General features: G+C 71.6%; 54 protein-coding genes (2 of these 54 running past the window's edge). 45 read left to right on the top strand and 9 right to left on the bottom strand.

All coding sequences use genetic code 11. From position 1 onward, the window contains the following. The 11 genes from EJF31_RS18340 to EJF31_RS18285 all read left to right on the top strand — a co-directional run. Window positions 1-562, top strand: partial view of a YggS family pyridoxal phosphate-dependent enzyme gene (locus tag EJF31_RS18340; RefSeq protein ID WP_125038618.1) — the 3' portion only. Its footprint begins 128 nt before the window's first position; the window shows 562 of its 690 coding nt (coding positions 129-690); its start codon lies beyond the left edge, outside the window; the stop codon is at window positions 560-562. 60 nt (window positions 563-622) lie between these two features. Continuing rightward, a complete protein-coding gene (locus tag EJF31_RS18335; protein WP_125038617.1) occupies window positions 623-1114 on the top strand; it encodes a cell division protein SepF in 492 nt (163 codons plus the stop codon). A 17-nt stretch (window positions 1115-1131) separates the two neighbouring features. Further along, on the top strand, window positions 1132-1416 hold the full coding sequence (locus EJF31_RS18330; RefSeq protein WP_260430982.1) for a YggT family protein: 285 nt from the start codon (window positions 1132-1134) through the stop codon (window positions 1414-1416). A gap of 109 nt (window positions 1417-1525) precedes the next feature. Then, window positions 1526-2275, top strand: coding sequence for a DivIVA domain-containing protein (locus EJF31_RS18325; protein WP_260430953.1), 750 nt, complete (start codon window positions 1526-1528; stop codon window positions 2273-2275). A 189-nt stretch (window positions 2276-2464) separates the two neighbouring features. Next, on the top strand, window positions 2465-3346 hold the full coding sequence (locus tag EJF31_RS22430; RefSeq protein ID WP_185736343.1) for a TraR/DksA C4-type zinc finger protein: 882 nt from the start codon (window positions 2465-2467) through the stop codon (window positions 3344-3346). Further along, a complete protein-coding gene (gene lspA, locus EJF31_RS18310; RefSeq protein ID WP_125038614.1) occupies window positions 3319-3894 on the top strand; it encodes a signal peptidase II in 576 nt (191 codons plus the stop codon). Before EJF31_RS22430 ends, lspA begins: the two co-directional genes overlap by 28 nt. Continuing rightward, complete coding sequence (locus EJF31_RS18305) at window positions 3891-4829, top strand: RluA family pseudouridine synthase (RefSeq protein ID WP_125038613.1); 939 nt, start codon at window positions 3891-3893, stop codon at window positions 4827-4829. The genes lspA and EJF31_RS18305 overlap by 4 nt, the downstream gene beginning before the upstream one ends. A 9-nt stretch (window positions 4830-4838) precedes the next feature. Then, a complete protein-coding gene (locus EJF31_RS18300; protein ID WP_125038612.1) occupies window positions 4839-5543 on the top strand; it encodes a GNAT family N-acetyltransferase in 705 nt (234 codons plus the stop codon). A 188-nt stretch (window positions 5544-5731) separates the two neighbouring features. Continuing rightward, window positions 5732-9283: a DNA polymerase III subunit alpha gene (gene dnaE, locus EJF31_RS18295; protein ID WP_125038902.1), complete on the top strand. Its 3552-nt coding sequence runs from the start codon at window positions 5732-5734 to the stop codon at window positions 9281-9283. Then, window positions 9268-9840 carry a hypothetical protein gene (locus EJF31_RS18290; RefSeq protein WP_125038611.1) on the top strand — a complete coding sequence of 191 codons (573 nt, stop codon included), beginning with the start codon at window positions 9268-9270 and terminating at the stop codon, window positions 9838-9840. Before dnaE ends, EJF31_RS18290 begins: the two co-directional genes overlap by 16 nt. 70 nt (window positions 9841-9910) lie before the next feature. After that, window positions 9911-11524 carry a DUF3352 domain-containing protein gene (locus tag EJF31_RS18285; RefSeq protein ID WP_125038610.1) on the top strand — a complete coding sequence of 538 codons (1614 nt, stop codon included), beginning with the start codon at window positions 9911-9913 and terminating at the stop codon, window positions 11522-11524. Here EJF31_RS18285 and ybaK read toward each other — a convergent pair. Beyond that, entirely contained in the window at window positions 11511-11999 is a 489-nt protein-coding gene (gene ybaK / locus EJF31_RS18280; RefSeq protein WP_125038609.1) for a Cys-tRNA(Pro) deacylase, read from the bottom strand. The two genes, EJF31_RS18285 and ybaK, sit on opposite strands and share 14 nt — an antisense overlap. 7 nt (window positions 12000-12006) lie before the next feature. Next, entirely contained in the window at window positions 12007-12675 is a 669-nt protein-coding gene (locus EJF31_RS18275) for an LON peptidase substrate-binding domain-containing protein (protein ID WP_125038608.1), read from the bottom strand. 734 nt (window positions 12676-13409) lie between these two features. On the opposite strand from EJF31_RS18275, the gene hisD reads away from it, so the two are divergent. The 11 genes from hisD to paaK all read left to right on the top strand — a co-directional run bounded on the left by hisD (window position 13410) and on the right by paaK (window position 22852). Beyond that, complete coding sequence (gene hisD, locus EJF31_RS18270; RefSeq protein WP_125038607.1) at window positions 13410-14741, top strand: histidinol dehydrogenase; 1332 nt, start codon at window positions 13410-13412, stop codon at window positions 14739-14741. Next, entirely contained in the window at window positions 14738-15838 is a 1101-nt protein-coding gene (locus tag EJF31_RS18265; protein ID WP_125038606.1) for a histidinol-phosphate transaminase, read from the top strand. Before hisD ends, EJF31_RS18265 begins: the two co-directional genes overlap by 4 nt. Next, window positions 15835-16443, top strand: a complete 609-nt coding sequence (hisB, locus tag EJF31_RS18260) for an imidazoleglycerol-phosphate dehydratase HisB (RefSeq protein WP_125038605.1) — start codon at window positions 15835-15837, stop codon at window positions 16441-16443. Before EJF31_RS18265 ends, hisB begins: the two co-directional genes overlap by 4 nt. Next, a complete protein-coding gene (gene hisH / locus EJF31_RS18255) occupies window positions 16440-17069 on the top strand; it encodes an imidazole glycerol phosphate synthase subunit HisH (protein WP_125038604.1) in 630 nt (209 codons plus the stop codon). Before hisB ends, hisH begins: the two co-directional genes overlap by 4 nt. Continuing rightward, complete coding sequence (locus EJF31_RS18250) at window positions 17066-17395, top strand: hypothetical protein (protein ID WP_125038603.1); 330 nt, start codon at window positions 17066-17068, stop codon at window positions 17393-17395. Before hisH ends, EJF31_RS18250 begins: the two co-directional genes overlap by 4 nt. 11 nt (window positions 17396-17406) lie before the next feature. Further along, the gene (priA, locus tag EJF31_RS18245; RefSeq protein WP_125038602.1) at window positions 17407-18138 is read left to right on the top strand and encodes a bifunctional 1-(5-phosphoribosyl)-5-((5-phosphoribosylamino)methylideneamino)imidazole-4-carboxamide isomerase/phosphoribosylanthranilate isomerase PriA; all 732 of its coding nucleotides are present in this window, start codon (window positions 17407-17409) and stop codon (window positions 18136-18138) included. Then, complete coding sequence (gene hisF / locus EJF31_RS18240) at window positions 18135-18914, top strand: imidazole glycerol phosphate synthase subunit HisF (protein ID WP_125038601.1); 780 nt, start codon at window positions 18135-18137, stop codon at window positions 18912-18914. The genes priA and hisF overlap by 4 nt, the downstream gene beginning before the upstream one ends. Before the next feature lie 623 nt (window positions 18915-19537). Beyond that, window positions 19538-20272, top strand: coding sequence for a dienelactone hydrolase family protein (locus EJF31_RS18235; RefSeq protein WP_125038600.1), 735 nt, complete (start codon window positions 19538-19540; stop codon window positions 20270-20272). A 61-nt stretch (window positions 20273-20333) separates the two neighbouring features. Continuing rightward, window positions 20334-21122: a sigma-70 family RNA polymerase sigma factor gene (locus EJF31_RS18230; protein WP_125038599.1), complete on the top strand. Its 789-nt coding sequence runs from the start codon at window positions 20334-20336 to the stop codon at window positions 21120-21122. Window positions 21123-21158: 36 nt separating this feature from the next. Continuing rightward, on the top strand, window positions 21159-21587 hold the full coding sequence (gene paaI, locus EJF31_RS18225) for a hydroxyphenylacetyl-CoA thioesterase PaaI (RefSeq protein WP_260430952.1): 429 nt from the start codon (window positions 21159-21161) through the stop codon (window positions 21585-21587). Further along, entirely contained in the window at window positions 21587-22852 is a 1266-nt protein-coding gene (gene paaK / locus EJF31_RS18220; protein WP_125038598.1) for a phenylacetate--CoA ligase PaaK, read from the top strand. The genes paaI and paaK overlap by 1 nt, the downstream gene beginning before the upstream one ends. On the opposite strand, the gene EJF31_RS18215 is transcribed toward paaK, so the two are convergent. Further along, the gene (locus EJF31_RS18215; protein WP_125038597.1) at window positions 22853-23731 is read right to left on the bottom strand and encodes a crotonase/enoyl-CoA hydratase family protein; all 879 of its coding nucleotides are present in this window, start codon (window positions 23729-23731) and stop codon (window positions 22853-22855) included. A gap of 49 nt (window positions 23732-23780) precedes the next feature. Further along, entirely contained in the window at window positions 23781-25061 is a 1281-nt protein-coding gene (locus EJF31_RS18210) for an LCP family protein (RefSeq protein WP_125038596.1), read from the bottom strand. Window positions 25062-25141: 80 nt separating this feature from the next. Between EJF31_RS18210 and EJF31_RS18205 the strand changes: the two genes are divergently transcribed. The 10 genes from EJF31_RS18205 (at window position 25142) to EJF31_RS18160 (ending at window position 37622) form a co-directional block, all read left to right on the top strand. Continuing rightward, entirely contained in the window at window positions 25142-25597 is a 456-nt protein-coding gene (locus EJF31_RS18205; protein ID WP_260430951.1) for an acyl-CoA thioesterase, read from the top strand. A 222-nt stretch (window positions 25598-25819) separates the two neighbouring features. Then, entirely contained in the window at window positions 25820-27172 is a 1353-nt protein-coding gene (locus EJF31_RS18200) for an LCP family protein (protein ID WP_260430950.1), read from the top strand. Window positions 27173-27306: 134 nt separating this feature from the next. Next, window positions 27307-27591 (top strand): GIY-YIG nuclease family protein, encoded by a 285-nt coding sequence (locus EJF31_RS18195; protein WP_125038593.1) that lies wholly within the window; start codon window positions 27307-27309, stop codon window positions 27589-27591. 126 nt (window positions 27592-27717) lie between these two features. Beyond that, window positions 27718-28674 (top strand): glycosyltransferase family 2 protein, encoded by a 957-nt coding sequence (locus tag EJF31_RS18190; protein WP_125038592.1) that lies wholly within the window; start codon window positions 27718-27720, stop codon window positions 28672-28674. Then, window positions 28671-29576, top strand: coding sequence for a glycosyltransferase family 2 protein (locus tag EJF31_RS18185; RefSeq protein WP_125038591.1), 906 nt, complete (start codon window positions 28671-28673; stop codon window positions 29574-29576). Before EJF31_RS18190 ends, EJF31_RS18185 begins: the two co-directional genes overlap by 4 nt. Before the next feature lie 55 nt (window positions 29577-29631). Further along, window positions 29632-30810, top strand: coding sequence for a UDP-galactopyranose mutase (glf, locus tag EJF31_RS18180; protein WP_185736342.1), 1179 nt, complete (start codon window positions 29632-29634; stop codon window positions 30808-30810). Then, on the top strand, window positions 30807-32807 hold the full coding sequence (locus EJF31_RS18175; RefSeq protein ID WP_125038589.1) for a glycosyltransferase: 2001 nt from the start codon (window positions 30807-30809) through the stop codon (window positions 32805-32807). The genes glf and EJF31_RS18175 overlap by 4 nt, the downstream gene beginning before the upstream one ends. Further along, window positions 32800-33711, top strand: a complete 912-nt coding sequence (locus EJF31_RS18170; RefSeq protein WP_125038588.1) for an ABC transporter permease — start codon at window positions 32800-32802, stop codon at window positions 33709-33711. Before EJF31_RS18175 ends, EJF31_RS18170 begins: the two co-directional genes overlap by 8 nt. After that, entirely contained in the window at window positions 33711-34514 is an 804-nt protein-coding gene (locus EJF31_RS18165) for an ABC transporter ATP-binding protein (protein WP_125038587.1), read from the top strand. The genes EJF31_RS18170 and EJF31_RS18165 overlap by 1 nt, the downstream gene beginning before the upstream one ends. A gap of 195 nt (window positions 34515-34709) precedes the next feature. Beyond that, entirely contained in the window at window positions 34710-37622 is a 2913-nt protein-coding gene (locus EJF31_RS18160) for an FG-GAP-like repeat-containing protein (protein ID WP_125038586.1), read from the top strand. Window positions 37623-37628: 6 nt separating this feature from the next. Here the strand turns inward: EJF31_RS18160 and EJF31_RS18155 are convergent, their stop codons facing one another. Then, window positions 37629-38363, bottom strand: coding sequence for a TIGR03089 family protein (locus tag EJF31_RS18155; protein WP_125038585.1), 735 nt, complete (start codon window positions 38361-38363; stop codon window positions 37629-37631). 38 nt (window positions 38364-38401) lie between these two features. On the opposite strand from EJF31_RS18155, the gene EJF31_RS18150 reads away from it, so the two are divergent. Continuing rightward, the gene (locus EJF31_RS18150) at window positions 38402-39481 is read left to right on the top strand and encodes a mannose-1-phosphate guanylyltransferase (protein WP_125038584.1); all 1080 of its coding nucleotides are present in this window, start codon (window positions 38402-38404) and stop codon (window positions 39479-39481) included. 45 nt (window positions 39482-39526) lie between these two features. On the opposite strand, the gene EJF31_RS18145 is transcribed toward EJF31_RS18150, so the two are convergent. Genes EJF31_RS18145 through cofD form a run of 3 tightly spaced genes read right to left on the bottom strand, consistent with a single transcriptional unit; the run spans window position 39527 to window position 42297 of the window. Further along, complete coding sequence (locus EJF31_RS18145; protein ID WP_260430949.1) at window positions 39527-40285, bottom strand: DUF3105 domain-containing protein; 759 nt, start codon at window positions 40283-40285, stop codon at window positions 39527-39529. A 45-nt stretch (window positions 40286-40330) separates the two neighbouring features. Then, complete coding sequence (cofE, locus tag EJF31_RS18140; RefSeq protein ID WP_125038583.1) at window positions 40331-41296, bottom strand: coenzyme F420-0:L-glutamate ligase; 966 nt, start codon at window positions 41294-41296, stop codon at window positions 40331-40333. Then, window positions 41293-42297, bottom strand: coding sequence for a 2-phospho-L-lactate transferase (gene cofD, locus EJF31_RS18135; protein ID WP_125038582.1), 1005 nt, complete (start codon window positions 42295-42297; stop codon window positions 41293-41295). The genes cofE and cofD overlap by 4 nt, the downstream gene beginning before the upstream one ends. 210 nt (window positions 42298-42507) lie before the next feature. Between cofD and EJF31_RS18130 the strand changes: the two genes are divergently transcribed. The 3 genes from EJF31_RS18130 to EJF31_RS18120 all read left to right on the top strand — a co-directional run bounded on the left by EJF31_RS18130 (window position 42508) and on the right by EJF31_RS18120 (window position 47118). Further along, window positions 42508-42762, top strand: a complete 255-nt coding sequence (locus EJF31_RS18130) for a WhiB family transcriptional regulator (protein WP_125038899.1) — start codon at window positions 42508-42510, stop codon at window positions 42760-42762. Between the two features lie 94 nt (window positions 42763-42856). Further along, window positions 42857-45730, top strand: a complete 2874-nt coding sequence (locus tag EJF31_RS18125) for a glycosyltransferase family 2 protein (protein ID WP_125038581.1) — start codon at window positions 42857-42859, stop codon at window positions 45728-45730. After that, window positions 45727-47118 (top strand): DUF5719 family protein, encoded by a 1392-nt coding sequence (locus tag EJF31_RS18120; protein ID WP_125038580.1) that lies wholly within the window; start codon window positions 45727-45729, stop codon window positions 47116-47118. Before EJF31_RS18125 ends, EJF31_RS18120 begins: the two co-directional genes overlap by 4 nt. Before the next feature lie 593 nt (window positions 47119-47711). On the opposite strand, the gene EJF31_RS18115 is transcribed toward EJF31_RS18120, so the two are convergent. Continuing rightward, window positions 47712-48176 carry a metallopeptidase family protein gene (locus EJF31_RS18115; RefSeq protein WP_260430948.1) on the bottom strand — a complete coding sequence of 155 codons (465 nt, stop codon included), beginning with the start codon at window positions 48174-48176 and terminating at the stop codon, window positions 47712-47714. Window positions 48177-48225: 49 nt separating this feature from the next. Between EJF31_RS18115 and EJF31_RS18110 the strand changes: the two genes are divergently transcribed. The 9 genes from EJF31_RS18110 to mtrB all read left to right on the top strand — a co-directional run. Continuing rightward, on the top strand, window positions 48226-48588 hold the full coding sequence (locus EJF31_RS18110) for a DUF3499 domain-containing protein (RefSeq protein ID WP_125038579.1): 363 nt from the start codon (window positions 48226-48228) through the stop codon (window positions 48586-48588). A gap of 46 nt (window positions 48589-48634) precedes the next feature. Further along, window positions 48635-50011: a phosphomannomutase/phosphoglucomutase gene (locus EJF31_RS18105; protein WP_125038578.1), complete on the top strand. Its 1377-nt coding sequence runs from the start codon at window positions 48635-48637 to the stop codon at window positions 50009-50011. After that, window positions 50008-50184 carry a Trm112 family protein gene (locus tag EJF31_RS18100; RefSeq protein WP_260430947.1) on the top strand — a complete coding sequence of 59 codons (177 nt, stop codon included), beginning with the start codon at window positions 50008-50010 and terminating at the stop codon, window positions 50182-50184. Before EJF31_RS18105 ends, EJF31_RS18100 begins: the two co-directional genes overlap by 4 nt. 12 nt (window positions 50185-50196) lie before the next feature. After that, entirely contained in the window at window positions 50197-51228 is a 1032-nt protein-coding gene (locus tag EJF31_RS18095; protein WP_125038577.1) for an SIS domain-containing protein, read from the top strand. Between the two features lie 85 nt (window positions 51229-51313). Further along, window positions 51314-52423 (top strand): acyltransferase family protein, encoded by a 1110-nt coding sequence (locus EJF31_RS18090; RefSeq protein WP_125038576.1) that lies wholly within the window; start codon window positions 51314-51316, stop codon window positions 52421-52423. Beyond that, complete coding sequence (locus tag EJF31_RS18085; protein ID WP_125038575.1) at window positions 52413-53393, top strand: cation diffusion facilitator family transporter; 981 nt, start codon at window positions 52413-52415, stop codon at window positions 53391-53393. The genes EJF31_RS18090 and EJF31_RS18085 overlap by 11 nt, the downstream gene beginning before the upstream one ends. Window positions 53394-53540: 147 nt before the next feature. Next, a complete protein-coding gene (ahcY, locus tag EJF31_RS18080; RefSeq protein ID WP_125038574.1) occupies window positions 53541-54986 on the top strand; it encodes an adenosylhomocysteinase in 1446 nt (481 codons plus the stop codon). Window positions 54987-55088: 102 nt separating this feature from the next. Next, complete coding sequence (mtrA, locus tag EJF31_RS18075) at window positions 55089-55802, top strand: MtrAB system response regulator MtrA (protein ID WP_125038573.1); 714 nt, start codon at window positions 55089-55091, stop codon at window positions 55800-55802. A gap of 24 nt (window positions 55803-55826) precedes the next feature. Next, window positions 55827-56603 carry the start of an MtrAB system histidine kinase MtrB gene (gene mtrB / locus EJF31_RS18070; RefSeq protein ID WP_125038572.1) on the top strand. 840 nt of this gene lie beyond the right edge of the window, so only the first 777 of its 1617 coding nucleotides appear in the window; its start codon is at window positions 55827-55829; the stop codon falls past the right edge of the window.

The raw sequence follows: 56603 nt of genomic DNA, 5'->3' as shown, positions 1-56603 counted from the left end.
GAGCGACGTACGCCTCCTGGCGGAGCTGGGGGTCACCGACGTGGGGGAGAACCGCCACCAGGAGGCCCAGGAGAAGGCCGCCGAGTGCGCCGACCTCGGGCTGCGCTGGCACTTCATCGGCGGGCTCCAGAGCAACAAGGCCGCCGCGGTCGCCGACTGGGCCCACGTGGTGGAGTCGGTCGACCGGGTCAAGCTCGTCGGGCCGCTCGCGCGCGGCGCGTCCCGCCCGCTCCAGGTGCTCCTGCAGGTCAGCCTGGACCCGCCGGACGCCGACGGGCGCTCGGGGTGCGACGCCGACCTGCTGCCCGCGCTCGCGGCGCGGGTCGAGGAGGAGGAGACGCTCGAGCTGCGCGGGCTGATGGCCGTGGCGCCGCTCGGCGAGGACCCCGACCGGGCCTTCGCCCGGCTGTCCGCCATCCGTGCCGGGTTCCTCGCCGACCATCCCCGTGCGGACTGGCTCTCCGCGGGGATGAGCAGCGACCTCGAGCACGCCGTCCGGCACGGTGCGACACACGTGCGTGTCGGCAGCGCGATCCTCGGTTCGAGGCCGCGTGTCAAGTAGGGTCAACACACCAGATCAGCACCCTCACCAGGGGTGCGTCACCACCGGAGGATCACACTCATGAGCGGCTCGATGCGCAAGATCGGCGAGTACCTCGGACTGCTCGAGGACACCGGCCGGTACGACAACGAGTACGACGAGTACGAGACGCAGGACGTGCCCACCGTGGCGCCGGCGCGTGCCGCCAAGGCCCGCGAGCCCCGTCCCGCCCCCGTGTCCGACCTGTCCGAGCGTCGTCGCCCGACGCCCGCCCCCACGGGAGTGGTTGCCGAGTTGTCCCGCATCACGACGCTGCACCCGCGCACCTACAACGAGGCGCGCACGGTCGGCGAGAACTTCCGCGACGGCGTCCCGGTGATCATGAACCTCTCCGAGATGGACGACAACGACGCCAAGCGCCTGGTCGACTTCGCTGCGGGTCTGGTCTTTGCCACGCGTGGCACGATCGAGCGCGTGACCAACAAGGTCTTCCTGCTCTCCCCGCCCAATGTCACGGTTGCCGCCGAGGACAAGCAGCGGATCGCCGAGGGCGGCTTCTTCAACCAGAGCTAGGAATCCTCTTGCACGTCGTGGGGCAGGTCATCGAGGGCCTGCTGTGGTTCTTCATTGCCCTGCTCTGGGTCCGGTTCGTCGTGGACTGGGTCCAGGTCTTCGCCCGGTCCTGGTCGCCGACCGGTCCGCTGCTGGTGATCCTGGAGTTCGTCTACTCCCTCACCGACCCGCCGATCAAGGCGCTGCGCCGGGTCATCCCGCCGCTCCGGCTGGGCAGCGTGGCGCTCGACCTGAGCTTCCTGATCGTGATGATCAGCGCCTACGTGCTGCTCCGGATCAACCGGGAGATCTTCTTCACCTGAGCCCCGGCCGTGCGGCACGCGGGTGACGCCGTGAGTAACCCCTGCCTCTGGGCAGGCGCTATTGTTCGACCGACAGTAACTTTTGACGATCTATTGAATGGGTGAGGTCATGCCGCTGACGCCTGAGGACGTGAGCAACAAGCGCTTTACTCCGGTCCGGCTCCGCGAGGGCTACGACATGGGGGAGGTCGACCAGTTCCTCGATGAGGTGGAGGCCGAGCTGGCGCGGCTCACGAAGGAGAACGACGACCTCAGGTCGAAGTTGTCCTCGGCCCAGGGTGGTGCCCCGGTCGTCACCGAGAAGGCACCCGAGCCCGCGAAGGTCGAGACCAAGGCTCCCGAGCCCGTCCCCGCCCCGACGCCGGCGCCGGCCCCCGTCGTCGCTGCGAGCCCCGTCGAGACGATCCGCGTCGAGACGGTCCCGCAGGCGTCCAACGCCGCGGCCCGCCTGCTCGAGATCGCCACGCGCAACGCGGACGAGCTCGTCGAGGAGGCCAAGAACGACGCCGACAAGATCGTCGGCGAGGCCCGCACCAAGGCCGAGCGCCTGGAGGCCGAGTCCAAGAACAAGGCCGACCGCCTCGAGGCCGACGCCCGCACCCGCTCGCAGATGCTCGACAGCGAGACCGCGGAGCGCCGCCAGCAGATGTTCGGCGACCTGGAGAAGGAGCGCGACAAGCTCTCCGCCGAGGTGGAGAACCTCCGCTCCTTCGAGCGCGAGTACCGCTCCCGCCTGAAGAGCTACTTCAGTCAGCAGCTCGAGGCGCTCAACGGCTCCTCCGAGACCGCCGCCCCCTCGAGCGACGAGCAGCACGCGCCCAAGCGCCTGCGTTCGATCCTCGGCGAGGACGAGGGCTGAGCGTCCCTCTCCGGAGGACGCACGACACGATCACCGGCACGGCCGGCCCCACCGGGGTCGGCCGTTCGGTGTCTCTCGGCGGGTCGCGCGCGGTGTGCCTACTTTGAGACGCTCCCCGCGAGCGCTACCCTCCCTCCACACTGTGGCTCCCGCCACACGTGGCCCGGCCCGAGGAGGCCTTGAGTTCCCATGGCAAGCACCACTCGTACGTCGCTCGCCGGCCAGGCCGCCAAGGCGGCCCGCAAGGTGATCTCGCGACGCTCCGCCAAGACCGCCGAGGCCCCGGCCGCACCGGCCAAGAAGGCCCCCGCCAAGAAGGCTCCGCCCGCGAAGAAGGCCGCCCCGGCCGCCAAGAAGGCGGCTCCCGCCAAGAAGGCTGCGCCAGTCGCGAAGAAGGCGGCCCCGGCCAAGAAGGCCGCGCCCGTCGCGAAGAAGGCGGCCCCGGCCAAGAAGGCCGCGCCCGTCGCGAAGAAGGCGGCCCTGGCCAAGAAGGCCGCTCCGGCGAAGAAGGCTGCGCCGGCCGGGAAGAAGGCCGCTCCGGCCAAGAAGGCCGCGCCCGTCGCGAAGAAGGCGGCTCCCGCCACGAAGGCTGCGCCCGTCGCCAGGACGGCTGCGGCCAAGAAGACTGCTCCCACGAAGGCCGCAGCGGCCAAGGCGTCGACCAGGAAGGCCCCGATGAGTGCACTGGTGGTCAAGGAGGGCGAAGGTGCCTGGACGAAGGCCGAGCTCAAGGAGGTCCTCGACGAGCTCCACGAGCAGCAGACCCACAGCGCCGGCCTGATCGAGAAGCAGGAGTCGGAGCTCACCGGGCTCATGCGCGACGCCGGCGACGGCGCCGGCCACGACCAGGCCGACATGGGGGCGACCAGCTTCGAGCGCGACCACGAGCTGACCGTGCTCAGCAACGAGCGCGACAAGCTGGCCCAGATCGAGCGGGCCCTGCAGCGCATCGAGGACGGCACCTACGGCGTGTGCGAGTCGTGCGGCAACCCCATCGGCAAGATGCGGCTCATGGCGTTCCCGCGTGCCACACTGTGCATGACATGCAAGCAGCGCGAGGAACGTCGCTGAGCGACGCCACCACCACCCCCCACCCGTCCAGCAGCACCGGCCCCGGTGCGCGCCTGACCGGGCTGTTCGCGGTCGTCGCACTCGCGGCGTACGCCCTCGACCTGGGCAGCAAGCTGCTCGCCGTCGACAAGCTGACCGGCCACCCCGACGTCCCGGTGGTGGGCAACCTGCTGGTCCTGCACCTGACCCGCAACCCCGGTGCCGCGTTCAGCACCGGCACCAGTTACACCGTCGCGCTGACGTGCGTGGCGATCGTGGCGGTCCTCGTCGTGCTGGCGCTCTCCCGCAAGGTCGGCAGCGTCGGCTGGGCGATCGCGCTGGGCCTGCTGCTCGCCGGGGTCTCGGGCAACCTGACCGACCGGATCTTCCGGTCGCCGGGCCCGCTGCGCGGCCATGTCATCGACTTCCTGATGCTCCCGCACTGGCCGGTCTTCAACGTCGCCGACATGTGCATCAACGTCGCCGCCGGGCTGATCCTGCTGCAGGCCTTCCGCGGGATCCGGATCAACGGCACCCGCACGTCCCCCTCGCAGGAGCCGGGGGAGTGACCGCGGGAGCAGACCACCGGGTCCTGTCCGTCCCCGAGGGCCTGGCGGGCGAGCGTGTCGACGCCGCCCTGGCCCGGATGTTCGGACTGTCGCGGACCCGCGCGGCCGAGCTGATCGCCAGCGGTCACGTGCTGGTCGACGGCTCGGGCGTCGGCAAGAGCGACCGGGTGATGCCGGGCGCCACCCTCGACGTCACGATCCCGTCGCTGCTCGACCCGCTCGAGGTCGTCCCCCAGATCGTCGAGGGCATCAAGATCATCCACGACGACGACTCCATCGTGGTGATCGACAAGCCGGTCGGCGTCGCCGTCCACCCCTCGCCCGGCTGGAGCGGCCCGACGGTCGTCGGCCACCTGGTCGCCGCCGGGTTCCGGATCGCCACCAGTGGCGCCTCCGAGCGCCAGGGCATCGTGCAGCGGCTCGACGTCGGCACGTCCGGCGTCATGGTGATCACCAAGTCCGAGCACGGCTACTCCCTGCTCAAGAACGCCTTCCGCAACCGCACGGTCGACAAGACCTACCACGCGCTGGTGCAGGGCCACCCCGACCCGTTCGAGGGCACCGTCGACGCCCCGATCGGCCGGCACCCCAAGCACGACTACAAGTTCGCGGTGATGGCCGACGGGCGCCACAGCGTCACGCACTACTCCACCCTCGAGGCGCACCGCTTCGCCTCGCTGCTGGAGATCCACCTCGAGACCGGCCGCACCCACCAGATCCGGGTGCACATGTCGGCGCTCAAGCACCCCTGCGTCGGCGACATCACCTACGGCGCGGACCCCACGCTCGCGCGCCGGGTCGGCCTCGAGCGGCAGTGGCTCCACGCCGTACGCCTCGGCTTCCTGCACCCCGACAGCGGCGACTACGTCGAGTACGAGTCCACCTACCCCGACGACCTCGCGCACGCCCTCGAGGTCGTCCGCGACGCCCACTGAGGGCCGCTGATGTCTGACCTGCAGCTGCGCCCCGCCGGCGTCGAGGACCTCGAGGCCGTTCTCGCGGTCAACCTGGCCAGCCGCGCCGGTGCCGAGCGCAGCGGCGCGATGCCGCCGGGCATCCACGACGACCTCGACGTACGCCGGTGGGTGCTGTCGTGGGACCTCTCCCAGCAGGACGTCTGGCTGGCCGAGCTCGACGGCCGCCCCGTGGGCTACGCCCGCGCGACCGCCACCTGGCTCGACGACCTGTACGTCGTGCCCGACGCCGCCGGACACGGCGTCGGGGGAGCACTGCTCGACCTGGTCAAGGGGCTCCGTCCCGCCGGCTTCTGCCTCTGGGTCTTCGAGAGCAACACCCCCGCCCGCGCCTTCTACGAGCACCGCGGCCTGGTCGCCCTCGAGCGCACCGACGGCGAGGGCAACGAGGAGAAGTCGCCGGACATCAAGATGGCCTGGCCGGGGGAGCAGCCCCTCAGCTTCTTCCGCGGCCTCATCGACGAGGTCGACGAGCAGCTCGGCGACCTCCTCGCCCGCCGTGCCGCCCTGACCCGGGCCGTCCAGCCCCACAAGACCGACCCCGGCCGCGACCCCGCGCGTGAGCGCGCGATCGCCGAGGCCCTGGCACTGCGCGCCCCCGCCCTCGGCCCCGACCGCCTCGCCCGGATCGTGTCCACGATCATCACCGAGAGCCTCGACGCAGCCGGAGACTGATCGACTCGGCGCAACCGCCGCGGCGCTCCGCGACTGTCGGCGGTGGGTGCCACCATCGTCCCGACGGTTCGCGTAGGCTGACGTCCTTCCCCAGGATCGCCGCCATGCCTCCGGCCGTGGCCGATGCTGCACGCCCCAACGCACCACCACACGCACCACCAGACGACCTCGAGGAGCCCCACGCGACGATGGCCACCGGTGCCCAGGACTCCTTCGTCCATCTCCACGTGCACACCGAGTACTCCATGCTCGACGGTGCCGCCCGCCTCGGCGCGCTGACCGGCCGTGCCGCCGAGCTCGGGATGCCCGCGGTCGCGATGACCGACCACGGCAACGTCTTCGGCGCCTACGAGTTCTACAAGAAAGCCAAGGCGGCCGGGGTCAAGCCGATCGTCGGCATCGAGGCCTACTTCGCGCCCAACATCTCCCGCTTCGAGCGCAAGGGCGTCAACTTCTACGACGGCGGTCCCGACGACGTCTCGGCCCGCGGTGCCTACACCCACATGACGCTGCTCTCGGAGACGACCGAGGGCATGCACAACCTCTTCCGGCTCTCCACCGGCGCCTGGCGCGACGGCTTCTTCAAGCACCCCCGCATGGACCGCGACCTGCTCCAGCAGCACGGCAAGGGCATCATCGGCACGACCGGCTGCCCCTCGGGCGAGGTGCAGGTCCACCTCCGCTACGGCCAGTACGACGCCGCCCGCAAGGCCGCGGGCGACTTCCAGGACATCCTCGGCCGGGACAACTACTTCCTCGAGCTGATGGACCACGGCCTCGACATCGAGCGGCGGGTCCGCGACGGCCTGCTCAAGCTGTCCAAGGACCTCAACATCCCGCTGCTGGCGACCAACGACTCCCACTACGTCAACCGCGAGGACGCCCCGTCCCAGGAGCACCTGCTCTGCATCAACTCCGGCAGCACGATGGACATCCCCGCCGGTGACGGCCCGGGCCAGCGGTTCGCCTTCAGCGGCGACGGCTACTACCTCAAGTCCGCGGCCGAGATGCGCGAGCTGTGGCGCGACTTCCCCGAGGCCTGCGACAACACCCTGCTGATCGCCGAGCGGTGCGACGTCTCCTTCACCGAGGGCAACGGCACCTTCATGCCGCGCTTCCCCTGCCCGCCGGGGGAGAACGAGGACTCCTGGCTGGTCAAGGAGGTCGAGAAGGGGCTGCACTTCCGCTACCCCGCCGGCATCCCCGAGAAGGTCCGCAAGCAGGCCGACTTCGAGGTCGGCGTCATCACCCAGATGGGCTTCCCGGGCTACTTCCTCGTCGTCGCCGACTTCATCAACTGGGCCAAGGACAACGGCATCCGCGTGGGTCCGGGCCGTGGCTCCGGTGCGGGCTCGATGGTCGCCTACGCCATGCGGATCACCGACCTCGACCCGCTCGAGCACGGCCTGATCTTCGAGCGCTTCCTCAACCCCGACCGCGTCTCGATGCCCGACTTCGACATCGACTTCGACGAGCGTCGGCGCGGCGAGGTGATCCGCTACGTCACCGAGAAGTACGGCGACGACCGGGTCTCGATGATCGTCACCTACGGCACCATCAAGGCCAAGCAGGCTGTCAAGGACTCCTCCCGGATCCTGGGCTACCCCTTCGCCATGGGCGACCGGATCACCAAGGCCATGCCCGCGGCAGTGATGGGCAAGGACGTCCCGCTCCAGGAGATCTTCGACCCCCAGCACAAGCGGTTCGGCGAGGGCGGCGAGTTCCGCCAGCTCTACGACTCCGACAACGACGTCAAGCGCGTCGTCGACACCGCCATCGGCATCGAGGGCCTCAAGCGCCAGTGGGGCGTGCACGCGGCCGGCGTCATCATGTCCAGCGAGCCGCTGCTCGACATCATCCCGATGCTCAAGCGGCCCGCCGACGGCGTGATGATCACGCAGTTCGACTACCCGACCTGCGAGACCCTCGGCCTGATCAAGATGGACTTCCTGGGGCTGCGCAACCTCACCGTCCTCGACGACGCCGTCAAGAACATCCAGGCCAACCGCGGAGAGACGGTCGTCCTCGAGGAGCTCACGCTCGACGACGAGGCGACCTACAAGCTCCTCCAGCGCGGCGACACCCTGGGCGTCTTCCAGCTCGACGGCGGCCCGATGCGGGCGCTGCTGCGCTCCATGCGCCCTGACACCTTCGAGGACATCTCGGCCGTCGGCGCGCTCTACCGCCCCGGCCCGATGGGTGCCGACTCCCACAACAAGTACGCCCGCCGCAAGACCGGCCGCGAGCCGGTCGAGGCGATCCACCCCGAGCTGGCCGAGCCGCTCTCGGAGATCCTCGGCGAGACCTACGGCCTGATCGTCTACCAGGAGCAGGTCATGGCCATCGCGCAGAAGCTCGCGGGCTACACCCTGGGCCAGGCCGACATCCTGCGTCGCGCCATGGGCAAGAAGAAGAAGGAGGAGCTGGACAAGCAGTTCGCCGGCTTCTCCGCGGGCATGACCGAGCGCGGCTACTCCATGCACGCCGTGAAGACGCTGTGGGAGATCCTGCTCCCGTTCTCCGACTACGCCTTCAACAAGGCCCACTCGGCGGCCTACGGCCTCGTGTCCTACTGGACCGCCTACCTCAAGGCCAACTACCCGGCCGAGTACATGGCGGCGCTGCTCACCTCGGTCCGCGACGACAAGGACAAATCGGCGATCTACCTCAACGAGTGCCGCCGGATGAAGATCCAGGTGCTCCCGCCCGACGTCAACGAGTCGTCCGCCAACTTCACCCCGGTCGGCAACGACGTGCGCTTCGGCCTGACCGCGATCCGCAACGTCGGCGGCAACGTCGTCGACGGCATAGTCTCGGGCCGCGAGGAGAAGGGCCGCTACGTCGACTTCAACGACTTCATGGAGAAGGTCCCCGCCCACGTCTGCAACAAGCGGGTGATCGAGTCGCTGGTCAAGGCCGGCGCGTTCGACGACATGAAGCACAAGCGCCGGGCGCTGGTCGCGATCCACGAGACGGCCGTCGACCAGTACGTCGACATCAAGCGCAACGAGGCGATCGGCCAGGACTCCCTCTTCGGGGGCCTCGACGACGACGCCGGCGGCGGGTTCGGCATCTCGGTGACCATCCCCGAGATCGACGAGTGGGACAAGACGACGCTGCTCGGCCACGAGCGCGACATGCTCGGTCTCTATGTCTCCGACCACCCGTTGCTCGGGCTGGAGCACGTGCTGTCCAACGGCACCGACTGCACCATCGGCCAGCTCATGCTCGACGAGGAGCGCGCCGACGGCTCGCCGATCACGATCAGCGGCCTGGTCACCTCGGTGCAGCGCAAGATCACCAAGCGCGGCGACGCGTGGGGGATGGTCACCCTCGAGGACCTCGACGGCGCGATCGACGTGCTGCTCTTCCCGAGCTCGTGGCAGCTGGCCGGCCACCTGGTGGCCGAGGACGCCATCATCACGGTCAAGGGCCGCCTCTCGCGGAGCAAGGACCAGCCCGAGATCATGGGCCAGGAGGTCACGCTCCCCGACATCTCCGAGGGGCCGTCGGGGCCGGTCGTCATCAGCCTGCCCTCGACCCGGTGCACCGGTCCGGTGGTCGAGCAGCTGCGTGACGTGCTCGGCTCCCACCCCGGCATGACCGAGGTGCAGCTGCGGCTGCTGACCCGCAGCTCGACGACCGTCATGCGGCTGGACGATAGGCTCAGGGTGACCCCGAGTTCCGCGCTCTTCGCAGACCTGAAGCACCTCCTGGGACCTGGATGCCTGACCAGCTGACCGTGACCACACCACCGCCCGCCGCTCCCGTGGACGCCCCGCCCGTGTGGCGGGGCGTCGTCGTGCGGCTGGTGGTGCAGGTCCTCGGCATCATTGCGGCCTTCGCGGTGACCGGAGCCCTCGCCGGCGTGGTGTGGCAGTGGATCTGGTCGCCGCCGACCGGCGTGGTGGTTCACCACCAGTGGCTCCAGGACGAGGCCGGCCTGCGTGGGGACTTCTCCGGCACCGGCACCTACGTCGCGGTCGCCGTCGTGGCCGGCTTCGTCTCGGCCCTGCTGGTCGGCATCCTCTTCGACCGCTACGAGGTGCTGACCCTCGTGGTCGTGCTCGGGGCCTCGGTCCTCGCGGGCGTGCTGATGCACCGCGTGGGGAGCCACTTCGGTCCCGCCGACCCGGTCGCCCTCGCCCGCACGGCCAAGGACGGCACCAAGCTGCCCGGCACCCTCACCGTCTCCGGGGACAGCCCCTACCGCGCCTTCCCGGGCGGCGCTGTGGCCGGTCTCCTGGTGGTCTTCTTCGGTCTCACCCGACGCCGCCGACACCGCCCCGGGGCCTGAGGTTCACCGCTAGGATCTGGGCCCATCGACCAGTGCGGGCTCGGCGTCCGCTCGACGACGGGGGTCCGCCATGTCCAGCACGCTTCCGCCCGACGGGCCCTCGGGTCCCGGCACTCCCGAGTACCTCCAGCAGGGTTCCGACGCCCAGGGCCCGGGCCGTCGTCCGGCCGGGCGCACCGCGCTCGTCGCCGGCGGTGCCGTTGCGGGCCTGCTCGTGGTCGCGGGCGGCATCTGGGCCGCCACCTCGTTCTTCTCCAGTGGCCCCCAGCCGGCCGAGGCCCTGCCCGCCTCCACCATCGGCTACGCCTCGATCGACCTGGATCCCTCGGGTTCCCAGAAGATCGAGGCGGTGAAGATGCTGCGGAAGTTCCCGGCGTTCACCGACCACGTGGACCTCGGCATCAAGGACGACATCCGTCGGGCCATCTTCGACGAGATCCAGAAGCAGTCGCCCTGCGAGGGCCTCGACTACGACGACGACATCGAGCCTTGGATCGGTGACCGGGCGGCGGTGGCCGCCGTCGACCTCGGCGAGGACCAGCCGAGCCCGGTCTTCGTGCTCCAGGTCAGCGACGCCGACGCGGCCGATGCGGCGCTGAAGAAGATCCAGGCCTGCACGACCGACAGCAGCACCGGCGACACCGCGGGTGCCGGCGGCTGGTCGATCGACGGCGACTGGGCCGTGGTGGCCGAGACCGACGACCTCGCCCAGCAGGTCGCGGACGAGGCGGCCAAGGCCTCGCTGGCCGACGACAAGGACTACCAGCACTGGATGGACGAGGTCGGCGACACCGGCATCGTCAACCTGTACGCCGCCCCCGCGGCAGGCAGCTACCTCGCCGACAACCTGGGCGGCGGCTTCGGACCGATGGGCGGCACCGCGCCGTCCGAGGCGACCGGCGCTCTCAAGAACTTCAAGGGGATGGCCGCGACGCTGCGCTTCGACGCTGGTGCGCTGGAGTTCGAGGTCGCCGGCGACCCGGGCGTCGACCAGGGGCAGTTCCTCGGCGGCGACCAGGGCGACGACGCGATCGCGAGCCTGCCCGAGGACACGGCCGCGGCGATCGGTGCCTCGTTCGGCAAGGGCTGGTTCTCCGGCATCGCGGACCAGCTGGCGGCCTACTCCGGCAGCGACATGACTGCGCAGGAGTTCCTCGACGACATGTCCCAGCAGTCCGGTCTCGACCTGCCCGACGACGTGGAGACGCTCGTGGGCGACTCGATCGCCGTCTCGATCGGCAGCGACTTCGACCCCGAGACGTTCTTCAACTCCACCAACGGCGACGGTGTGCCGGTCGCGGCCAAGGTCAAGGGCGACCCGTCCGCGATCGAGGCCGTGCTCGCCAAGCTGCAGGGCCAGATGGGCACCCAGGAGGGCGCCTTCGTCGGGTCGGACAGCGACGGCGACTGGATCGCGATCGGTCCCGACGCCGACTACCGGAAGCAGGTGCTCGACGGGGGCAGCCTGGGCGACTCGGCGGTCTTCAAGGACGTCGTCCCCGATGCCGGCAAGGCCTCGCTGATCTTCTTCGTCAACTTCGACGCGGGCGACGGCTGGCTGGTCAAGGCCGTCGGCGACGACCAGCAGACGGCCGACAACCTCGAGCCGCTCGGTGGCCTGGGCATGAGCGCCTGGCGAGACGGCGACACCTCGCACGCGGTGCTGCGCCTCACCACCGACTGATCGCGGCCACCGTCGCGGACGTCACCGACACCAGGTCGGCCGGCGAGAGCCCCACGTCGAGGCCACGCCGCCCGGCCGACACGTAGACGACCGCGTGGTCGAGCGCGGTCGCGTCGACCACGGTCGGGTGCGCCCGCTTCTGGCCGAGGGGAGAGATGCCCCCGACGACGTACCCGGTGGCGCGCTCGGCCGCTGCCTTGTCGGCCATCTCGGCCCTGCTGCCGCCCAGGGCCCGGGCCAGCGCCTTGAGGTCCAGCTGCGCCGACACCGGGACGATCCCGACCGCGAGGCGTTGATCGACGGTGGCCAGCAGGGTCTTGAAGACGCAGGCGGGGTCGAGCCCCAGCGCCTCGGCCGCCTCGAGACCGTAGGACTGGACCCGCGGGTCGTGCGCGTAGTCGTGCAGGGTGAACGCGACGCCGGCCCGCGTGAGGGCGACGGTGGCCGGGGTGCCGCCGGAGGACTTCTTCGCCATGGGCGTCCTAGTTGGGGGACCACCGCGTGCGGGCCACCTCGGTGGCCGGCAGCGACGGGATGACGTTCATCGCGCGGAGCTCCGAGCGGAGCAGGTCGGTGACCATCACCAGCCGCAGCGAGGCGTCCTCGGCCTCGAGCAGCGCCTGGCGCTCCGACATGGGCAGCGGAGCGACCGCCGCCAGCGTCCAGGAGAGGTACGTCGGGTCCTTGGGCAGGCTGCCGGTGTAGGGGTCGCTGCGGATGTCGGTCAGCGCCGCCCGGTAGGCGGTGAACGTGGCGCGCGCCCGCTCGAGGATCTCCTCGGCGACCGGGAGGTACTCCGGCTCGGGCCGGGGGAGGACGTGCCCGACCGGGAACGTGCCCGTCGTGTCCAGGCGCTCCAGCTCGATCCGCTCCAGCCCGACCGCGACGATGTCGAAGGTCCCGTCCGCGTGCGACTCGACCTCCGTCAGCTGGACCTTGCAGCCCACCCGGAACAACGACTGCGCCCCGTGGTCGCCGACCTCGTAGCCCTCGCGGATCCCGACCGACCCGAAGATCCGCTCGGCCGGGTCGTCGACGCGCAGCAGGTGGTGCACCATCGCGCGATAGCGGTCCTCGAAGACCGTCAGCGGCACACTGACCCCCGGGAACAGCACCGCGTTGAGCGGGAACATCGGGAGAGTCGTGCTCACACGACCAACCTAGGCGATCGCGCCAGCTTCGCTGGCGCGGCTCGCTTGTCGCCCGCGTCGCGGGCGGGTTCCGCTGCGCGGGGCTTGCTCCCCCGGGACAGTCTCGGCGCGGGGTGGTGGGGCCGGACGGTCGCTCCCACGCCGACGACGCGAGTCCCTATGCTCGCCGCGTCGCTCGCCACGGCGTGGTTTCCTGCCGGGCCGCCGCTGGGCGGCGCCGCGCCTCCCTTTGACGGGACCTCGCATCGTCGCCGCGTGCGCGCCCGCCCGTCCCCACGGCTCGCCGCCCGGCTCCCGGGCGGGCGGGGATCAAGGTTCGGTCGACCACCCGGTCCGCGCTGCCGCAAGCCATACGACATTCCGCGTCAGCCCAAGACGGGTCAGCTGGCGACCCTTGTTCCCCCGCCCGCCCGGTGGCCGGGAAGCAGCCGGGACGGTGGGGCGCGGACGGGGACCCCACGCACGGCGCGTAAAAGTCGTGCGTGGCGCCGCCCCAGCGGACCGCAACCCACGGCGGGCGCCGGGGGCGGCGACGCGTCCGACCCTGCGACGTGCGTGGGGTCCACGGGAGCGTCCCGCCGGCCCAGCCGGGTGGAGGAACCCCCGGGGAGGCAGCCCCGCGCAGCGGCAACCCGCCCGCGAAGCGGGCGACACCCAGAGAAACCGCGCCAGCGGCGAAGTCCATGGGCCGTCACCGGTTCGGGCGCGGCGAGCCGCGTCCGTAGAATCAGGGCATGATTCGCCGGATCGACCTGCGTGGAGCCGCCGCCGAGGGCGCGGCTCCCGTCGACTACCGCGCCGCCGTGCCGCGCGCCGAGTTCGACGTCGAGGCCGCGACCCATGCCGTCCTCCCGATCATCGAGGCGGTCCGCACGCGCGGGCTCGACGCGATCCGCGAGCTGACCGAGAAGTTCGACGGCGTCGTCGTCGAGGACATCCGTGTGCCGCAGTCCGCGCTCGACTCCGCCCTCGCGGAGCTCGACCCGGCGATCCGCGCCGGCCTCGAGGAGTCGGTCCGCCGGCTCCGGGCCACGTGCGCGGCCGAGCTCGAGCACGACGTCACCACGGAGCTGGGCGTCGGCGCCCGGGTGACCCACCGCAAGGTGCCCGTCGACCGGGTCGGCCTCTACGTCCCCGGCGGCCTCGCGCCGCTGGTCTCCAGCGTGCTCATGAACGTCGTCCCCGCCCAGACCGCGGGGGTCACCTCGATCGCGCTGGCCTCACCTCCCCAGAAGGCGTTCGGGGGGCTGCCGCACCCGACGATCCTGGCTGCGTGCGCGCTGCTCGGTGTCGAGGAGGTCTACGCCGTGGGCGGTGCCCAGTCGATCGCGATGTTCGCGCTCGGCACCGGACCGTGCCGTCGGGTCGACCTGGTCACGGGGCCGGGCAACATCTACACCGTCACGGCCAAGCGGCTGCTCAAGGGGGAGGTCGGCATCGACTCCGAGGCCGGCCCTACCGAGATCGCGATCCTGGCCGACGACAGCGCCGACGCGTCGTACGTCGCCGCCGACCTGGTCAGCCAGGCCGAGCACGACCCGCTGGCCGGCGCCGTGCTCGTCACGCCCTCCGAGCGGCTGGCGGGCGAGGTCGAGGCCGAGCTGGACAAGCAGGTCTTCGCGACCAAGCACACCGACCGGATCACCACCGCCCTGTCCGGCGCGCAGTCGGGCATCGTCCTGGTCGACGACCTCGAGCAGGGCCTCGACGTGGTCAACGCCTATGCCGCCGAGCACCTCGAGATCCACACCGAGGACGCCGCCGCCTGGGCGGCCCGGGTCCGCAACGCGGGCGCGATCTTCGTCGGTCCGCACGCGCCGGTGTCGCTGGGTGACTACTGCGCCGGGTCCAACCACGTCCTGCCCACCGGGGGCTGCGCCTGCCACTCCTCGGGGCTGTCGGTGCGCGCGTTCACCAAGTCGGTGCACGTCGTGGACTACTCCCGCGAGGCCCTGGCCGAGGTGGCCGACCACGTCGTCACCCTCGCCGAGGCCGAGGACCTGCCCGGCCACGGTGCCGCGGTCCGCGTGCGGTTCCCCTCGGTCGACCCTGCCGAGACGTCATGACCGACTTCCCGCCGCTCCGCGAGGAGCTGCGCGGCCTGGCGCCCTACGGCGCCCCGCAGCTCGACCTGCCCGTGCAGCTCAACGTCAACGAGAACCCCTACGGCCCCTCGCCGGCCTGCGTCGCGGACATCGCGACCGCGGTCGCCGAGGCCGCGGGGTCGCTCAACCGCTACCCCGACCGCGAGTTCACCGAGCTCCGGACCGCGCTGGCCGGTTACCTCTCCCGCGACACCCCGCACGGCATCGCCCCCGAGCAGGTGTGGGCCGCCAACGGCTCCAACGAGGTCATGCTCCAGCTGCTCCAGGCGTTCGGCGGCCCGGGGCGCACGGCGCTGAGCTTCGCCCCGACGTACTCCATGTATCCCGAGTACGCCCGGGACACGATGACCGAGTGGGTCACCGGGCACCGCGAGAGCGACTTCTCGCTCGACCTCGACAAGGCGCACGCGCTGGTCGAGGAGGTCCGGCCGAGCGTCGTGCTGCTCCCGTCGCCGAACAACCCGACGGGCACGGCCCTGCCGCCCGAGGCGGTGGCCGGCCTGTGCGAGGCGGTCGGCGACGGCGGCGTCCTGGTCGTCGACGAGGCGTACGGCGAGTTCCGCCGCAGCGGCACCCCCAGCGCCCTCGAGCTGCTGCCGGAGCACCGCAACCTGGTCGTCTCGCGCACGATGTCCAAGGCGTTCGCGCTGGCCGGCGCCCGGCTCGGCTACCTCGCCGCGGCCCCGGAGATCTGCGACGCGATCCGCGTCGTACGCCTGCCCTACCACCTCTCCGCCGTCACCCAGGCGGTCGCGCTCGCGGCCCTGCGGCACGCCCCCGAGCTGCTCGGCCGGGTCGACGACCTGCGCACCGAGCGGGACGCGACGGTGGCCTGGCTGCGCGAGCAGGGGCACACCGTCGCCGACAGCGACGCCAACTTCGCGTTGTTCGGGACGTTCGCGGACCGTCATGCTGTCTGGCAGGGTCTGGTCGACCGGGGTGTGCTGATCCGCGAGGTCGGCCCCGACGGCTGGCTCCGCGTCTCGATCGGCACCCCCGCGGAGATGACCGCGTTCAAGCAGGCACTCACAGCAGTCACGGAAGAGGGACTCACATGAGCAGGACCGCCCGCCTCGAGCGGCAGACCAGCGAGTCGAAGGTGCTCGTCGAGGTCGACCTGGACGGCTCCGGCCGCCACGACATCTCGACCGGTGTCGGCTTCTACGACCACATGCTCACCGCCTTCGCCCGGCACGCGCTGCTCGACCTGACGGTGCAGACCGAGGGCGACCTGCACATCGACGCGCACCACACCGTCGAGGACACCGCGATCGTGCTCGGCCAGGCGCTGCGCGAGGCGCTCGGCGACAAGGTCGGGATCCGCCGCTTCGGCGACGCGACCGTGCCGCTCGACGAGGCGCTCGTCCAGGCCGTCGTCGACGTCTCGGGCCGCCCCTACTGCGTGCACACGGGGGAGCCCGAGGGCCAGCAGTACGTCGTCCTCGGCGGCTCCACGAACGGTTACCTGGGCTCGCTGACCCGCCACGTCTTCGAGACGCTGGCCTTCCACGCCCACATCGCCCTGCACGTGCGCGTCCTGGCCGGCCGCGAGCCGCACCACATCGTGGAGACGCAGTTCAAGGCGTTCGCCCGGGCGTTCCGCGACGCGGTCGCGCTCGACCCGCGCGAGACCGGCATCCCCTCGACCAAGGGCGCGCTCTGAGCACGGTCGCCGTCCTGGACTACGGCTCGGGCAACCTCCGCTCGGCCGTCCGCGCGGTCGAGCGCGCCGGCGCCACGGCCGTGCTGACCTCGGACTTCCAGACCTGCCTGGACGCCGACGGCCTGCTCGTGCCGGGCGTCGGGGCCTACGCCGCGTGCATGGCCGGGCTGCGTGCCATCAAGGGGGACCGGCTGATCGGCCGCCGCCTCGCCGGCGGACGCCCGGTGCTCGGCATCTGCGTCGGGATGCAGGTGCTCTTCGAGCGCGGGGTCGAGCACGGCGTGGAGACCGAGGGCTGCGACGAGTGGCCCGGCGTCGTGGAGCGCCTCCAGGCCCCCGTCGTGCCCCACATGGGCTGGAACACCGTCGAGGTCCCGGAGGGGTCGACCCTGTTCGCGGGCGTCGAGGGCGAGCGCTTCTACTTCGTGCACTCCTACGGCGTCCGCGACTGGACCCTGGTCACCAACGACCGCACCCGCGCACCACTGGTGACCTGGGCCGAGCACGGTGGCGACCGCTTCGTCGCCGCCGTCGAGAACGGCCCGCTCACGGCCACCCAGTTCCACCCGGAGAAGTCCGGGGACGCCGGCGCGGCCCTGCTCCGCAACTGGGTGCAGACACTGTGAGCAAGGAGCGCGCCCGCCGCCGCGAGGAGCGCGAGCGGGAGGCCGCTGTGCTCGCCGCCGCCCGGGCGGCCGAGGCCGAGCGGCGTGAGCGTCGCGACGCGCGACGCGCCGTCCTGACCTCCCGGCTGCCCCGGCGCCGCCCCCGGCAGACCGGCATCCTCGCCCAGCGCCGCCGGCGCCAGACCGGCGCGACGATCGCCCTGTTGCTGCTGTTCAACATCGTGGTCTGGCTGTTCGTCCCCGAGTGGTCGGCCCGCGTCGGTGCGCTGATCGTCTCGATCCTGGCCGCCCCCGTCCTGTACACCATGCTGTTCCGCCGCACCTAGGAAGAAGCGCCATGTCCTACCTCCAGCTCCTCCCCGCCGTCGACATCACCGAGGGCCGTGCCGTCCAGCTCGCCCAGGGCGTCGCCGGCTCCGAGCGCGTGTACGGCGACCCCGTGGCCGCCGCCCGCCGGTGGCAGGACGCCGGCGCCGAGTGGCTGCACCTGGTCGACCTCGACGCGGCGTTCGGCCGCGGCACCAACCGCGAGCTGCAGGCCGAGATCGTCGGCGCCCTCGACATCCAGGTCGAGATGAGCGGCGGCATCCGCGACGACGAGTCCCTCGCGGCCGCGCTGGCCACCGGCTGCCGTCGCGTCAACATCGGCACCGCCGCGCTCGAGCAGCCGGAGTGGTGCGCCAAGGTGATCGCCGAGCACGGCGACCGGATCGCGATCGGGCTCGACGTACGCGGTCGCACCCTCGCCGCCCGCGGCTGGACCCAGGAGGGCGGCGACCTCTACGAGACGCTGGCCCGCCTCGACGCCGAGGGCTGCGCGCGCTACGTCGTCACCGACGTCAACAAGGACGGCATGCTCGCCGGCCCCAACCTCCAGCTGCTGCGCGACGTCTGCGCGGTGACCTCCGCGCCGGTCATCGCCTCGGGCGGCGTCACCACCCTCGACGACATCCGCGCCCTGATGGAGCTGGTGCCCGAGGGCGTCGAAGGCGCGATCGCCGGCACGGCGCTCTACGAGGGTCGCTTCACCCTCGAGGACGCGCTGGCCCTCACCAAGGGCACCGCATGAGCCTCGCCGTCCGCGTGATCCCGTGCCTCGACGTCGACGCAGGCCGGGTCGTCAAGGGCATCAACTTCAAGGAGCTCCGCGACGCCGGTGACCCGGTCGAGCTGGCCCGCACCTACGACGCCGAGGGCGCCGACGAGCTGACCTTCCTCGACATCTCGGCCTCCCACGAGGGACGGGCCACCACGATGGAGATCGTCTCCCGCACCGCCGAGGAGGTCTTCATCCCGCTGACCGTCGGCGGGGGAGTGTCCTCGGTCCAGGACGTCGACCGGCTGCTGCGCGCGGGCGCCGACAAGGTCGCCATCAACACCGCGGCGATCCGGCGTCCCGAGCTGGTCGCCGAGATCGCCGACCGGTTCGGCAACCAGGTCCTGGTGCTGTCCGTGGATGCCCGCCGGGTCGCGGCAGGCTCGACCACCGGCATGACCGACTCCGGCTTCGAGGTCACGACCCACGGCGGCCGCGAGTCCGCCGGCCTCGACGCCATCGAGTGGGCCGTCCGCGCGACCGAGCTGGGGGCGGGCGAGATCCTGCTCAACGCGATGGACGCCGACGGCACCCAGGACGGCTTCGACCTCGACCTGATCCGCGCCGTCCGCCGCGAGGTCACCATCCCGGTCATCGCCTCGGGCGGCGCCGGCCGCGCCGAGCACTTCGCCCCGGCCGTCGACGCCGGAGCAGACGCAGTGCTCGCAGCCACCGTCTTCCACTTCGGCACGCTCCGGATCGCGGACGTGAAGTCAGCACTCGCCTCAGCGGGGTATCCGGTTCGCTGAAGGGTGGCGCCCGCTTCGCGGATTGCCGCTGCGCGGGGCTGCCTTCCCGGGACAGTCTCGGCGCGGGGTGGTGGGGCCGGACGGTCGCTCCCACGTCGACGATGCGAGTCCCTATGCTCGCCGCGTCGCCGCCACGGCGTGGTTTCCTGCCGGGCCGCCGCTGGGCGGCGCCGCGCCTCCCTTTGACGGGACCTCGCATCGTCGCCGCGTGCGCGCCCGCCCGTCCCCACGGCTCGCCGCCCGGCTCCCGGGCGGGCGGGGAACAAGGGTCGGTCGACCACCGTGGCTGCGCTGCCGCAAGCCAGGGGACATGCCGCGTCAGCCCGGACCGGGTGGTCGACCGACTTCTTTACCCCCGGCTGCCCGGGGCTCGGGAAGCAACCCGGGACGGTGGGGCGGGCACGCGGGCCCGACGCGCGGCGCATAAAAGGCGTGCGCGGCGCCGCGCGGCGGCCCGGAAGGAAACCGCCTGGACGGCGACGCGTCCGCCCAAGCGCCGTGCTCGGGTCCGGGGGACCGCCCCGCCGGCCCTGCCCTGCTGGAGAGCGCCCCGGGGAGCAAGCCCCGCGCAGCGGCACCCCGCCCGCGCAGCGGGCGACACCCGCCCCGTTAAGTTGAACCGCATGGGACACACGATCGAGATCGAGACCCCCGCCGGCCCCGCCGAGGCCTACCTGACGCGGCCCGACGATGCCCCGCATCCGGGTGTCCTCTTCTACATCGACGCGATCGGGCTCCGGCCGCGGATCGAGGAGATGGCGGACCGGATCGCGTCGTGGGGGTATGTCGTGCTCGCGCCCAACGTCTTCCATCGTGACGGTCGCGCCGCCGAGCTCGCCCCCACCACCGACCTGACCGTGCCGGCGAACCGCGAGAAGTTCTTCGAGGGCGTGATGCCCCGGGTGCGGGGGTTGACTCCCGACCTCTCCGACCCCGACGCGCTGCTCTGGCTCGACGCGCTCGCCGAGCACGCCACGGGGCCGTTCGGGGCGACCGGCTACTGCATGGGTGGACGGCTGGCGACCCGGACGGCCGGCCTCGCGGGGGAGCGGGTCGCCGCGGTCGGTGGCTTCCACGGCGGCGGGCTCGTCACCGAGGGACCCGACAGTCCGCACCGGCTGCTCGCGGACGCCCGGGCCGAGTTCGTCTACGGCCACGCCGACCAGGACCGGTCGATGCCGCCCGAGGCGGTCGCGGCCCTCGGTGCCGCGCTGACGGAAGCGGGGCTCACGCACACCAACGAGGTGTACGCCGGGGCGAGTCACGGCTACACGATGGCCGACACCGCGCCGTACGACGAGGCGGCGACGGAGCGGCACTTCGAGGCGCTCCGGGCGCTCTTCGACCGGACTCTGTGAGCGGGGCCCGTCACCCGCGCGGGTGAGCCGCTCCAGACCAGTCCGTGCGAGTGTCGGGAGCGTGACCCTCTCTGTGGCCGAACGGCCCCTCACCGCCCAAGAACGGCGGCGGGTCGAGACCACGCGGCTCCTCGTCGAGGCCCGCGCGGCCGAGGGGGACGCCCGCGCAGACCTCGAGGACCAGGCGATCCGGCTCAACATGGAGGTCGCCACCGAGATCGCGCGGCGCTACCACGGCCGGGGCATCGCCAATGATGACCTCGACCAGGTGGCCTACCTCGGGCTGACCAAGGCGGTCCGCGGCTTCGACCCCACCAAGGGGACCGACTTCCTCAGCTTCGCCGTGCCGACGATGCGCGGCGAGATCCGGCGTTACTTCCGCGACTTCGGCTGGACGATCCGGCCGCCCCGGTCGGTCCAGGAGCTCCAGCCGCGCCTGACGGCCGCCGAGGCGGAGCTGATCCAGCAGCTCGGCCGGTCGCCGCGGCCCTCCGAGCTCGCCGCCCACCTCGGCGTCGACCTCGAGCTGGTCCTCGACGCGTTGAGCGCCAACGGCTGCTTCACCCCCCTGTCGCTGGACGCTCCGTCGCCCAGCGGTGACGGCGACCCCACCGACCGGCTGGGCGGGCCCGACGCCGCGTTCGGCGGTGCCGAGGCCCGCGTCGCGCTGCTCCCGCTGCTGCGCGACCTGAGCCCGCGAGAGCGCCGGATCCTCGAGCTCCGCTTCGGCAGCGGCCTCACGCAGGCCGAGATCGGCGCGCAGATCGGCGTCACCCAGATGCAGGTCTCCCGGCTCCTGGCCCGGGTGCTGGCCAAGCTCCGCGAGGGCCTCGAGCCCGACGCGGCGTGACGCGTCCTCCAGCCCCTCCGACGCTAACCTGACCGCGTGACCCCGCAGGAGATCGCGCGCGCCAGCGCCGAGGCCATGTGGTCCGGCGACCGGGCCAGCCAGTCCCTCGGCATGGTCGTGGACGACGTCGGCCCCGGCACCGCCACGCTGCGGATGACCGTGCGTCCCGACATGGTCAACGGCCACGACATCGGGCACGGCGGGCTGACCTTCAGCCTGGCCGACTCGGCGTTCGCCTTCGCCTGCAACTCCTACAACCGGGTCACCGTCGCCGCGGGCGCCGAGATCCGCTTCCGGGCGCCCACCCATCTCGGTGACGTGCTCGTCGCCCGCGCCGTCGAGCGCGAGCGGGAGGGTCGTGACGGCACGTACGACGTGACCGTGACCGCCGGCGACACCGTCATCGCGACGTTCGTGGGGCGCTCCCGGGAGATCGGCGGCGCCTTCGCAGGAGGGGAGGCCTGATGGCCGGCGAGGTCCCGGACCTGGACCGGGCGGCCCTGGAGGCGCTCCAGCTCGAGCGGCTGCGCGACACCCTCCGCCGCGCGCAGGCCCACGTCCCGTACTACCGGCGGGCCTTCGAGGACGCCGGCGTCACCCCCGACGACCTGCACACCCTCGCCGACCTCGCGCGGTTCCCGTTCACCACCAAGGCGGACCTGCGCGACAACTACCCGTTCGGGATGTTCGCGGTGCCGCGCGGTCAGGTCGCCCGCGTGCACGCCAGCAGCGGCACGACCGGCAAGCCGACCGTCGTCGGCTACACCGCCGAGGACATCGACACGTGGGCCGAGGTGATGGCCCGGTCGATCCGCGCCGCCGGAGGCCGGCCGGGGGACCTCGTGCACGTCGCCTACGGCTACGGGCTCTTCACCGGCGGGCTCGGCGCCCACTATGGCGCCGAGCGGCTCGGCTGCACCGTGGTCCCCGTCAGCGGCGGCATGACCGAGCGGCAGGTGCAGCTCATCCTGGACTTCGCGCCCCGCGTGATCATGGTGACGCCGTCGTACTTCCTGGCGATCCTCGACGAGATGGAGGCCCAGGGCGTCGACCCCCGCACCACCTCGCTCGAGGTCGGCATCTTCGGCGCGGAGCCGTGGACCGACGAGATGCGGCGGGCCGTCGAGGCGCGCTCGGGGATCCGCGCGGTCGACATCTACGGGCTCTCGGAGGTGATGGGCCCGGGCGTCTCGCAGGAGGCGTGGGAGACCCAGGACGGGCTGCACGTCTGGGAGGACCACTTCCTGCCCGAGGTCATCGACCCGGTGACCCTCGAGGTGCTGCCCGACGGCGAGGAGGGCGAGCTCGTCTTCACCTCGCTGACCAAGCAGGCGATGCCCGTCATCCGCTACCGCACCCGCGACCTGACCCGGCTGCTGCCCGGCACGGCCTTCCCGGCGTTCCGGCGGATGCAGAAGGTCACCGGCCGCACCGACGACATGATGATCGTCCGCGGCGTCAACGTCTTCCCCAGCCAGGTCGAGGAGCAGATCCTCGCCGTCGAGGGGCTCACCCCGCACTACGTCTGCGTGCTGACCCGCCCTGGCAACCTCGACGAGCTGACCGTGCAGGTCGAGGCGGCGGCCCCGTTGCACGACGCTGCGCTGGGCGACGTGCTCGCCCGGCGCATCAAGGACCGCATCGGGGTGACCGCGCGCGTCGAGGTGCTGGCCCCGCACGCGCTCGAGCGGTCGCTCGGCAAGGCCCGGCGGATCCGGGACGAGCGGTGATCAGCCGGGGAAGATCTCCGGCAGCTCGGACGCCTTGCCCGTGAAGGCGGGGGTGCGCTTCTCCAGGAAGGCCGCCACGCCCTCCTTCCCGTCGCCGATCGAGGTCCAGTACATCGCCAGCGAGTCGGACAGGTGCGCCTCGAGCGGGTCGGCGACGGCACCGTTGCGGTAGATCAGCTGCTTGGCCAGCGCCAGCGCGACGGGGGACCGGTCGACGACGAACTTCCGGGCCAGCTCCAGGGCGGCGGGCAGCAGGTCGTCGGGCTCGTGGACCGAGCGGACCAGCCGCCCGGCGTGTGCCTCCTCGGCGGTGAGGATGTCCGCGGCGTACACCCACTCCAGCGCCTGCTGGACCCCCACGATCCGCGGCAGGAACCACGACGAGCAGGCCTCGGGCACGATGCCGAGCCGGCCGAAGACGAAGCCGATCCGGGCCTTGGTCGACGCGAGCCGCAGGTCCATGGCGAGCGTCATCGTGGCGCCGATGCCGACGGCCGGGCCGTTGATCGCGGCGATGACAGGCTTGGGGAGCGCGTGGATCGCGAGCGTCACGCGGCCCCCGGTGTCGCGCACGCCGTCGTGGTACGGCGCCTCCGTGAGGTGCTCGCGCAGCTCGGCCGGCGTCGGCCGCACCGACTCGTCGAGCCCGAAGACGTTGCCCTCGGCGGAGAGGTCCATGCCGGCGCAGAACGCGCGCCCGGACCCGGTCACGACGACCGCCCGGACGTCGTCGTCCCGGGCATCGGTCAGGAACACCTGCTCGAGCTCGCGCGCCATCGTCACGTTGAAGGCGTTGAGCGCGTCCGGACGGCTCAGCGTGAGGGTCGCGATGCCGTCGGGGTCGACGGACCAGTCGAGGGTCTCGTAGGCGGGGCTCATCCGGGGTCCCTGTCCGAAGCGGAACGAAGTGAGCATTCGGATGGGGTGGTCATCCGGTGACGCTCTTGGGCAGGCCGGTCGGCGTGCACAGGCTCTTCGGGATGTCGGACGTCTTGTCCTCGATGATGTACTTGAACATCTGCTTGCTGCGCGTGGGGTCCCAGCGCACCGACAGGTCCGCGATCGGCACCACGCAGCTGAGGCCGTTGGTGCCATTGACGTGCGTCATCGCCGAGGCCCACATGGCGGCGCGGACCGTCGAGGTGCCCTTGCCGAAGGCGAAGAAGTCGGGCACGGACGTCAGCAGGTTCCAGTAGCGGAACGGGTTGAGGAAGGTCCACGGCGACACGACCGCGTCACCGACCGCCGAGACGACCTCGCGCTGGTGCTTCACGCGGTCGATGTCGCCGATGTTGGAGGTGTGCCGCGAGCGGGCGTAGCCCAGTGCGGTGGTGCCGTCGGCCTCCTGGCACCCCTTCTTGACGTGCAGGTTGGCGAGCTTGTCGTCCATGTTCTCGGTCGGGCAGATGGTGATGCCGCCGACGGCGTCCACGACACCGGCCAGGCCGCCGAGGCCGATCTCGACGTAGTCGTCGATGCGGATGCCGGTGTTCTGCTCGACGGTCCGGGTCAGCAGCTTGGCGCCGCCGTACGCGAACGCGGCGTTGATCTTGGTCGTGCCGTGCCCGGGGATCTCGACGATCGAGTCGCGCGGGATCGACATCAGCAGGTTGGGGCCCGAACCGGTGTGCAGGATCAGGATCGTGTCGGTGCGCTGGCCCTGGGCGTTGCCGGTGCCGAGCTTCTTGCGCTCGGCGGCGCTGAGGCCGGCGCGCGAGTCGCTGCCGACGAGGAGGTACGTCGTGCCGGGCTGGTCGTCGGGACGCTTGCCGTCGGGCTCCCACGAGACCTTGTGCACCTTGCTCCACGCGAAGAACGGCACGAAGACCAGGTAGGCGATGTAGAGCAGCACCAGCAGGATCACCCAGCGGACGGGACGGATCCGGGGGCGACGCAGGCCCCCGCCGAACCGGCGGCCGGAGCCGCGGCCGGAGCCGCCGGATCCGCCCGGCGCGGGGGCGACGGGAGGAGGCGTGGGGCGCGCGGTCGGACGGTACTGGCGCGGCGGGTCGGTCGGTCGCGGCGACTGCTGGCCGCGGGCGTCCTTCGAGGCGGCCGGCATGACCTGGGTCTCGTCGGGGCGCGGCTGCTGCGGGACGGCGCGCGTCGCGTCGGCGTCGTTGGGCTGCTGGCCCTTCTTGCCGTAGAGCCAGTTGTACTCAGGAGTCCCGTCCTCGGGACCGCCATTGCCACGGGGACGGTCAGACATGGCGGTGACGCTACCGTGCCGCCATGCCGTCCGATACGAGTCCTCGATCACCCTCCTACGCGCGCGTGTCGCTCGCCATCATGACGTCGGGACGCGAGGCCAACCTGCTCGGCAACGTGCACGGCGGCGAGATCATGAAGCTCGCCGACTCCACCGCCGGGGCCGTCGCACAACGGCACAGCGGCGGTCCGGCGGTCACCGCGGCCATGGACGAGATGGCCTTCCTCGAGCCGGTCCACGTCGGCGACATCGTGCGCACGTTCGCCCAGGTCAACTGGGCCGGACGGTCCTCGATGGAGATCGGCGTGCGGGTCGAGACCCAGCCGTGGAACGACCCCTCGACCAGTGCGCTGCACGTCGCCTCGGCCTACTTCGTGTTCGTCGCGATCGACGCCGACGGCCGCGCGCGGGAGGTCCCGCCGCTCGTCCCGGAGACGCCCGACGAGGTGCGTCGCATGCGCGAGGCCGAGATCCGGCGGGCGCACCGGCTCGCCAAGCGGCAGGAGATCGAGTCGGGGCGCCACCGGGTGGAGTGAGCCGATCGGTCGCCGTCGGCGCGTCGTACCTCTCTGTGACGCCTGTGACTGGTGATACTTGCCGGGCACGACCCCGACGCCTCGGTGTCACCTTCCCCACAGCACGACCAGCAGAGAGGCATCTCGATGCCACCCGTTTCTTCCCCCGGGTTGCACGACCGCCACGGGCAGTCCCGTTTCACGACGGGTGACCGCGCGGCCCGTGTGCGCTTCCGTCGGGCCATGGCCCTGATGCTGATGACCCTCGTCCTCCCCGGGTCGGCCCAGCTCGTGGCCGGCAACCGCAAGGTGGGGCGTACGGCGATCCGCATCTGGTTCGTGTCCGCGATCGCGATCGTGCTGACGCTCGCCGTCGGGCTGCTCTGGCACGAGCTCCTCTTCTACCTCGTCTCGAACACCGTGCTGCTCGGGCTGCTTCGCTTCGCGCTGATGCTGGTCGCGATCGGCTGGGCCGGGCTGTTCATGGACGCCTGGCGGATCGGGCAGCCGCTCAGCCTCGCGATCCAGCACCGCCGCGCGGCCGTCGGCCTCAACGGCGTGCTGTGTCTCTCCGTCGCCGGGTCGCTGCTGTTCGGCGCGCACCTCGTCGGCGTCCAGCGCGACTTCATGCTGACGATGTTCGGCGGCAACCACGTCACCGACGCCCACGACGGCCGCTTCAACGTGCTCCTGCTGGGTGGGGACTCGGGTGCCGGCCGCTGGGGCCTGCGTCCGGACTCGATGACCGTCGCCAGCATCGACGCGAAGACCGGGCGCACCGTCCTCATCGCGCTGCCGCGCAACATGGAGAACTTCCCGTTCCGCAAGGGGACGGTCATGGACGAGCAGTTCCCCGACGGCTTCGACGCCGACTACCTCAACGGCGTCAGCACCTGGGCCGGCGACAACACCGAGCTGTTCCCCAAGTCGGAGAACCCCGGCGTCGACGCCACGATCATGGCCATCGAGGGCATCACCGGCCTGCGCATCAACTACTGGGCGATGGTCAACCTCGAGGGCTTCAAGGACCTCGTCGACGCCGTCGGCGGCGTCACCCTCAACGTCCGCTCGCCGATCCCGGTCGGCGGCCTCGGCTCCGACGTGACCGGCTACATCCAGCCGGGCGTCCGCAAGCTCAACGGCCACGACACGCTCTGGTTCGCCCGCGCCCGTGACGGCTCGGACGACTACTCGCGGATGGCGCGCCAGAAGTGCGTCATGAACGCCATGCTCAACCAGATCAGCCCGCAGGTCGCGATCTCGAACTTCGAGAAGATCGCCAAGGCGAGCTCCGCGATGATCTCCACCGACATCCCGGCCAGCGAGGTCGACACGTTCATGCAGCTGGCGCTGAAGGCCAAGGGCCAGAAGGTCTCGACCCTGTCGCTGGTGCCCCCGATGATCGTCACCTCCCAGCCGGACATCGGGCTGATCCACCGCAAGGTCAAGGAGGCGATCGCCCGCGCCGACGGCACCGCCCCCGCCCCGACCAAGGCCCGCAGCCACTCCGGGGACGTCGTCACCGGTGGCTCGGTCGGCTCCCTCCACGACGGCTACGCCGCCAACCAGTCCGACGACCTCGGCGCCGCCTGCTGACCCGGCCGCTGCCCTCGGTGGTTGAGGAGGTTGCGCTGGCAACCGTCTCGAAACCACACCCGATCCAGGCGGCCATCCACAGGCGAGCCAGGGGTTGGTTGCCGCCGATGCGGACGGACAGCAGGGTCATGGCCATGGCCGCATTCGTCTACATGCTCCGCTGCAGCGACGGGACCTACTACGTGGGCAGCACCCGCAACCTCGAGCATCGCGTGTGGCAGCACAACTGCACGGACGAAGGCGCGGCGTACACCCGCAAACGCCGGCCGGTGACGCTGGTCTGGTCGGCGGAGTTCGAGCACGTGGGCGCGGCCTTCGCCTTCGAAAAGCAGTTGGCCGGCTGGAGTCGCGCGAAGAAGCAAGTCCTCATCCGGGGTGAATTCGACTTGCTGCCGTTCCTTGCACGCCGTCGTACCTAGCGCTCGGGGGTTTCGAGACGCTCGCTGGCGCTCGCTCCTCAACCACCGAGCACCAGCGGCGTCCGTGGCGAGGCTCTCCTCACCACGACTTCGGGGATGCCCGACGGTCCCCCTAGGGTGTGAGCCGTGACCGACCAGCCGACCGTGCGCCCGCGCATCGCCGCCGTCGTCGTCACGTTCAACCGGCTCGAGCTGCTCCAGGGGCTGGTCGCGCGGCTGCGCGAGGTGCCCGAGGTCGACGAGATCCTGGTCGTCGACAACGCCTCGACCGACGGCACGGGGGAGTGGCTGGCCTCGGCAGGCTCGACCACCGCAGATGGCTCGACCAGCGCCGGCACGCCCGTCCGGGCCCGCACCCTGACCGAGAACCGCGGCGGTGCCGGCGGCTTCCACGACGGGCTCGCCTGGGCGATGGACGACGGCGCCGACCTGGCCTGGCTGATGGACGACGACGGGCTCCCCGACGCCGACTCGCTGGGCACCCTGCTGGCCCACCGCGGGGACTTCGACTTCTGGGGCCCGGTCGTGGTCGACGAGGCCGACCCCGGCCGCCTGGTCTTCCCGATCCGGCTCCCCGGCGGCACTCGCGTCGTGCACCGGATGGCCGACGTCGCCGCCGCGGCCCCCGACGGCGTGATCCGCGACGTGGTGATCCCGTTCAACGGCGTGCTGGTCACCCGCGACCTGGTCGACCGGATCGGCCTGCCCCGCGAGGAGTTCTTCATCTGGGGCGACGACCACGAGTACCGCCTCCGCGCCGAGCGCGCCGGCGGCCGGATCGGCACGATCGTCGACGCCCGGGTGTGCCACCCCAGCGTGGGCGAGCTCGGCACGCCGATGATGTTCGGCAGGACGACGTACAACCACAGCCCGAGCGACCTCAAGCACTACTGCATGGCGCGCAACAACCTGCTCAACCTGCGCGACTACCGCGGCTGGCCGCACGCCCTGATGTTCGTCGCCAAGACCGTGTGGTTCTACACCTTCACCCGCCCGCGCCCGGCCCGTCTCGCCCTCAGCGCCCGCGCCATGTACGCCGGCCTCCGCGGCGACTTCACCGGCCACCGGAGGTTCCTGCGGTGACCCACGAGACCGTCGCGGTCGTCATCGTCACGTTCAACCGCGCCGACCTGCTGGTCGGGATGCTCGACGCGCTGGCCCAGCAGACGCACCCGCCGGACGCGGTGTTCGTCATCGACAACGCCAGCAGCGACCACACCGCCCAGGTGCTGGGCCGCAACGACCTGCCGCTGCGGATCACCACGATGCCGGAGAACCTCGGCGGCGCCGGCGGCTTCCACCTCGGCGTGCAGCAGGCCTACGAGGCCGGCTTCGACCGGATCTGGCTGGTCGACGACGACGTCGTGCCTGCGCCCGACTGCCTGGCCACGCTGATGGCCCAGGACGAGGCGTGCCTGATGTCGGTCCGCGAGGACACCCACGGACACCTGGTCGAGAAGGCCGCAACCCGCTTCGACCTGCGCAACCCGCTCGCGATCAAGCCCAAGACCGGCATGGTCGAGACGGAGTTCGGCACGCGCGCGGCGATGCCGGAGCGGGTCGAGATCCAGAACGTCGCCTTCGAGGGGTTCATGGTCCGCCGCGACGTCATCGACACGATCGGGTTCCCGGACCCGTCGTACTTCATCTTCTACGACGACGTGGACTTCGCCGTCCGCGCCCGCCGGGCCGGCTACCGGATCTGGGCGGTGCGCGATGCCGTGCTGGTCCGCCAGCTCGACTTCGACCAGCAGCACGACCTGGCCGGGTGGAAGGGGTTCTACATGTTCCGCAACCTCTTCGTCGTGCACTTCCGCTACGGGGAGAACCTCCTCGTGCGCCTCAAGCCCTACCTGATCGCGCTCGCCGTCGTCCTGCTGAGCCCGGTCCGGGGCGGCAGGGCCGAGGCGCGCAATGTGATCCGGGCCATCGGCTCCGCGCGGGGGATGCGTCGCGTGCCCGAGCCGCCGCCCCACCGTCGCTAGACTTGCCGCCGCGTCAATCCCGAGGGCCCAACCGTCAGGAGAGCACCCCTTGTCCGTGTCCGACACCCCCGACCTCGTCGTCGTCGGTTCCGGCTTCTTCGGCCTCACGGTCGCGGAGCGCTGCGCCAACGAGCTGGGCCTGAAGGTCCTGATCCTCGAGCGCCGCCACCACCTCGGCGGCAACGCCTACAGCGAGGCAGACCCCGAGACCGGCATCGAGATGCACGTCTACGGCGCGCACCTCTTCCACACCTCCAACGAGAAGGTCTGGGAGTACGTCAACCGGTTCACGTCGTTCACCAACTACCAGCACCGGGTCTTCGGCCAGTACGCCGGGCAGGTCTACTCCCTGCCGATGAACCTCGCGCTCATCAACACCTTCTTCGGCAAGAGCCACACGCCCGACGAGGCGCGCGCCCTGATCGCGGAGCAGGCCAGCGAGATCGACACCGCCGAGGCGACCAACCTGGAGGAGAAGGCGATCTCCCTGATCGGTCGCCCCCTCTACGAGGCGTTCATCAAGGGCTACACCGCCAAGCAGTGGCAGACCGACCCCACCAAGCTGAGCGCGGACATCATCACCAGGCTCCCGGTGCGCTACAACTTCGACAACCGCTGGTTCAACGACACCTACGAGGGCCTCCCGGTCGACGGCTACACCGCCTGGCTGACCAAGATGGCCGACCACCCCAACATCGAGGTCCGCCTCGAGACCGACTTCTTCGACGTCGCCGACGAGTTCAAGGGCAAGGTCCCGATCGTCTACACCGGCCCGGTCGACGAGTACTTCGGCAACTCCGAGGGGCGCCTGTCGTGGCGCACCGTCGACCTCGAGGCCGAGGTCAAGGAGGTCGACGACTTCCAGGGCTGCGCGGTGATGAACTACAACGACCAGGACGTGCCCTGGACCCGGATCCACGAGTTCAAGCACTTCCACCCCGAGCGCACCTACATCTCGGGCAAGACCGTCATCGTCCACGAGTACTCCCGGTTCGCCGAGGACGAGGACGAGCCCTACTACCCGATCAACACCGCCGAGGACCGCGAGAAGCTGCTGAAGTACCGCGAGCTGGCCAAGGCCGAGCCCATGGTGCTGTTCGGCGGCCGCCTCGGCACCTACAAGTACCTCGACATGCACATGGCGATCGGTTCGGCGCTGTCGATGTACGAGAACAAGCTGAAGCCGCACTTCGCCGACGGCGCGGCCCTGACCAGCGGAGGCGTTGACGAATGAGCACCCGACTCCTGCAGCGGCAGATCCTGCCCCTCGACCGTGACTACGACGTCCTCGCGCTGTACGTCGACCCCGAGGAGGCCCGGCTCGACGCCGACAAGTACGAGGTCGGCGGCAACCGCGCCGCCAAGGACCTCAACAACGCGGCGATCCGGCAGTCCACCTCGACCGGCCGGGCGATCCACCCGGACCAGATCGAGTCCCGCACCGCCATGCGCGTCAAGGCGGGGGAGCGGCTCTCCTTCGGCACCTACTTCAACGCGTTCCCCGCGAGCTACTGGCGCCGCTGGACCGTCGTCACCGACGTGACGCTGACGGTCAAGCTCTCCGGCCGCGGCGCGTCGGTGATCGTCTACAAGTCGATGGCCAACGGCCGATCGCAGCGCGTCGACTCCGCCAGCACCGGCGACCAGGCCTCCGGCACGTTCACCTTCGAGCTGACGCTGAAGCCCTTCGTCGACGGCGGCTGGTACTGGTACAACGTCGTCTCCGGTGACGACGACGCCGTCGTCGAGTCGGCCGAGTGGACCGCCGAGGTCCCCGAGGACCGCGCCCAGCACGGCACCGTCGACATCGCGATCACGACGATGAACCGCCCCGACTTCTGCGCCAAGCTGCTCGGCCAGCTCGGCGAGGACGAGGTGCTGCGCCCCTACCTCGACCAGGTCCTGGTCATGGAGCAGGGCACCCAGAAGGTCGTCGACTCCCCGGACTTCGCCAAGGCGGAGGCGGCGCTCGGCTCCACCCTGCGGATCATCGAGCAGGGCAACCTCGGCGGCTCGGGCGGCTACGCCCGTGGCCAGCTCGAGTCGGTCCGCAAGGGCACCGCGACCTACGCGATGATGATGGACGACGACGTCGTCTGCGAGCCCGAGGGCGTCATCCGCGCGGTCACCTTCGGCGACCTCGCTCGCCGGCCCACGATCGTGGGCGGTCACATGTTCTCGATCTACTCCCGCTCGCGGCTGCACAGCTTCGGCGAGATCGTCCAGCCGTGGCGCTTCTGGTGGCAGTCGCCGCTGGACACCTACTCCGACTGGGACTTCGCCGCCCGCAACCTGCGCTCGAGCCGCTGGCTGCACAAGCGCGTGGACGTCGACTTCAACGGCTGGTTCATGTGCCTGATCCCGCGCCAGGTGCTGGAGGAGATCGGCCTCTCGCTGCCGCTGTTCCTGAAGTGGGACGACTCGGAGTTCGGCCTGCGCGCCAAGGCCGCCGGCTACCCGACCGTCACGTTCCCGGGTGCTGCCGTGTGGCACGTCCCGTGGACCGACAAGAACGACGCGCTCGACTGGCAGGCCTACTTCCACCACCGCAACCGCCTCGTCGCGGCGCTGCTGCACTCGCCCTACCCCAAGGGTGGCCGGATGGTGCGCGAGAGCCTCAACCACCAGATCGCCCACCTGGTCTCGATGCAGTACTCCACCGCCGAGCTGCGGCTCATGGCGATGGAGGACGTGCTCGCCGGCCCGGAGGGGCTGCACGGGCTGCTGGCCACGCGCCTGGCCGACGTCAACGCCTTCCGCAAGCAGTTCTCCGACGCCCGGCTCGAGGCCGACCCCGACGCCTTCCCGTCCGTGCGCCGCGAGAAGCCCCCGCGCAAGGGCAAGGACGGCAACGAGATCCCGGGTCGCCTGTCGACCCTGGTCAGCGCCGGGCTCCAGCCGCTGCGCCAGCTGAAGCCGCCGCGGGCGTTGTCGCGCCAGCACCCCGAGGCCGAGGTCCGGGCGATGGACGCGAAGTGGTACCGGCTGGCGTCGTACGACTCGGCGATCGTCTCGATGAACGACGGCACCTCCGCCGCGTTCTACCAGCGCGACCCCGAGCTCTTCCGCGACCTGATGAAGCGCACCATCGCGATCCACGAGCGCTACCGGCGTGAGTGGCCGCGCCTGGCCGAGCAGTACCGCGCCAGCCTGGCCCACATCACCTCGCCGGAGGCGTGGGACGAGACGTTCCGCCCCTGGACCGAGGGGAAGTCCGGCGCCGATGACTGACGTCGCGGGCGGTCACACCGTGCGGGTGGTCGACGCCGAGCTCGGCTCGCCGTCGGCCAACATGGGCCTGCTCTCGGTGTTCCAGCGCCGCTACCTGCTGCGGTTGCTCGTACGCCGTGAGGTCAGCGCGCGCTACTCCGGCTCGTTCCTCGGGCTGATCTGGTCCTACATCAACCCGCTGAGCCAGTTCTTCATCTACTGGTTCGTGATGGGCTACCTGCTCAAGCTCCACGACTCGGTGCCGCACTTCGCGGTGCACGTCTTCTCCGCGCTGATCGTCGTGCACTTCTTCATCGAGACGTTCAACGCCGGCACCCGCTCGATCGTGCGCAACAAGGGGCTGGTGCAGAAGATGGCGATGCCGCGGGAGATGTTCCCCGTGGCCTCGATGCTCGTCTCGCTCTACCACGTCGTCCCGCAGGTGGTCATCCTGCTGATCGTCGACGTCCTCTACGGCTGGAAGCCGGACGCCATCGGCATGCTCGCGGCCGTCATGGGCATCTCGATCATCATGATGCTCGGCACCGCGCTGGCCCTGATGTTCAGCGCCGCCAACGTGTTCTTCCGCGACTTCGCCAGCGCGGTCAACATCCTGACCAACTTCGTGCGCTTCGGCGTGCCGATGATCTACCCGTTCTCGATCGTCCCGCAGCGCTTCCACGGGCACGTCGAGGCCTACCTCGCCAACCCGATCGCCGACGCGGTCATCCTCTTCCAGCGGGCCTTCTGGGTCGGCATCCCCAGCGACCAGGGGGAGCAGATCAAGCAGGCCAGCGGGGGACCGGCCATGCCGGACCACCTCTTCCAGCACGGTGCGATCGCGCTGGCCGTGTCGGCGGTCCTGCTGATCCTCGCCCAGCTGATCTTCTCGCGGCTCGAGAACCGCATCCCGGAGCGCCTCTGATGACCTACTCCTCCGACACCTCCATCGTCGTCGACAACGTGACGAAGGAGTTCAAGCTCCGCTACCACCGCACCTTCAAGCAGGTGACCGTGGCGATGATGAAGGGCCACGACGTCTCCGACACGTTCAAGGCCCTCGACGGCGTCAACTTCGAGGTCAAGCAGGGCGAGTCGATCGGCCTGATGGGGCTCAACGGCTCGGGCAAGAGCACCCTGCTCAAGCTCGTCCAGGGCGTCATGCGCCCCGACGGGGGACAGGTGCTCACCCGCGGCCGGATCTCCGGCCTGATCGCCACCGGCGCGGGCTTCCACCCGCAGCTCACCGGCCGCGAGAACGTCTTCCTCAACGCCGCGATCCTGGGCATGTCCGAGGCGGAGACCAAGCGGAAGTTCGACGACATCGTGGAGTTCGCCGACATCGGCCGCTTCCTCGAGACGCCGGTCGGCAACTACAGCTCCGGCATGTTCGCCCGCCTCGGCTTCGCGGTCGCCGTGCACGTCGACTCCGACATCTTCCTGGCCGACGAGGTGCTCGCCGTCGGCGACCGCCCGTTCAAGAAGAAGTGCATGGAGAAGATGCAGGAGATCCGCGACAGCGGTCGCACGCTCTTCTACGTCTCGCACGCCACCGCCTCGGTCCGCAAGATGTGCGACCGCGTGATCGTGCTCGAGCAGGGCAAGGTCGGCTTCGACGGCGACACCGAGGCTGGCATCAAGTACCTCCACTACGACGACGACGACGGCAACGAGCCGGACCAGACCGACGAGTTCGACGCCGACGAGGAGATCGGCGCGGACATCTGACGCTCGGCGGGGTAGGTCACCGTTGGGCAACGGTTACCTGCACGTGAGCCTGAGCTGGATTGACAAATCTGAATAGTGGCGGCGTGTCGAGTGGAAATTACACGGTTGTAGTTACTCACTTTCCCTTCCGGTGCCTGTGTGACTCATGTGAAAGTTGCGCAACGTGTGAACTTCCCCCGCACTGGAGAACAGCCCATGCCACCGAGCAAGACCCGCTATGTCACCGCCTGTCAGCAGCTGCTGGCCCTCGGCCTGGTGCTGGCTGCCCTCACCCCCGCCGCCAGCGTCATCAGCCTCGACGTCGTCCGTGAGGAGCCCTCGCGCGGCGCCTCGGCGGGCCACCCCGCCGCCAGCCTGTCGGCCTACACCAAGGCCCAGGCCAAGGAGTCGGTGCTGCCGGCCGCGCCGGTCGACCCCGACGTCACCGAGGTCGCGCTGACCGCCGCCCCTGCCGCCACCGGTCACAAGACCTCGACCCTCGTGCCGGGCCGCGTCACCGCCAACGCCCGCAGCAAGCCGGGCATGCTGCCGGGCAGCACGCAGGTCACCAGCGTCCCCGAGCCGGTCACCGGCTACGGCGCCATCGGCGTCACGTGGGAGCACGGCGTGCAGATGACCGAGCAGACGCTCAGCTTCCAGCTGCGCACCCGCACGGGCGACACGTGGACCGACTGGTCGCTGCTGCCGTACGACGCCGACCACGCCCCCGACCCGAACTCCGCCGAGGGCCGGCACAGCCGCCCCGGCACCGAGCCGGTCATCGTCGGTGACGTCGACCAGGTCCAGATCCGCGCGCTGTCGCAGAGCGGCGTCGTGCCGGCCGACATGAAGCTCGCCGTGATCGACCCGGGCAAGCCGACCCGCACGGTGACCGAGCGCGGCGCGCTCGACACCAACACGATGGACGGCAGCACCGGCGACCCGGCCGCCCTCGTCGAGGCCGAGGCCCTCGCGGACGGCACCAAGGTGGACACGACGTCCGGCACCACGTCCAGCGACGGTGCGATCTCGATGTCGGCCGCGACGTACACGCCCAAGCCCGTCATCTACTCCCGCGCCCAGTGGGGCGCCGACGAGTCGATGCGCGACAAGAGCTCGCTGCACTACTACGAGGTGCACGCCGGCTTCGTGCACCACACGGTCAACGCCAACGACTACACACGCAACGAGGTGCCGGGCATCATCCGGAGCATCTACGCGTACCACACGCAGTCCAAGGGCTGGAGCGACATCGGCTACAACTTCGTGGTCGACCGGTTCGGCCGCATCTGGGAGGCCCGGTACGGCGGCATCGACCGCCCCGTCGTCGGCGCCCACACCCTGGGCTACAACGACTACTCGTTCGCGATGTCGGCCATCGGCAACTACGACATCAAGCAGCCGTCCGAGGCGATGGTGCAGGCCTACGGCGCGCTCTTCGCGTGGAAGCTGTCGCTGCACGGCGTCAACGCCGCCAGCACCAAGCAGTGGGTCGGCTCGAAGTACTTCGAGGCGATCAACGGCCACCGCGACGCCGGCCAGACCGCCTGCCCGGGCCGCTACCTCTACGCCCGGATTCCCGACATCCGCAAGCTCGCCGCCGAGGCGCAGCGCGGCTGGGCCGGGCGCCAGCTCGAGTCCAACCTGGCCTCCACGGTGCACCCTGACCTCATCGCGCGCCGGACCAGCGACGGCCAGGCGTTCATCCTGCCCACCGGTGGCATGACGGGCTTCGCGGCCCCCGTGACCGTGCCGGTCGACGTGGCCGCGGGCGACACGGTCACCCCGACCGGCGACATCACCGGCGACGGCGAGGGCGACCTGCTGGTGCAGGCGGCCGACGGCACCTCCCGCGTGCTGCCCGGCGACGGCAAGGGCGGCTTCGGCGCCGCGATCAAGCCCGGCACGGCCTTCCAGGGCCGCGACCTGGTCACCGCCGTGGGCGACGTCAACGGCGACGGCCGCAACGACCTCGTGGCCCGTCGCACCTCCGACGGCGCCCTCAACACCTACCTCGGCAGCGGCCAGGGCGGCTTCCTGCGCCGCTACGTCGGCACCGGCTTCGCGGGCTACGACAAGCTCGCCGCGACCGGCGACGTCAACGGCGACGGGTTCGGCGACCTGCTGGCCCGCGACCGGACCGGCCACCTGTGGCTGCTCGCGGGCACCGGCACCAAGGCGTTCTCCGCGGCGGTCCCGCTGGCCGGCAGCTGGGGGAAGTACGACACCATCACCGGCTACGGCGACTACAACGCCGACGGGCTGGGCGACCTGCTGGTCCGCGCGCCCGGCGAGCCGGCGTACGTCCTGCCCTCGCACGGCGACGGCACGTTCGGCCACGCCCTGGGCCCGATCAACCGGGCGATGGGTCCCGACTCGCTCGCCGGGGCCGACCTGACCGCCGGACCGACGCCCGACCTGCTGACCCGCACGGGCAACACCCTGGCGATCCTGCCCAACAACGGCACCTTCGACCTCGGGCCGGCCATCCCCACGGGGATCGACGTCTCCAGCGCCAACCGGCTGCTCAACGCCGGCGACTGGGACCGCGACGGCTTCGGCGACATCATCACCCGCAACGCCACGACCGGGGTGCTCTACCTCCGTCGCGGCGACGGGACCGGTCACTTCGGCAAGGCGATCCAGATCGGCACCGGCTTCGGCCAGGTCGGCCTGCTCGCCGCGGTCGGCGACATGACCGGCGACGGCTACCCCGACCTGATGGGGCAGCCGGCCGGGCACGACATCCGGATCTACCCCGGCAACGGGCTGGCGGGCCTCAAGATGAGCTACGTCGCCCACGGCGCCATCGATGCCGGGACGCAGATCCCGGTCGGCCGCTGGGACGGCGACGGCGCGCCGGACAGCCTGTTCCGCAAGGGCTCCAGGCTGACGCTCTACCCGGGCAACGGCCCGGGCGGGCTGACCTCGCCGAAGACCGTGGGCATCGACCTCACGCCCTACGACTGGTTCATCGGGATCAGCGACGAGTCGCTCACCGGTCATCCGGACGTGCTCGCCCGCGAGAAGGCGACGGGCTACCTGTGGCTCTTCCAGGGCACCGAGAGCGGCTTCGCCAAGCGCCGCTTCATGGGTGAGGGGATGCAGGCCTATGACCTGGCCGGATAGCCGCAGCTAACCGGCCCGTGGCCCCTGGTCCGCGCAAGGGAAGCGAGCCGTGGCGCGCTCGGAGGTGTACGTCGCCTCCAGCCACCCCGGTTCGGCGTGGGAGACCAGGACCAGCGAGCCGCTCCGTGCGAGCGGTTCCACGAAGGTGGCGATCCCCGGTGGGGAAGCCGGGTTCGCCTCCGACAGGAGACGGCCGCCGTCGGTGAGGAGACTCCCGGCGGCGGCCGTCCTCCACATCTCGGCCTGGGTGATCCCGGGCAGCGCGTCGTCGTCGCCCGTCGGCGGGTCCCACGGCGTGAAGGCGTCCGGCTGGCCCCAGATCTCGATCCCGACGTCGTGGACGCCGGCCGGCAGCGGGTCGGCGAACCGGACGCCCATCGGCCGCAGCGAGCAGGCCAGGACCACCACCTCGTCGGCGCGGCCGGCCCACGAGGCGACCCCGTCGGGGCCGGTCACGACCACGTCGGCGTCCTCGGCGTCGCCCACGACGAGGCCCACGGTCCAGGCCGCGCCGAGGAACACCGGGGTGAGCCAGTGGGGCGGGAGGTCGACGTACATCGTCTGGCCGCGCTCGAGGTCGTGCTCGTCGGCGAGCAGGGACGCGGCCTTGGCCACCCAGTTGGCGTACGTCGTCACCGACAGCTCGACCCGCTCGTCGGTCGCGTGGTCGTAGAACGTCACGAGCGGACGGCCCGGCTCGGTCCGCAGCAGGCCGGACAGGACGGTGGCGAAGGTGGTCACCCGCCCACCCTAGGAGCCCAGACCCTAGGCTCCTCGGCATGCCTGCCATCGAGAGCTTCTGGGCCGTCATCCCCGCCGGCGGAGCCGGGACGCGCCTGTGGCCGCTGTCCCGGTCCTCCTCGCCCAAGTTCCTCCACGACCTGACCGGCACCGGACGCTCCCTGCTCCAGGACACCCACGACCGGCTCGAGCCGCTGGTGGGGGAGCGCTTCGTGGTCGTGACCGGCCGGCCGCACCGCGAGGCCGTGACGGCCCAGCTCGCGGCGCTGGCGCCGGAGTCCGTGCTGGCCGAGCCGTCGCCCCGCGACTCGATGGCCGCGATCGGCCTGGCGGCCGCGGTGCTCGAGCGGCAGGACCCCGACGCGGTGATGGGCTCCTTCGCCGCCGACCACGTGATCGCCCACCCCGACCGGTTCGCCGACGCCGTACGCACCGCCGTCGAGGCGGCCCGCGACGACTGGCTGGTCACCCTCGGCATCGAGCCGACCTTCCCGTCCTCGGCGTTCGGCTACATCCACCTCGGCGAGGAGCTCGCGGGCCGTCCGGGCGCGCGGTCGGTGCTGGAGTTCGTGGAGAAGCCGTCGACCGAGGTGGCCGAGGGCTACCTCGAGACGGGTGCCTACCGGTGGAACGCCGGCATGTTCGTGGTGCGGCCGCGGGTGCTGCTGGACCTGCTCGCGCAGTGGCACCCCGACTTCGCCGCGACCCTGCGCACCATCGCGGCCGACCTGACCCGGCTCGACGAGCTGTGGCCCGACCTGCCGAAGATCGCCCTCGACCACGCCGTGGCCGAGCCCGCCGCCGCGGCCGGCCGGGTGGTCGTGGTGCCCGCGAGCTTCGGCTGGGACGACATCGGCGACTTCGACTCGCTCGCCACGCTGCTGGAGGGCGACGGGAAGGATGTGACCGTCCTGGGCGACGACGCGCTGGTGCGGACCCTGGACGCAACCGGTCTCGTCGTCCCGCGGTCGGGCCGCGTGGTGGCGGTGGTGGGGCTCGACGACGTCGTCGTCGTGGACACCCCGGACGCCCTGCTGGTGACCACGCGGGCGCACGCCCAGCGGGTCAAGGACGTGGTGGCCGGCCTCAAGGACGCCGACCGCGCCGACCTCACGTAGCCCTCTCAGGGGGCCACGCGAGGCCGACGCCGGATCACCCGGCAATCACATCGCGCCGGGCTCGGGGGAGTCGGTGTAGGGGTACTTCAGCATGAAGTCGCTGAGGCTCGCGCCCGAGACCTGCGAGCAGTACTGGAAGACACCCTCCTGCTTGCTGGTGTCGGTGTTGCCCGAGCCGCCGGCCGACCAGTGGGTGAAGGCGACGTGCTGGCCCGAGGGGAACTTCGCGCCGCCCTCGTCGGAGGAGAGCCACGGCGCCGCGATGAACTTGTCGCGGAAGTTGGAGGTGCCGGCGAGCTTGTCCGCGATCGCCTGCAGCTCCTTCATGTCGGTGTCGTTCTTGGCGATGGTGTCGTCGTACCAGAGGATCGTGTAGCCGTGCTCGAGGTTGTGCACGAGCGCCTCGAGGGCCGGCCGGTCGGCGGCGGTGTAGAGCTTGCGCTCCATCGGGGCGGGCGCGAGCCCGGCGACGTTCCAGTGGGCGCCGAAGGCCGGCGGGGCGTCCTTGTAGTCGACCGTCTGGGTCTGCGGCACGTGCTGCTGGTTGCCGTCGGCCTTCTTGGTCGTCACCTTCTGGCAGACCGAGGCCGGGGCGCCGATCGAGGCGAGGTCCTTGCTCTTGAACTGGCGCAGGTCCCACCAGTTCTTGATCGGCTGGAACGCGGCGGCGCCGACGATGAGCACCGCCACCACCGTGCAGACGCCCACGATCATGAAGCCGCGCCGCTGGTCGGCGGTCTTCTGCTTCTTCAGGGTCGCCGCGATCACGGCCTGACGGTCGGACTTGGCCTGCTTCTTTGCCACGGGTCGGCTTCCTCGGTTCTGGCGGGTCTGGGTCGAGGGCAGAGTCTACGGAGTGACCGGGCGCACTCCGACCCGACCGGCCACTCGGGCGCCGGCCGTGTCGGGGACGAGCTCCCAGCCGTGCGCGAACGCGAGCGCGGCGAGCACCGGAGCGTGCTCCGCGCCCACCTCCACCTCGAGCCCGTACGACGCCTCCGCGGCCGGCACGCCCAGCACGGCCGCCACGGCGGCGGCCAGCTCGGCGGGGGCGGCCGGGGCGCCGAAGGGAGCCCGGTCGGCCGCGTCGCCGCGGAGCGCCCGGAGCACGGCCTCGCGGGCGCCGTACCCGAACAGGTCGCCGCCCTCGGCCCGGACCAGGGCGACCGCGCCGGTGCCGTGCTCGCCCGCGGGCAGCACCAGGTCGGCGCGACCGCGCACCACCGCGAACGGGCGGCCACCGAGCTTGCCCTGCGCGAGCTCGCAGGCGCCGGCGATCTCGTCGGCGACGGCCGGGGCCGTGACCGCCAGCTCGTTGCCGTGGCCGTCGACGCGGCCCGCGAAGTCCTCGCTGACCAGAAGCCCGGCCGCGCCGACGGCGATGTCGGTCTGGCCCTCGCGCCAGGCGCGGCCGGCGGTGTCGGTGACGACCACGCCGACGTTGAGCCCGGTGCGCTGGTGGATCGCGGACCGCAGGCGGCGGGCCGAGGCGTCGGGGTCCTCGGGCAGCAGCACGACCGTGCCGGCCTCGACGTTGGAGGCGTCGATGCCGGCGGCAGCCATGGTCAGGCCGTGGTGGGTGCGGACGATGGTGGTCGGTCCGCGGCGCGCGACCACGCGGGCCGTCTCGCCCGGCAGGGCCTCGTCGCGGGTGCCGGCGCGGACCCGGCCCTCGGACTTGCTGACGACCTTGCTGGTCACCACGACGACGTCGCCGTCGACCAGGTCGACGAGGGGCAGCAGCAGCGTGGCGAGGTCGTCGCCCGGGCCCACCTCGGGCGCGCCGTCGGGCGCGACGACGGTCAGCGTGGTCATCGGACGGGCGTCACCAGCGAGACGGCGGCCGCGGCCATCGCGGCGGTGGCGTCGGGGGACGTCATCATCAGCGGCACCGCCACGCAGGCCAGGCCCGCGTCGGCGAGCCGGCCGACCTGCTCGGCGTCGGCCTCGTCGACGAGCCAGCCGTCGAGCACCCCGCCGGCCGACCGCGCGCCGTAGTGCAGCCCCACCCCCGCGGCGCTGACCTCCACGCCGATCGCGGTGAGCATCTGCTCGGCCATGCCGCGGACGTGGGTGCCGCCGACGATGGGGGAGAGGCCGACGACCGGGGCGCGCGTCGCCGCCAGCGCCTCGCGCACCCGCGGCACGCCGAGGATGGTGCCGACCGACACCACGGGGTTGGAGGGTGGCAGCACGACGAGGTCGGCGTCGGTGATCGCGTCGATGACGCCGGGCCCGGGCGTGGCGTCGTCGAGCCCGACGAAGACCAGCGTCTCGGCGGGGACCGAGGCGCGCAGCCTGATCCAGTACTCCTGGAAGTGCATGACCCGGCGCCCGCTGGGGGAGTCGGGGTCGGCGACGGCGACGTGCGTCTCGACCCGGTCGTCGGTCATCGGCAGGAGGCGCACGCCCGGCTGCCAGCGCCGGCACAGCGCCGCGGTGACGTCGGAGAGCGGGTAGCCGGCGTCGAGCATCTGGGTGCGGACGAGGTGGGTGGCGAGGTCACGGTCACCGAGGCCGAACCACGTCGGCTCCACGCCGTACGCCGCCAGCTCGTCCTTGGCGCTCCACGTCTCCTCCCGGCGTCCCCAGCCGCGCTCGGGGTCGATCCCGTCGCCCAGGGTGTACATGACCGTGTCGAGGTCGGGACACACCTTGAGGCCGTGCACCCAGATGTCGTCGGCGGTGTTGGCCACCACCGTCACCTCGGCGTCGGACGCCACGCCGGGGAGGGTGCCCGAGGCGATGCCGTGGAGCAGTCCCTGCAGGAACTTCGCCCCGCCCATACCCCCGGAGAGCACCGTGATCTTCTGCATGTGGATACCTTGCCGCACGGCGGCAATAGCCCGATCGGGTGGTTGCGGCCCATACCAGACGGCGGCTTGACTAGAGGGGTACGACAGGCATGTAATTCCCACAGTGTTCTTCGTGGTCGCAACAGGTCAGGTCGCCCTACCATCTGCCGATCTGACCGGCGACGAGGACAACGGGGATGGGTGCAACACCGGGTCGAAAGGGCGAGTGCCGTGAGAGAACTATTTCTCCTGGACGGGGACGCCGAAGAAGCGGGCTGGCAGGACCGTGCGCTCTGCGCACAGACTGACCCCGAGGCGTTCTTCCCCGAAAAGGGAGGATCGACCAGGGAGGCCAAGAAGGTCTGCCTGACGTGCGAGGTGCGAGACGACTGTCTCGAGTCCGCACTGGTGAACGACGAGCGCTTCGGCATCTGGGGTGGTCTCTCCGAGCGAGAGCGCCGCAAGCTGAAGAAGCGCGCAGTCTGAGTGTGGGCGCCCCGGTGACGGGGCGCACACGCGCGAGGGGGTCGCCCGTGACGGGCGGCCCACCCTCAGGTCCGGGCCGTTATGGTCTGGGATCGTGAATTCTTCGGTGACCGCGCTGCTCGTCAGCCACGACGGGGCGCGTTGGCTCCCCTCCGTCATCGACGGGTTGCGCAGCCAGACAGTCCCGCTCCGCCGAGTCGTCGCGGTCGACACCACCAGCCGCGACGAGAGCCCCGAGCTGCTGCGGCAGGCCTTCGGCCCGCCCCACACGGTGCCCGGCTCCACGACGTTCCCCCAGGCCGTCCGCCACGGCCTCGACCAGATCCCCGAGGAGGGCCCCGAGGCCCCGGAGTGGATCTGGATCCTGCACGACGACGCCAACCCGGCGCCGGACGCCCTCGAGGCGTTGCTGGCCGCCGCGGCCGAGCACCCCGACGCCGACATCCTCGGCCCCAAGCTGCGCGAGTGGCCCTCGCTCAAGCGGCTCCTCGAGCTCGGCATCACGATCTCCGGCACCGGCCGCCGCGAGACCGGCCTCGAGCGGGGCGAGTACGACCAGGGCCAGCACGACGACATCCGCACCGTCCTCGCGGTCAACACCGCCGGCATGCTGGTGCGCCGCCGCGTGCTGGAGGAGCTCGGTGGCTTCGACACCCAGCTCCCGATCTTCGGCAACGACGTCGACTTCGGCTGGCGCGCCGCCGCGGCCGGGCACCGCACGATCATCGTGCCGGCTGCCGTCGTCTTCCACGCGGAGGCGGCCCACCGCGGCATCCGTCGTACGCCGATCACCGGGCGCCACACGCACTACCAGGAGCGCCGGGCCGCGCTCTACACGCTGCTGGTCAACTCGCAGGGCCGGTCGCTGCCCTTCCAGCTGCTCCGGCTCGGGCTCGGCACCCTCCTGCGGATGATCGGCTTCCTGCTGGTCCGCTCCGTGGGTGAGGCCCTCGACGAGCTCGCCGCGCTGGTCTCCCTCTACGGCTCGCCGCGCGAGATCCTCAAGGCCCGCCGCGCCCGCCGGGGCAAGGCCGTGGTGCCGCCCGAGAGCGTCAAGCCGCTGCTCGCGCCGCCGTGGCTGCCCTACCGTCACGGCCTCGACTTCCTCGGCGACGTGGCCAACGCCCTGACCAACCAGGCCTCCGACGTGGCCGAGCGCCGCCGCGAGGCCAAGGCGGCCGTCGCACCGCCCTCGCTCACCCCGACCCGGCCGACAGCCGCCGCCGACGAGGACATGCTCGCCGAGGACACCGGCGTGGTGGCCCGCTTCCTGACCAACCCGGTCGCGGTGTTCCTGACCCTCTTCGGCCTGCTCGCGATGGTCGGCGCCCGCGCGGCGTTCGGCGACGTCGCCGGCGGCGGCCTCTCGCCGATGCCGGCCAACACCCGCGACTGGTGGGAGCTCCACCTCTCCTCGTGGCACGCCCTGGGCGGCGGCACCGCCGTGCCGCCGATGCCCTACGTGCTGCCCCTGGCCCTGCTCGCCAGCCTGCTCGGCGGACCCGGCCCGGCCGTCTCCACGATCTTCGTGCTCGCCGTTCCCGTCTCGCTCTGGGGCGCCTGGCGGTTCCTGCGGGTGGTCGGCCGCCTCGTCGCCCCGGCCGGCGCGCCGCGCGGCATCCTGCTCTGGGGCGCCACCACCTACTCCCTGCTCCCGGTCGTCTCCGGGGCCTGGGGCGACGGCCGGATCGGCACCGTCGTGGTCGCCATGCTCTTCCCGTGGCTCGCGCACGCCGCGCTGGGCTTCGCCGACCCCGACCCGGACCGACGCTGGCGCGCGGCCTGGCGGGTGTCGCTGCTGCTGGCGCTCGGCACGGCCTTCGCACCGGTGATCTGGCTCGTGGCCGTCGTGCTCGGGCTCGTCGTCGTCGCCGCCGCATTTGCGATCGTGCGCAGCGTGATGGCCGACCGTTCGGTGTGGGGCCCGCCGGCCGCGTCGCTCGGCGTCGTACCCGTCCTGCTGTCGCCGTGGTGGATCCCCGCCGTCATCCACGGGGCGGGGGAGGGCCTGCTGCTCGAGGCTGGACGGCTCCCGTCGCCCGTCGTCGACGCCCGCGACCTGCTCACCGGCCGGATGGGCGACCTCGGCGCGCCGTGGTGGTGGGGCGTGGTCCTGCTCGTGCTGGCCGTGCTCGCGCTGCTGCCGCGCGTGACCCGGATCCCCGTCATCGTCTGCTGGATGGTCGCGTTCGTGACGGCGATCGTGGCCGTCGTGCTCGGTGCCTTCCAGCTCTCGCTCGCCGCCGTCACCACCGACGTCGGGCTCGGCGCGCTGGTCGTCGTCCTCCAGGGCACGTTCGTGGTGGCCACCATGATCGGCGCGCAGGGCATGGCGCTGCGCGTCGCCCGCGCCGACTGGTCGTGGCGCCGCGTGCTCGCCGTGGCCGTCGCGGCCGTCGCGGTCGCCGTACCCCTCACCAGCCTCGGCTGGTTCGTCGCCGGCACCCAGGACCGGCTCGACGAGGGCGGCGGGGCCGACATCCCCGAGTACATGGTCCAGAGCTCGATGACCGGACCCGAGCACGGCATCCTCGTCATCCGCGGTGACCTCGACCACGGCCTCACCTACACCGTGCGCCGCGGCGACGGCGTCACCCTCGGCGAGGACGAGGTCATCGACCTGACCGCCGAGGACCCCGCCTTCACCAAGACCGTCCGCGCGCTCACCTCGCGCCCGACGCCCCCGGTCGTCGACAGCCTGGCCCGGAGCGGCATCGAGTACGTCGTCCTGCCCTCGCCCGCCGACGGCGACGTCGCGGCCGCCCTCGACGCGTCCGGCGGGCTCGTGCAGGCCAGCGCCGAGGACCGGTCAACGCGGGCCTGGAAGGTCAGCCACGCGCTCGACCCGCACGCCCTGGACGGCCCCCGGTCGTGGCTGCGGATCGTGCTGCTCGTCGTGCAGGGGCTCGGGATCGTGGTGGTCGCCGTGCTCTGCGCCCCGACGACCAACAGGAGGCGCGAGTCATGAGCACCCCGGCACCTACCAACCCCGGCGCGCGCTCGAGCAGGCGGGTCAAGGTCGACGTGACCACGGCGCTGGCCGTGGGCCTGCCGATCCTCACCGTCCTTGCCGTGCTGCTCGTGCAGCCCAGTGACGTGACCCTGTCGCGCCAGGCCCCGACCCGCACGCCGCTCACCAGCGCCTCGGTCGTGTGCCCCTCGCCGGTGACCGGATCGCCCGACGCCCTGGTCTCCACCGACGAGAAGGGCGCCTCCGGCGAGCTCGAGGTCGAGGTCGGCAAGGACTCCTCCCGCATCCAGGTCGCCCAGGGCAAGGCCACTCCGGCCGGCTCGGGCGACGGCCCGGTCGTGGTCAACGGCCACGGCGACCTCGCCCCCGGCCTGTTCGGCTCCCGCCTCGGCGGCAAGCAGCTCGCCGGGGTGCCGTGCTCGATCACCACGGCCGACCAGTGGTTCACCGGCGTCGGTGCCGGCGCCGGCCACACCTCGCAGCTCGAGCTGGTCAACCCCGACGCCGGACCGGCCGTCGCCGACATCACGCTCTACGGCCGCGCCGGGACGATCGACGTACCCCGCCTCCGCGGCGTCTCCGTCCCCGGCCACAGCAGCCTCCACCTCGACCTCGGCAAGATCGTCCCGCGCCGCGACGAGCTCACCATGCACGTCGTCACCTCGCGCGGCCGCCTGGCCTCGTCCGTGCTCGACACCTACGCCGTCATCGGCGGCGCGCCGAGCAGCGACTGGCTCGCCCCCCAGGCCGCCCCGGCCACCTCCTCGCTCCTGCTCGGCACCCCCGGTGGCGCCGGCAAGCGCACCCTCGTGCTCACCAACCCCGGCGAGGACGAGACCCGGGTGAGCCTCAAGATCGTCAGCGAGCGCTCCGTGTTCGCCCCCGAGGGCATGAAGGAGATCCGGCTCGCCCCCGGCTCGGTCAAGCGGGTGTCGCTGACCGAGCAGGTCGCCTCGGCGATCACGAAGGGCGGCTTCGGCCTCCAGGTCGACTCCACCTCTCCCGTGACGGCCACGCTCCGGTCCTTCGTCGACGGCGACCTGTCGCACGCCACCCCCGGCTCGGCGGTCACCGAGGACACGGCGGCCGTCGTCCCCATCGGGAACAAGCGGCTGCTGCTGGCCGGTGCGAGTGGTGTCGGCGTGGTCACCGTCGTGGCGACGTCCGCCTCCGGCGAGGAGCTGTCCAGCACCCGTGCCGAGGTCCGGCCCGGCGCCGGCACCGTCGTCACGCTGCCCCCGAAGGCCACCATCGTCTCGGTCTCCCCGAGCCAGACCTCCGTGGTCGCGGCCGTCGAGGCCTCCGGCAACGGCACGGCCGTCCTGCCCCTCACCGACCTCCTCCGCAACGGTCTGATCCCCGGAGTCCGTCCGGGTCTGCCCTGAGGGTGCCGCTGCGCGGGGCTGCCTTCCCGGGAGGTCGGGCTCCGGGGTGGGGCCGGCGTGCCGCTCCCGCGGGACGCGAGGCACGTCGCTTGGGCGGACGCGTCGCCGTCCAGGCGGTTTCCTTCCGGGCCGCCGCGCGGCGCCGCGCACGCCATTTATGCGCCGCGCCTCGGCCCCGCGTGCGCGTCCCGCCGTCCCCGGGCCGTCCCCGGGCTCTCGGGCGGGCGGGGAACAAGGTCCGGTCGACCACCCGGTCCGCGCTGCCGCAAGCCGGGGGACATTCCGCGTCAGCCCGGAACGGGTCAGGTGGCGACCCTTGTTCCCCCGCCCGCCCGGTGGCCGGGAAGCAGCCGGGACGGTGGGGCGCGGACGGGGACCCCACGCACGGCGCGTAAAAGTCGTGCGTGGCGCCGCCCCAGCGGACCGTAACCACGGCGGGCGTCGGGGGCGGCGACGCGTCCGACCCTGCGACGTGCGTGGGGTCCACGGGAGCGTCCCGCCGGCCCTGCCCGGGTGGAGGAACCCCCGGGGAGCCAGCCCCGCGCAGCGGAATCCGCCCGCGAAGCGGGCGAATCGAGACGCCGCAACCGCGGCTAGTCGTCCGACTCGTACCGCGGATCCACCATCTCCGCATCGATCCCGAGCAGCTCGGCCACCTGCTCGACGACAACCGTCAGCACCATCGCCTCGAGATCCGTGCGGGTCTCGCAGCGGTGCTCGATCGGGCGCCGGAACAGCACGAGCCGTGTGGGCGTGGAGCCGGTGCCGCGGATGAGCGAGGACAGCGGGACGGTGCCGGAGTCCCAGTCGTCGGGGATCTGGGGGGCGTCCTCGACGGCGTACTCGACCAGGCCGAGCCGGTCCTGCCAGCGCGCGTCGATGTCGGTGACGATGCCGAGGGCCAGGTCGTCGAAGCGCTCCCGCCGGGTGCGCAGCTCGGGCTGCCCGGGCACCCGCGGCAGCACCGCGGGACCCCGCATCCCGCGGCCCCGGCGATCGCGCGAGGCCGGCTTGCGGGGGCCGGTCGCCGGGCTGGTCGCAGGGCTGAGGTCATCCACGCCGCGAGCCTAATCGGGAGAGTCGCGAACGACGGGTACCGTCTGCGTCGTGAGTCCCGTCCGCCGCTGTTCGCGCACCGCCTGTGGCCGTCCAGCGATCAACACGCTGACGTACGTCTACGCGGACTCGACCGCTGTGCTGGGCCCGTTGGCGACGTACGCCGAGCCGCACGCCTACGACCTCTGCGACGCCCACAGCGAGCGGCTGTCGGCACCCCGCGGGTGGGAGGTGCTGCGCCTCGCACCGGACCCGGCCGCCCAGGGTCCCTCGAGCGACGACCTGCTCGCGCTGGCCGACGCCGTCCGCGAGGCCGCGCGTCCGCCGGTCCAGCCGCTGCGCCCCGCGCCGTCGGAGGAGACGGGCCGCGAGACCGGCCGCCGCGGTCACCTGCGCATCCTCAGCAGCGAGTGACGGCCTTCCTCTCCTGAGCATCGACGGGGCCCGATACGCTCCGGTCATGCCCGACACCCTGGACCCCGCCAACCTCGGCGCGATCTTCAAGGCGTACGACGTCCGGGGGCTCGTGCCCGAGCAGCTGGACGAGGAGCTGGCCCGCGCGACGGGCCGGGCCTTCGTCCAGGTCGTGGGGGCCGGCACCGTCGTGGTCGGCCACGACATGCGGCCCAGCTCGCCCGGCATGGCCGGCGCATTCGCCGACGGCGCCACCGAGGCCGGCGCGGACGTCATCCTGATCGGGCTCGCCTCCACCGACCAGCTCTACTTCGCCTCCGGCCACCTCGGCCACCCCGGCGCGATGTTCACCGCCAGCCACAACCCGGCGCAGTACAACGGCATCAAGATGTGCCGCGCCAACGCCGTCCCCATCGGCATGGAGACCGGTCTCGCCGACATCCGCGACGCCGTGGCGGCCGGGGCCTCGAGCCCGTCGGCCCGTCAGGGCACGATCGAGAACTACGACGTCCTCGAGGCCTACGCGGCCCACCTCGTCGCCCTGGCGCCCGTCAGGGGCCGCCGCCTCAAGGTGGTCGTCGACGCCGGCAACGGCATGGCCGGCTACACCGCGCCCGCCGTGTTCGGCCGACTGGGCGAGGACCGGGTCGAGGTCGTCCCGATGTACTTCGAGCTCGACGGCTCCTTCCCCAACCACGAGGCCAACCCCATCGACCCCGACAACCTCGTCGACCTGCAGAAGCGGGTCGTCGCGGAGGGGGCCGACATCGGCCTGGCCTTCGACGGCGACGCCGACCGCTGCTTCCTCGTCGACGAGCGCGGGCAGGCCGTGTCGCCGTCCACGCTGACCGCCCTGATCGCCGCCCGCGAGCTGGCCAAGGAGCCGGGCGCCACGGTGATCCACAACCTGATCACGAGCCGGGCCGTGCCCGAGCTCGTCACGGAGCTCGGCGGCACGCCCGTCCGCACCCGTGTCGGCCACTCCTTCATCAAGGCGACGATGGCCGAGACCGACGCGATCTTCGGTGGGGAGCACTCCGGCCACTTCTACTTCCGCGACTTCTGGCGGGCCGACTCGGGCATGCTCGCGGCCCTGCACGCGCTGGCCGCCCTCGCCGAGACCGACCGGCCGCTGTCGGAGCTGCTCGCCGACTACGAGCGCTACGTCGTCAGTGGCGAGATCAACTCGACCGTCGGCGATCAGGCGACGGTCACGGCCCACATCCACGACCTGTACGCCGGGCAGCCGGGCATCACGATCGACCACCTCGACGGTCTGACGGTGGCCCATGACGACTGGTGGTTCAACGTCCGCCCGTCCAACACCGAGCCGCTGCTGCGCCTCAACGCCGAAGGTCGCGACGAGGCCACCATGGTCGACGTGCGCGACACCGTGCTCAGCCTGATCAGGAGTGACCGATGACCCCGCCGCTGAACCTCGACCCCGCACTCCTCGAGATCATCGTGTGCCCCGCGTGCCACGCGACGCTCGCCCCCACCGAGACCGAGCTGGTGTGCACCGGCTGCGGTCTGGCCTACCCCGTGCGTGACGACATCCCGGTCCTGCTCGTCGACGAGGCGCGCAAGCCGGGCTGAGGGAGGATCCCCATGCCCACCTGGTTCGACGAGTCCCGTCTCGACGACGAGACCGCCCTCGCCAACGCCGACCGCGTCTTCCGCGCGCTGGCGGAGGCCGGGGCGCGCGTACGTCGCGAGTCCATCGACGCCTCGGCCGCCGCCGCGGAGGCGGTCGCCCTGGGGCAGGACCAGTCCCGCCCGCGGGCCGTGATCGCCGCCGGGCCCGACTCGCGTCTGCTGCGCGCCGTGCTCGAGCCCTGGTGCCCGGTGCCGTTCGTGGCGTGGCCCGGTCCCGCGCTCCCGGGCTGGGCCGGCAGCCTCGACCTCGTCGTCGTACTCGCCCCCGACGGGCACGACACGGGCACCGCCTCCGCGGTCGCCGAGGCCGTACGCCGGGGCTGCCAGGTCGTGGTGGCCTGCCCGCCGACCTCGCTCGTCGCCGACCACGCCGCCGGCCGCTACACCATCGTGCTGCCCGCGGTGACCGGCGACCAGCTGGCCACCGCCGTCGTGATGCTGGAGTACCTCGACCGGATCGGGCTCGGTCCCCGGGCCGACGCCGACCAGGTCGCGGAGGCGCTCGACGCCGTGGCCGTCGCCTGCTCGCCGCACCGGGACCTCGCCGTCAACCCCGCCAAGATGCTCGCGATCGCGCTCGCCGACGCCAACCCCGTCGTGTGGGGCGGCTCCGTGCTGGCGGCCCGCGCGGCCCGCCGCGTCGCGGAGTCGATCCGGCGCGCCAGCGGCCGCACCGCGCTGGCCGGCGACGCCGAGCACCTGCTCCCGGTGATCGAGGCGGCGCGCCAGCGCGACGTCTTCGACGACCCGTTCGCCGACGGCGGGGGAGAGCTGCGACCGATGCTGCTCATCCTCGACGACGGCGCCGAGGAGCCGGTCGTCCGGGAGCACCGCGGCCGGCTGAAGGCGGCCGCCGAGAGCCGCGGCGTGCGCGTCGAGACGCTGACCGCCGACGCCCAGACCGAGGTCGCCCGCTACGCCTCGCTGATGCTCCAGGGGACCTACGCGGCGGAGTACCTCCGCCTCGGTCTCGTCGAGGACTGACCACCGGCAGTGGCCCGCCAAACCGTGGGCGTCATCACGCGCAGGTGACTGGGGAGTAGCACGCGCGCGCGGCTAGATTTGCGGGATGCCGAGCCAGCCGAAGGTCCGTGACCCCTGGTTCGACAACGCCAAGATGGCGCTGGTGACCCTCGTGGTGGTCGGCCACGCCTGGACGATGTTCCCCGACGACAACGCGCTCGACAACCAGCTCTACAACTTCCTCTACTCCTGGCACGTGCCGGCGTTCGTGTTCGTCACCGGCTACCTCTCCCGGTCCTTCGAGTGGACCCGCCCGCGGATGTGGGCGCTGTTCAAGACCGTGGTGGTGCCCTACCTGCTGTTCGAGGCCGCGCTGGCCTTCTTCCGGGTCTACGTCGGCGGCGAGCAGCTGGCCGACCTCTTCGCCGACCCTCATTGGCCGATGTGGTACCTCTCGGCGCTGTTCTTCTGGCGGTTGATGACCCCGATCTTCAAGAGGCTCCCCGGTGGGCTGCTGCTCGCGATCGGCATCAGCCTGGTCGCGGGCATGCGCGCGGGGGACATCCTCGACATGGCGCGCATCCTCGGTCTGCTGCCGTTCTTCGTCGCCGGGCTCAAGGCCACGCCCGAGCGCCTCGAGCTGCTGCGCGGCAACCGGGCCCTCAAGGCGGCGGCCGGCCTCACGCTGGCCGGCTTGCTGGTGGCCGCGCACTGGATCCCGGTGTGGGCCAGCACCGAGTGGCTCTACTACCGCTCGCAGTACGGCGACCTCGAGCACAGCGACCTGCACGCGATGCTCGTGCGGACCGGCGTGCTGCTGCTCGGCACCGTCGGCTCCTGGGCCTTCCTGACGCTGGTGCCGCGCACCGGTGGCTGGTTCGCCCGGATGGGCTCGGCGAGCCTCGTGGTCTACCTCTTCCACGGCTTCGTCGTGAAGAGCTTCCAGTACTCCCCGTACGACAACTGGCTCGACGCCCACCCCTACTTCGGCCTCGTGCCCACCACCCTCGGCGCCGTCGCGCTCGCGCTGTTCCTGGCCTGGCACCCGGTCTCGCGGCGGCTCCAGCCGCTGGTCGACCCCATCGGCTACGCCGAGGCGCACGCCCACCACGCGGTCGACCTGACCGTCGCGGGCGCCGTCGAGGAGGTCCTCGAGCTCCCCGGTGTCGTCGAGGAGCAGGAAGGGTCCCGATACCCTTCCGCGCATGAGCTCTGAGGGTGGGAACAAGGCGGTCGTCGCTGCGCTGCTGGCCAACACGGGCATCGCGATCACCAAGTTCGTCGCGTTCTTCCTGACCGGCTTCTCCTCGATGCTCGCCGAGGCGATCCACTCCGTCGCCGACTCGGGCAACCAGGGCCTGCTGCTCCTGGGCGGCAAGAAGTCGCAGAAGGACGCGACCGAGGAGCACCCGTTCGGCTACGGCCGCGAGCGCTACGTTTACGCCTTCATCGTCTCGATCGTGCTGTTCAGCGTCGGTGGCCTGTTCGCCCTCTACGAGGCCTGGCACAAGTACCACGAGATCCACGCCGGCCACGTCGACCCGGTCGACGACTGGCGCCGCTTCGTGCCCGTCGCGGTGCTCCTCGTCGCGATCGTCCTCGAGGGCCTCTCCTTCCGTACGGCGATCGCCGAGACCAACAAGATCCGCGGGCAGGCCTCCTTCGCGACGTTCGTGCGCCGCGCCAAGCAGCCCGAGCTGCCGGTGATCCTGCTGGAGGACCTCGCCGCCCTCCTCGGTCTCGTCTTCGCCCTGGTCGGCGTCGGCCTGAGCCTGATCACCGGCAACGAGTACTGGGACGCCGCCGGCACCGCACTGATCGGCCTGCTCCTCGTGGTCGTCGCGGTCGTGCTCGCCGTCGAGACCAAGTCGCTGCTGCTGGGGGAGTCGGCCGGCGCCGGCGCCCAGCTGCGGATCGTCGCTGCGCTGGAGTCCACGCCGGGCGTGGAGCGGATCATCCACATGAAGACCATGCACCTCGGCCCCGAGGAGCTGCTCGTGGCCGCGAAGATCGGCGTACCCCGGGGCGTGACGTCGGAGCAGGTCGCCGCCTCGATCGACGCCGCCGAGGTCGCCATCCGCGGCGCCGAGGCCAGCGCCCAGGTGATCTACCTCGAGCCCGACATCTACCTCGAGGACCACGTCCCCGCCGAGCGCCCCGAGCCCCCGGCCCCCGCCGGCCACTGACCTTCCCACCATCGACTCGACGGGGTTCGTCGGGGATTCTGCAGCGGATGGTCCTGCGTCCTACCCTGAGACGGTCCGCGTGGGAGATCCCGACAGCGCGCAGATGCGCGGCGCAGATGATGGCTCCACATCACTAGGAGACAACTGATGGACTACAAGGTCGCCGACCTCTCCCTTGCCGACTACGGTCGCACCGAGATCACGCTCGCCGAGCACGAGATGCCCGGCCTGATGGCCATGCGCGCCCGCTACGGCGACAGCAAGCCGCTCGCCGGTGCCCGCATCGCCGGTTCGCTCCACATGACGATCCAGACCGCCGTGCTGATCGAGACGCTCGTCGCCCTCGGCGCCGAGGTCCGCTGGGCGTCGTGCAACATCTTCTCCACCCAGGACCACGCCGCGGCCGCGATCGCGGTCGGCCCGGAGGGCACCGTCGACGCGCCCGCCGGCGTGCCGGTCTTCGCCTGGAAGGGCGAGACGCTGGAGGAGTACTGGTGGTGCACCCAGCAGATCCTGCAGTGGCCCGACGGCAAGTTCGCCAACATGATCCTCGACGACGGTGGCGACGCCACCCTGCTCGTCCACTCCGGCGTGGAGATGGAGAAGTCCGGCATCGCGCCCGACCCGGCCGCCGCCAAGAGCCACGAGCAGAAGGTCGTCTTCCAGGTCCTGGCGCAGAGCCTCGCCGAGAGCAAGGACCGCTGGACCCAGATCGCCGGCGAGATCAAGGGCGTCACCGAGGAGACCACCACCGGTGTGCTGCGTCTCTACGACATGATGAAGGAAGGCTCGCTGCTCTTCCCGGCCATCAACGTCAACGACTCGGTCACCAAGTCCAAGTTCGACAACAAGTACGGCTGCCGCCACTCCCTGATCGACGGCATCAACCGCGCCACCGACGTCCTCATCGGCGGCAAGGTCGCGGTCGTCTGCGGCTACGGCGACGTCGGCAAGGGCTGCGCGGAGTCGCTGCGCGGCCAGGGCGCCCGCGTCATCGTCACCGAGATCGACCCGATCTGCGCGCTGCAGGCCGCGATGGACGGCTACCAGGTCGACACCCTCGACAACGTCCTCGACGTCGCCGACATCATCATCACGGCGACCGGCAACAAGGACGTCGTCACCGTCGAGCAGATGGCGAAGATGAAGCACCAGGCGATCCTGGGCAACATCGGCCACTTCGACAACGAGATCGACATGGCCGGCCTCGAGACGTACGCCGGGATCACCCGCAAGAACGTCAAGCCGCAGGTCGACGTGTGGACCTTCCCCACGGACAACTCGGAGACGGGGAAGTCGATCATCGTGCTCTCCGAGGGCCGCCTGATGAACCTCGGCAACGCGACCGGCCACCCGTCGTTCGTCATGTCGAACTCCTTCACCAACCAGGTCCTGGCGCAGATCGAGATCTTCACGAAGCCGCAGGACTACCCGGTCGGCGTCTACGTGCTGCCCAAGCACCTCGACGAGGAGGTCGCCCGCCTCCACCTCGACGCCCTCGGCGTCAAGCTGACCACGCTGAGCGACGAGCAGGCCTCGTACCTCGGCGTGGACGTGGCGGGCCCCTACAAGTCCGACCAGTACCGCTACTGAGCACCACCCGGTAGCCACCGCACGACCCGCAGGTCCCGTCCCCGGAGCGCCGGGGGCGGGGCCTGCCCACATTCCGGACCCCCTGCTGGCAAGATTGAAGGCATGACGCACACCCCCGGCCCCCCGGCCGACATCGCCCCGAAGGGACGCATCCTCGTCGTCGACGACGACGCGTCGCTCGCGGAGATGCTCACGATCGTGCTGCGCCAGGAGGGCTTCGACAGCCGGATGTGCACGCGGGGCGACCTGGCGATGGACGAGTTCCGCGACTACCGCCCCGATCTCGTGCTGCTCGACCTGATGCTGCCCGGCAAGGACGGCATCGATGTGTGCAAGGAGATCCGGGCCGAGTCCGGCGTCCCGATCGTGATGCTCACCGCCAAGGGCGACACCGTCGACGTCGTCGTCGGCCTGGAGTCGGGTGCCGACGACTACGTCGTCAAGCCGTTCAAGCCCAAGGAGCTCGTCGCGCGGATCCGCGCCCGCGTCCGTCGGTACGACGCCCCCGCGCAGGAGTCGCTCGCGATCGGGGACCTCTCGATCGACGTCGCCGGCCACTCGGTCCAGCGCCGCGGTGTCCCGATCAGCCTGACCCCGCTGGAGTTCGACCTGCTCGTCTGCCTGGCCCGCAAGCCCTGGCAGGTCTTCACCCGCGAGGTGCTGCTCGAGCAGGTCTGGGGCTACCGCCACGCCGCCGACACCCGGCTCGTCAACGTCCACGTGCAGCGGCTGCGGTCCAAGGTGGAGCACGACCCGGAGAACCCCGAGATCGTCGTGACCGTCCGGGGTGTCGGCTACAAGGCCGGCAACGCGTGATGTCCGTGCGGCACTGAGGCCGCCGTGGCCTCGCGCAGTCTCCCGGCGGCGGTCCGCCGTGGCCTGACGTTCTGGCGCAGGTCGATCCAGGCACGCGTCGTGGTCAGCACCCTGCTGCTCTCGGCGGCGGTCGTCAGCGTGGTCGGGTGGTACCTCCTCAACCAGACCCGCCAGGGCCTCCTGGACCACCGGGTGAGCGCGGTGGTCACCGAGGCGCAGGACGAGACCACCGAGGCCAGCAACCGGCTCGACGCGGCGCTGAGCGCCTCGTCCGGCTCGGCCACGCAGCAGCTCGACCTCGTCGAGCCGATCATCCAGCGCGGTGACACCCGCGGCTTCAGCGTCGTGCTCTCCGGCCCGGTCGGCGACCAGGGCAGCCGGATCGCCGACGGCGGCTCGGAGTTCACCCCGGGCCTGGACACCTCGAGCGTCCCGGCCTCGCTCGAGGCGCACTTCGACGACATCGCCAGCAGCGCGTGGACCTACACCACGATCCGGTCCACCGACGCCGAGGGCGTCCACCACGAGGTGCCGGGCGTCGTGGTCGGATCCCAGGTGAAGCTGCCGTCCGACGGCCAGACCTACACCCTCTACTACCTCTTCCCGCTCGACGAGCAGGCCGAGACCCTGGCCCTCGTCACCCGCGCCCTGCTCACCGCGGCCGTCCTGCTCCTCGTCCTCGTGGCCGGGCTGACCTGGCTGGTCACCCGGCAGGTGGTCACCCCGATCCGGCTCGCTCGCCAGGTCGCCGAGCGCCTGGCCGCCGGCCAGCTCCAGGAGCGGCTGCGCGTCACCGGCGAG

The organism is Nocardioides sp. LS1, assembly GCF_003865225.1.
GTDB lineage: Bacteria > Actinomycetota > Actinomycetes > Propionibacteriales > Nocardioidaceae > Nocardioides > Nocardioides ginsengisegetis.
Note: the sequence above shows the minus strand (reverse complement) of the source record. Positions and strands in the feature narration are given on the sequence as shown.

What these genes read in the sequence shown, in the direction of transcription:
- EJF31_RS18170 (WP_125038588.1), top strand. Translation starts at nt 32,800, where the DNA reads ATGACTGACGTCGCGGGCGGTCACACCGTGCGGGTGGTCGACGCCGAG.
- EJF31_RS18265 (WP_125038606.1), top strand. Translation starts at nt 14,738, where the DNA reads ATGACCGACTTCCCGCCGCTCCGCGAGGAGCTGCGCGGCCTGGCGCCC.
- hisD (WP_125038607.1), top strand. Translation starts at nt 13,410, where the DNA reads ATGATTCGCCGGATCGACCTGCGTGGAGCCGCCGCCGAGGGCGCGGCT.
- ahcY (WP_125038574.1), top strand. Translation starts at nt 53,541, where the DNA reads ATGGACTACAAGGTCGCCGACCTCTCCCTTGCCGACTACGGTCGCACC.
- cofE (WP_125038583.1), bottom strand. Translation starts at nt 41,296, where the DNA reads ATGACCACGCTGACCGTCGTCGCGCCCGACGGCGCGCCCGAGGTGGGC.
- ybaK (WP_125038609.1), bottom strand. Translation starts at nt 11,999, where the DNA reads ATGGCGAAGAAGTCCTCCGGCGGCACCCCGGCCACCGTCGCCCTCACG.
- priA (WP_125038602.1), top strand. Translation starts at nt 17,407, where the DNA reads ATGTCCTACCTCCAGCTCCTCCCCGCCGTCGACATCACCGAGGGCCGT.
- EJF31_RS18165 (WP_125038587.1), top strand. Translation starts at nt 33,711, where the DNA reads ATGACCTACTCCTCCGACACCTCCATCGTCGTCGACAACGTGACGAAG.
- dnaE (WP_125038902.1), top strand. Translation starts at nt 5,732, where the DNA reads ATGGCCACCGGTGCCCAGGACTCCTTCGTCCATCTCCACGTGCACACC.
- EJF31_RS18100 (WP_260430947.1), top strand. Translation starts at nt 50,008, where the DNA reads ATGACCCCGCCGCTGAACCTCGACCCCGCACTCCTCGAGATCATCGTG.
- EJF31_RS18120 (WP_125038580.1), top strand. Translation starts at nt 45,727, where the DNA reads ATGAGCACCCCGGCACCTACCAACCCCGGCGCGCGCTCGAGCAGGCGG.
- mtrA (WP_125038573.1), top strand. Translation starts at nt 55,089, where the DNA reads ATGACGCACACCCCCGGCCCCCCGGCCGACATCGCCCCGAAGGGACGC.
- EJF31_RS18210 (WP_125038596.1), bottom strand. Translation starts at nt 25,061, where the DNA reads ATGTCTGACCGTCCCCGTGGCAATGGCGGTCCCGAGGACGGGACTCCT.
- EJF31_RS18195 (WP_125038593.1), top strand. Translation starts at nt 27,307, where the DNA reads ATGGCCGCATTCGTCTACATGCTCCGCTGCAGCGACGGGACCTACTAC.
- EJF31_RS18150 (WP_125038584.1), top strand. Translation starts at nt 38,402, where the DNA reads ATGCCTGCCATCGAGAGCTTCTGGGCCGTCATCCCCGCCGGCGGAGCC.
- cofD (WP_125038582.1), bottom strand. Translation starts at nt 42,297, where the DNA reads ATGCAGAAGATCACGGTGCTCTCCGGGGGTATGGGCGGGGCGAAGTTC.
- hisB (WP_125038605.1), top strand. Translation starts at nt 15,835, where the DNA reads ATGAGCAGGACCGCCCGCCTCGAGCGGCAGACCAGCGAGTCGAAGGTG.
- EJF31_RS18235 (WP_125038600.1), top strand. Translation starts at nt 19,538, where the DNA reads ATGGGACACACGATCGAGATCGAGACCCCCGCCGGCCCCGCCGAGGCC.
- EJF31_RS18290 (WP_125038611.1), top strand. Translation starts at nt 9,268, where the DNA reads ATGCCTGACCAGCTGACCGTGACCACACCACCGCCCGCCGCTCCCGTG.
- EJF31_RS18090 (WP_125038576.1), top strand. Translation starts at nt 51,314, where the DNA reads ATGCCGAGCCAGCCGAAGGTCCGTGACCCCTGGTTCGACAACGCCAAG.
- lspA (WP_125038614.1), top strand. Translation starts at nt 3,319, where the DNA reads ATGCAAGCAGCGCGAGGAACGTCGCTGAGCGACGCCACCACCACCCCC.
- EJF31_RS18095 (WP_125038577.1), top strand. Translation starts at nt 50,197, where the DNA reads ATGCCCACCTGGTTCGACGAGTCCCGTCTCGACGACGAGACCGCCCTC.
- EJF31_RS18085 (WP_125038575.1), top strand. Translation starts at nt 52,413, where the DNA reads ATGAGCTCTGAGGGTGGGAACAAGGCGGTCGTCGCTGCGCTGCTGGCC.
- EJF31_RS18285 (WP_125038610.1), top strand. Translation starts at nt 9,911, where the DNA reads ATGTCCAGCACGCTTCCGCCCGACGGGCCCTCGGGTCCCGGCACTCCC.
- EJF31_RS18325 (WP_260430953.1), top strand. Translation starts at nt 1,526, where the DNA reads ATGCCGCTGACGCCTGAGGACGTGAGCAACAAGCGCTTTACTCCGGTC.
- hisF (WP_125038601.1), top strand. Translation starts at nt 18,135, where the DNA reads ATGAGCCTCGCCGTCCGCGTGATCCCGTGCCTCGACGTCGACGCAGGC.
- EJF31_RS18175 (WP_125038589.1), top strand. Translation starts at nt 30,807, where the DNA reads ATGAGCACCCGACTCCTGCAGCGGCAGATCCTGCCCCTCGACCGTGAC.
- EJF31_RS18335 (WP_125038617.1), top strand. Translation starts at nt 623, where the DNA reads ATGAGCGGCTCGATGCGCAAGATCGGCGAGTACCTCGGACTGCTCGAG.
- EJF31_RS18200 (WP_260430950.1), top strand. Translation starts at nt 25,820, where the DNA reads ATGGCCCTGATGCTGATGACCCTCGTCCTCCCCGGGTCGGCCCAGCTC.
- EJF31_RS18215 (WP_125038597.1), bottom strand. Translation starts at nt 23,731, where the DNA reads ATGAGCCCCGCCTACGAGACCCTCGACTGGTCCGTCGACCCCGACGGC.
- paaK (WP_125038598.1), top strand. Translation starts at nt 21,587, where the DNA reads ATGGCCGGCGAGGTCCCGGACCTGGACCGGGCGGCCCTGGAGGCGCTC.
- EJF31_RS18205 (WP_260430951.1), top strand. Translation starts at nt 25,142, where the DNA reads ATGACGTCGGGACGCGAGGCCAACCTGCTCGGCAACGTGCACGGCGGC.
- EJF31_RS22430 (WP_185736343.1), top strand. Translation starts at nt 2,465, where the DNA reads ATGGCAAGCACCACTCGTACGTCGCTCGCCGGCCAGGCCGCCAAGGCG.
- EJF31_RS18300 (WP_125038612.1), top strand. Translation starts at nt 4,839, where the DNA reads ATGTCTGACCTGCAGCTGCGCCCCGCCGGCGTCGAGGACCTCGAGGCC.
- EJF31_RS18105 (WP_125038578.1), top strand. Translation starts at nt 48,635, where the DNA reads ATGCCCGACACCCTGGACCCCGCCAACCTCGGCGCGATCTTCAAGGCG.
- EJF31_RS18160 (WP_125038586.1), top strand. Translation starts at nt 34,710, where the DNA reads ATGCCACCGAGCAAGACCCGCTATGTCACCGCCTGTCAGCAGCTGCTG.